This window comes from Candidatus Vallotiella sp. (ex Adelges kitamiensis) (assembly GCF_020342435.1).
Lineage (GTDB): Bacteria > Pseudomonadota > Gammaproteobacteria > Burkholderiales > Burkholderiaceae > Mycetohabitans.
This window is the reverse complement of sequence record NZ_CP080504.1, coordinates 87698-145368: the sequence shown is the minus strand read 5'-3', so window position 1 is coordinate 145368 and position 57671 is coordinate 87698. Positions and strand designations below refer to the sequence as shown.

Annotated in this window: 38 protein-coding genes, 1 tRNA gene and 3 pseudogenes (1 of these 42 cut by a window edge); 14 read left to right on the top strand and 28 right to left on the bottom strand. The window is 45.0% G+C overall.

The features are described from left to right. Positions 1-19 carry the 3' portion of a phosphatidylglycerophosphatase A family protein gene (locus tag K0T93_RS00650; protein ID WP_445082800.1) on the top strand. Its footprint begins 506 nt before the window's first position, so only the last 19 of its 525 coding nucleotides appear in the window; its start codon lies off the left edge, out of view; it ends in the stop codon at positions 17-19. A gap of 156 nt (positions 20-175) precedes the next feature. On the opposite strand, the gene pyrF is transcribed toward K0T93_RS00650, so the two are convergent. After that, positions 176-988: an orotidine-5'-phosphate decarboxylase gene (gene pyrF, locus K0T93_RS00645; protein WP_445082792.1), complete on the bottom strand. Its 813-nt coding sequence runs from the start codon at positions 986-988 to the stop codon at positions 176-178. A gap of 966 nt (positions 989-1954) precedes the next feature. Next, positions 1955-3949 carry a ribonuclease catalytic domain-containing protein gene (locus tag K0T93_RS00640; protein ID WP_225721494.1) on the bottom strand — a complete coding sequence of 665 codons (1995 nt, stop codon included), beginning with the start codon at positions 3947-3949 and terminating at the stop codon, positions 1955-1957. Between the two features lie 2363 nt (positions 3950-6312). On the opposite strand from K0T93_RS00640, the gene accB reads away from it, so the two are divergent. The 4 genes from accB (at position 6313) to K0T93_RS00620 (ending at position 10863) form a co-directional block, all read left to right on the top strand. Further along, entirely contained in the window at positions 6313-6780 is a 468-nt protein-coding gene (gene accB, locus K0T93_RS00635; RefSeq protein WP_225721493.1) for an acetyl-CoA carboxylase biotin carboxyl carrier protein, read from the top strand. 15 nt (positions 6781-6795) lie between these two features. After that, positions 6796-8157 carry an acetyl-CoA carboxylase biotin carboxylase subunit gene (accC, locus tag K0T93_RS00630; RefSeq protein ID WP_225721492.1) on the top strand — a complete coding sequence of 454 codons (1362 nt, stop codon included), beginning with the start codon at positions 6796-6798 and terminating at the stop codon, positions 8155-8157. Between the two features lie 11 nt (positions 8158-8168). Further along, a complete protein-coding gene (gene prmA, locus K0T93_RS00625; RefSeq protein WP_225721491.1) occupies positions 8169-9062 on the top strand; it encodes a 50S ribosomal protein L11 methyltransferase in 894 nt (297 codons plus the stop codon). A gap of 862 nt (positions 9063-9924) precedes the next feature. Further along, the gene (locus K0T93_RS00620; protein ID WP_225721490.1) at positions 9925-10863 is read left to right on the top strand and encodes a carbohydrate kinase family protein; all 939 of its coding nucleotides are present in this window, start codon (positions 9925-9927) and stop codon (positions 10861-10863) included. 1028 nt (positions 10864-11891) lie between these two features. On the opposite strand, the pseudogene K0T93_RS00615 reads toward K0T93_RS00620, so the two are convergent. Both K0T93_RS00615 and K0T93_RS00610 read right to left on the bottom strand, forming a co-directional pair. Next, positions 11892-12962: pseudogene (locus K0T93_RS00615) on the bottom strand (ribonucleotide-diphosphate reductase subunit beta); the annotation flags it as partial. A 490-nt stretch (positions 12963-13452) separates the two neighbouring features. Beyond that, on the bottom strand, positions 13453-16383 hold the full coding sequence (locus K0T93_RS00610; protein ID WP_225721489.1) for a ribonucleoside-diphosphate reductase subunit alpha: 2931 nt from the start codon (positions 16381-16383) through the stop codon (positions 13453-13455). A gap of 1631 nt (positions 16384-18014) precedes the next feature. Here K0T93_RS00610 and ffh point away from each other — a divergent pair. Continuing rightward, positions 18015-19382: a signal recognition particle protein gene (ffh, locus tag K0T93_RS00605; RefSeq protein ID WP_225721488.1), complete on the top strand. Its 1368-nt coding sequence runs from the start codon at positions 18015-18017 to the stop codon at positions 19380-19382. Positions 19383-19893: 511 nt separating this feature from the next. On the opposite strand, the gene K0T93_RS00600 is transcribed toward ffh, so the two are convergent. After that, entirely contained in the window at positions 19894-20490 is a 597-nt protein-coding gene (locus K0T93_RS00600) for a MarC family protein (RefSeq protein ID WP_225721740.1), read from the bottom strand. Between the two features lie 11 nt (positions 20491-20501). Further along, the gene (locus K0T93_RS00595; protein ID WP_225721487.1) at positions 20502-22238 is read right to left on the bottom strand and encodes a proline--tRNA ligase; all 1737 of its coding nucleotides are present in this window, start codon (positions 22236-22238) and stop codon (positions 20502-20504) included. A 114-nt stretch (positions 22239-22352) separates the two neighbouring features. Here K0T93_RS00595 and K0T93_RS00590 point away from each other — a divergent pair, with 114 nt between their 5' ends. After that, a complete protein-coding gene (locus K0T93_RS00590) occupies positions 22353-23015 on the top strand; it encodes an RNA pyrophosphohydrolase (protein ID WP_445082791.1) in 663 nt (220 codons plus the stop codon). A gap of 420 nt (positions 23016-23435) precedes the next feature. On the opposite strand, the gene proB is transcribed toward K0T93_RS00590, so the two are convergent. The 4 genes from proB to rplU form a co-directional block, all read right to left on the bottom strand. Next, on the bottom strand, positions 23436-24554 hold the full coding sequence (gene proB, locus K0T93_RS00585; RefSeq protein WP_225721486.1) for a glutamate 5-kinase: 1119 nt from the start codon (positions 24552-24554) through the stop codon (positions 23436-23438). Positions 24555-24677: 123 nt separating this feature from the next. Next, positions 24678-25727, bottom strand: a complete 1050-nt coding sequence (gene cgtA / locus K0T93_RS00580; RefSeq protein WP_255601762.1) for an Obg family GTPase CgtA — start codon at positions 25725-25727, stop codon at positions 24678-24680. 194 nt (positions 25728-25921) lie between these two features. Next, complete coding sequence (gene rpmA, locus K0T93_RS00575) at positions 25922-26182, bottom strand: 50S ribosomal protein L27 (protein WP_225721485.1); 261 nt, start codon at positions 26180-26182, stop codon at positions 25922-25924. A gap of 19 nt (positions 26183-26201) precedes the next feature. Further along, positions 26202-26516, bottom strand: a complete 315-nt coding sequence (rplU, locus tag K0T93_RS00570) for a 50S ribosomal protein L21 (RefSeq protein ID WP_225721484.1) — start codon at positions 26514-26516, stop codon at positions 26202-26204. Between the two features lie 1196 nt (positions 26517-27712). Here rplU and K0T93_RS00565 point away from each other — a divergent pair. The 6 genes from K0T93_RS00565 to K0T93_RS00540 all read left to right on the top strand — a co-directional run bounded on the left by K0T93_RS00565 (position 27713) and on the right by K0T93_RS00540 (position 33135). Continuing rightward, positions 27713-27789, top strand: a tRNA-Pro gene (locus tag K0T93_RS00565). 726 nt (positions 27790-28515) lie between these two features. Next, on the top strand, positions 28516-29799 hold the full coding sequence (locus K0T93_RS00560; protein ID WP_225721483.1) for an HlyC/CorC family transporter: 1284 nt from the start codon (positions 28516-28518) through the stop codon (positions 29797-29799). 1001 nt (positions 29800-30800) lie between these two features. Next, a complete protein-coding gene (locus K0T93_RS00555; RefSeq protein WP_225721482.1) occupies positions 30801-31424 on the top strand; it encodes a prepilin peptidase in 624 nt (207 codons plus the stop codon). Positions 31425-31426: 2 nt separating this feature from the next. Continuing rightward, on the top strand, positions 31427-32041 hold the full coding sequence (gene coaE / locus K0T93_RS00550; protein WP_225721481.1) for a dephospho-CoA kinase: 615 nt from the start codon (positions 31427-31429) through the stop codon (positions 32039-32041). Between the two features lie 125 nt (positions 32042-32166). Continuing rightward, positions 32167-32922, top strand: coding sequence for a cell division protein ZapD (gene zapD / locus K0T93_RS00545; RefSeq protein ID WP_225721480.1), 756 nt, complete (start codon positions 32167-32169; stop codon positions 32920-32922). Positions 32923-32946: 24 nt separating this feature from the next. After that, the gene (locus tag K0T93_RS00540) at positions 32947-33135 is read left to right on the top strand and encodes a DNA gyrase inhibitor YacG (RefSeq protein ID WP_225721479.1); all 189 of its coding nucleotides are present in this window, start codon (positions 32947-32949) and stop codon (positions 33133-33135) included. 9 nt (positions 33136-33144) lie between these two features. Here K0T93_RS00540 and K0T93_RS00535 read toward each other — a convergent pair whose 3' ends face one another. The 3 genes and pseudogenes from K0T93_RS00535 to secA form a co-directional block, all read right to left on the bottom strand. Then, positions 33145-33570 carry an NUDIX domain-containing protein gene (locus tag K0T93_RS00535; protein ID WP_225721478.1) on the bottom strand — a complete coding sequence of 142 codons (426 nt, stop codon included), beginning with the start codon at positions 33568-33570 and terminating at the stop codon, positions 33145-33147. Positions 33571-34156: 586 nt separating this feature from the next. After that, positions 34157-34479 (bottom strand): annotated as a pseudogene (locus K0T93_RS04490) (bifunctional ornithine acetyltransferase/N-acetylglutamate synthase); the annotation flags it as partial. A 344-nt stretch (positions 34480-34823) separates the two neighbouring features. After that, entirely contained in the window at positions 34824-37664 is a 2841-nt protein-coding gene (secA, locus tag K0T93_RS00525) for a preprotein translocase subunit SecA (protein WP_225721477.1), read from the bottom strand. 297 nt (positions 37665-37961) lie between these two features. Between secA and K0T93_RS00520 the strand changes: the two genes are divergently transcribed. Further along, positions 37962-38399 carry a DciA family protein gene (locus K0T93_RS00520; protein ID WP_225721476.1) on the top strand — a complete coding sequence of 146 codons (438 nt, stop codon included), beginning with the start codon at positions 37962-37964 and terminating at the stop codon, positions 38397-38399. A gap of 115 nt (positions 38400-38514) precedes the next feature. On the opposite strand, the gene lpxC is transcribed toward K0T93_RS00520, so the two are convergent. The 15 genes and pseudogenes from lpxC to rsmH all read right to left on the bottom strand — a co-directional run bounded on the left by lpxC (position 38515) and on the right by rsmH (position 56642). After that, positions 38515-39432 carry a UDP-3-O-acyl-N-acetylglucosamine deacetylase gene (gene lpxC, locus K0T93_RS00515; RefSeq protein WP_225721475.1) on the bottom strand — a complete coding sequence of 306 codons (918 nt, stop codon included), beginning with the start codon at positions 39430-39432 and terminating at the stop codon, positions 38515-38517. A gap of 354 nt (positions 39433-39786) precedes the next feature. Then, positions 39787-40953 carry a cell division protein FtsZ gene (gene ftsZ, locus K0T93_RS00510; protein WP_225721474.1) on the bottom strand — a complete coding sequence of 389 codons (1167 nt, stop codon included), beginning with the start codon at positions 40951-40953 and terminating at the stop codon, positions 39787-39789. Positions 40954-41061: 108 nt separating this feature from the next. Next, positions 41062-42297: a cell division protein FtsA gene (ftsA, locus tag K0T93_RS00505; protein ID WP_225721473.1), complete on the bottom strand. Its 1236-nt coding sequence runs from the start codon at positions 42295-42297 to the stop codon at positions 41062-41064. Between the two features lie 35 nt (positions 42298-42332). Then, positions 42333-43088: a cell division protein FtsQ/DivIB gene (locus K0T93_RS00500; protein ID WP_225721472.1), complete on the bottom strand. Its 756-nt coding sequence runs from the start codon at positions 43086-43088 to the stop codon at positions 42333-42335. A gap of 15 nt (positions 43089-43103) precedes the next feature. After that, positions 43104-44045 (bottom strand): D-alanine--D-alanine ligase, encoded by a 942-nt coding sequence (locus K0T93_RS00495; RefSeq protein WP_225721471.1) that lies wholly within the window; start codon positions 44043-44045, stop codon positions 43104-43106. Positions 44046-44047: 2 nt separating this feature from the next. Further along, positions 44048-45439 (bottom strand): UDP-N-acetylmuramate--L-alanine ligase, encoded by a 1392-nt coding sequence (murC, locus tag K0T93_RS00490; RefSeq protein ID WP_225721470.1) that lies wholly within the window; start codon positions 45437-45439, stop codon positions 44048-44050. A gap of 20 nt (positions 45440-45459) precedes the next feature. Further along, a complete protein-coding gene (gene murG, locus K0T93_RS00485) occupies positions 45460-46569 on the bottom strand; it encodes an undecaprenyldiphospho-muramoylpentapeptide beta-N-acetylglucosaminyltransferase (RefSeq protein WP_225721469.1) in 1110 nt (369 codons plus the stop codon). Further along, a pseudogene (ftsW, locus tag K0T93_RS00480) lies at positions 46545-47696 on the bottom strand (putative lipid II flippase FtsW); the annotation flags it as partial. The gene murG and the pseudogene ftsW, both read right to left, overlap by 25 nt. A gap of 140 nt (positions 47697-47836) precedes the next feature. Beyond that, positions 47837-49369: a UDP-N-acetylmuramoyl-L-alanine--D-glutamate ligase gene (gene murD / locus K0T93_RS00475; protein ID WP_225721468.1), complete on the bottom strand. Its 1533-nt coding sequence runs from the start codon at positions 49367-49369 to the stop codon at positions 47837-47839. 23 nt (positions 49370-49392) lie between these two features. Next, complete coding sequence (gene mraY, locus K0T93_RS00470) at positions 49393-50562, bottom strand: phospho-N-acetylmuramoyl-pentapeptide-transferase (RefSeq protein WP_225721467.1); 1170 nt, start codon at positions 50560-50562, stop codon at positions 49393-49395. A gap of 11 nt (positions 50563-50573) precedes the next feature. Next, complete coding sequence (locus K0T93_RS00465) at positions 50574-51992, bottom strand: UDP-N-acetylmuramoyl-tripeptide--D-alanyl-D-alanine ligase (RefSeq protein WP_445082799.1); 1419 nt, start codon at positions 51990-51992, stop codon at positions 50574-50576. A 35-nt stretch (positions 51993-52027) separates the two neighbouring features. After that, positions 52028-53515: a UDP-N-acetylmuramoyl-L-alanyl-D-glutamate--2,6-diaminopimelate ligase gene (locus K0T93_RS00460; RefSeq protein ID WP_225721465.1), complete on the bottom strand. Its 1488-nt coding sequence runs from the start codon at positions 53513-53515 to the stop codon at positions 52028-52030. Next, on the bottom strand, positions 53499-55259 hold the full coding sequence (locus K0T93_RS00455) for a peptidoglycan D,D-transpeptidase FtsI family protein (RefSeq protein WP_225721464.1): 1761 nt from the start codon (positions 55257-55259) through the stop codon (positions 53499-53501). Before K0T93_RS00455 ends, K0T93_RS00460 begins: the two co-directional genes overlap by 17 nt. Before the next feature lie 79 nt (positions 55260-55338). Beyond that, positions 55339-55692, bottom strand: a complete 354-nt coding sequence (ftsL, locus tag K0T93_RS00450) for a cell division protein FtsL (protein ID WP_225721463.1) — start codon at positions 55690-55692, stop codon at positions 55339-55341. Next, the gene (gene rsmH, locus K0T93_RS00445) at positions 55689-56642 is read right to left on the bottom strand and encodes a 16S rRNA (cytosine(1402)-N(4))-methyltransferase RsmH (RefSeq protein WP_225721462.1); all 954 of its coding nucleotides are present in this window, start codon (positions 56640-56642) and stop codon (positions 55689-55691) included. Before rsmH ends, ftsL begins: the two co-directional genes overlap by 4 nt. Positions 56643-57671 lie beyond the last annotated feature (1029 nt).

Here is a 57671-nt window from a genome sequence, read left to right as displayed (position 1 = left end):
GCTTCTACACTTTCTCTAACTTTAGTAAACCCTCTTTTAACAGACCAAATAATACTATTCACTATTTAAGTGACGTGTAGGTAATAGTCATTATGTACCGAACATAGTCGTCAATTCATAACTGATAGCATCTAATTATCTCATCACAAGAATACTGGGCAAGTTGTCAGCCTAGTTAGCGGTAAGCGTTGATAGCGTCGCGTGTATCACGTGCAGAGTCGGCCGCCGAAAATGCAAAATCTTCACCACTACTTGCATATAGAATCGCGCGAGATGAATTAATGATCATACCGGTACCATTGACTGTACGACCTGCATGAACTGTTTTCTTAATATCACCGCCTTGCACGCCAATTCCTGGGATCAGGAATGGCATTGTAGTGACTAGCCGACGTACGGCATAAATTTCATCTGCGAAAGTCGCACCCACCACGAGCCCGAGCTGCCCGCTAGTATTCCATTTCTCGGCAGCAAGCACCGCGATATGCTGATAGAGTGGTCGCCCTTTAATACTAAGAAATTGCAAATCCGAACCACCCTGATTCGACGTCCGGCATAGCACAATCACACCCTTATCCTGATAAGCGAGATACGGTTGAATTGAGTCGAACCCTAGATAGGGATTAACCGTTACTGCATCCGCACGATAGCGCTCAAATACTTCGCGTGCATACTGCTCGGCAGTACTACCGATATCGCCACGCTTAGCATCGAGCACTACTGGTATCCCTGGATGAGACAAATGAACGTGATCGATCAGTGCTTCAAGTTGCTCTTCCGCTCTATATGCGGAAAAATAGGCGATTTGTGGCTTAAATGAGCTAGCATAGGGCGCAGTAGCGTCGACGATATCGCGGCAGAATGTGAATATAGCATCACTACGACCAGCTAGATGTCGTGGAAAGCGCGATGGTTCAGGGTCGAGCCCAACGCATAGCAATGATTGTTTACGCCGCCAAGAATTCTCTAGGAGAGAAATAAAAGACATGATTAGATCTTAAAAGGCGTTGAGAGCATGTAGAAGATTTATTTATATAGAAAGTTCCCCGAGATCTTCTTGCCTAGTTTTTATTTCTAGAACTACTGCGTTCGGTACTCATCGTTCTCTCTTTTTTTACGCAGCAATAGTTTTATAGCGAACTAATACTCCTAGTAATAAAACGTAATCTAATCACGGGTCCCCACTAAACTGGACAGTATCCATTATGCCCGACTACACGCTCTATTTTTGTCTGTTATCACTTGTTTTAGCATCAATATATTGACACAGATATCGTGTAAATTTAGTTCCTCGTGAGGGGTGTATAGTATAACTATCTATATATAAACGTTATTGCTTTACTCAACTGCAGATAACTCAAGCGTCAATAAATAGCGAACTCTTGATTTTGATGAATATAGCGTTTATTAAGAATCGCAGACAGAAAAATATTGCTAACCCCTAAGTAGTTATTAAGTCGATAGTAGAAATTAGACCATAACTATTATTTCTAGGGGAATGTGTATTCGAGGATAGCTCGTTTAAAGTTTTGCGTAATTCTTTTGTGGGGGGTGCTTGCTTAAAAAGCTTAGTCCCTATCGATTAAAAAGAGTAGCTCTGAGTACTAATTAAGATAGTACAGTAGATTTATAGAAGCCATATGTGTGTACAGTACTGCATAAGAATTCAGAAGCTGAGTCGAAGATAGACTCTTTCTTTAAAAAAGCGATGCAGTGAGTTAATGTCTAATATTCGAGCTACCTCCTAAGCTATTAGTGTAAAGAATTCGGTCAGGTCACTAGTACGCGTACTCATCCTGCCTGACTATTGCTAGAGTGCAAACCAGCGTTCAAGGAGAAAGAATCTCGATAGGGGCATATTTCAAGACCAAGTATGTATGAATTTCAGTGACTTGATGTGCTCAACCAGGTTTAGTCGCGCCAGGGAGGTAGACGCGGAAAGAGTCTCCCCCTATTATTTATATATCATTCCTACTCTAGCTTCTATGTCCGTTTCGCTATGTATATCCAGCTTGTCATCCGCATTTTTATGTGTCTCGGCACCGGATGTTACTTGCGGAACATCTAGAACTTTGATGAACCGGCATAACGCCTCCACACGCAATTCATCTATCGACATAACCTCGATTAATACACGCACTCCTCGCGCATGCACGCCTAATCCTGGCACGTATAATAGTAGTGGTACTTCCTCAAGTCGTACGACATTGTCCTTGACAATAGTGGCCGTCACCTGGTTACGCTGTTCTTGTTTTAACCAGCGAAGGCACCAGAAATGTTCCATACACTTCTGATGGTCTGAATAGGCTGTATAAGTCTCGTTAAAATTCTGCACTATGGCGTATAGCTCTGCATCTTTTGGCTTGAAAGGTGCAGCTAGCTTCGCTGTGATACCGTGTCGGACACACGCTAATAGTTGCCACTGATTAACTAAGTCGACATATCGGCGCAGCGGTGATGTACTCCACGCATACTGCACAACGCCAAGTCCTTCGTGTGGCGCTGGTGTAGTCTGCATTCTTGTTCGATGCGGGCCGAATGCACGCTGTGCACGATAGATACCTGGAACGCCATGCTCATGCAGGAACGCCCCCCAGCGGCTATTAGCTAAAATTGCAAGCTCCGAGACGATTAGGTCTAGCGGGGAACCGCGCCGACGAGGCGTAATTCTAACATGCTCATCATGTATATAGAAGTTGTAGTCAAGGTTGCCTGTCATCTCGCGCCTGAGACCGTAGCCGATACGGGCTTGCTGACGTCGCTCGTAAAGCGACCTAGCGAAAGGCCAGAGCACCGCGATCTCATTCTTATGTGGATAGTCCCCGGTACCTGACTGAAGCCTCTGCTCAGTAATAATTTCGTCTAACACGTTATGCCGAAGATTACTAAGAACATATACTTGCTCGACAACTGTCTCAGACATTATGATGTCCTGTGTAGAGGTATCAATAATTAGGTATAGTGACACTACTGGACGAAATCCACCTTCCTTTAATGTAAACACGCCGACAAAATTATCTGGCAACATTGTAATTTTATTTCCAGGCATGTAGACGGTTGACAGGCGAGAGCGCGCAATCATATCAACAGCGTCGCCGCTCTCTATCCCTAGCGCAGGTGCCGCGATATGAATACCAATTCTAGCGCGTTCATTTGATAGACGTTGCACTGAAAAAGCGTCGTCTATCTCGGTAGTAGTCACGTCGTCGATGGAAAACGCCTGCACACCGATCGCTTCACTTAGGCCCTCCAGCAATAGATCAGAATTCAACTCAGGAAAATCAGTACCATGTGGGAAGTACTCGTATAAAAATCGCGCTTCATGAAATGCACGTGCCGATGAGATTCCGCCGACGTCCAGCATTAACTGTGCTGCTGACTTACCTAGTGCGAGAGCGGCGGCTTCTAATACCTTGTATTCTACAGAATTCTTATCTGCACGCGTGAGCAAACTAAGCACTTTCCCATTAAAAGCGGCAGGTAATCTACCAGCTTTAAGCTCATCTACGTACTGATGCTGGATCAGTGCCTGATGTCGCCGACGCTCAAGTGCTTTTATCGCCATTTTCAACTGCTCTTCGGGCGCACGCTGGTACTGTCCTCGTCCTTTTCGTCGGAAATAGACCGGTGCGCTGTGTATGCAAAGTACTAGTGCGCTTTGTTGCACAGGATCTGGTGCACCACCGAAATATTCATGGGCTAGGTCAATAAAGCAGAACTTGTCTATCGGGGAGATTTCCCACAAGAAATCTAGGTCGATTTCTTTTGATGCTACATCAGCCTGCTGCATTAGGTCAGAGGCGCTCGGGCTATGAAACCTAATAAGCACGTCCTTACTACGAGCCTTGGCGCGACGGCCGGTTGGTAACTCGACTAGAAAGGTGTCACCCTGCTGATTCAATACCATGCCAACCTTCAGACCACCAGATTCCTCAAAAAAAACATTCACTCAGTACTCTCAAAACAAAAAATCTGCATGCGCTACCATGGGGCCTAGCTCTAGGCCTCGATGGGTTAGCGGCCAATAGTCGGATACCACAAATACAAGCACGTTATTCAAGTGCATCCTAAAATTACTGATTAGATAGTCGATAGAAATTAAATTTTTAGTAAGTACTAATTTATTAATACCGTACGAGTCGAGCTGATCGCATTGATTTAGAATGCACTACTCTTGCAGAAATGATGCAGTTTAAAAACGATCGAGTTGCCTTCGTTATGCCGCAATGCCTATTTCTGTTTACCTAGATATGCCTATAGATAACAATACGCTATCAAATATAGATTGAGCAACATTATCAGATAAAGATGTTTCTAGGCTGGTACAGGCAATGCAAACTCAATTTATCTAGTCGTCAATTAGCGCAATCGACATACAGTGATCCACTATATGCGCCTATTAAAGCTATGTGCAAATTACTCGATTTAGTTAATCATCTCGCATATAGTCAGCCCGAACTCAAATACTCAAGCGTGTATATTATCTCCAAGCCGGAGCAAGTCTTTATTCGAAGACACATCACAGCCAAGCACTAAATTAGTACTCACTAAAACTTAAAACTACGCCTGTATCAAACTGAATTTCATTGCTTTCGAATGCCACTCGGACATCGAAAAGATTAGAGCTTTCGCGATGCCTATGTAACGTTCTATATTAAAAAACTTTCTAAATGACATCCGGTTGTACTCTTCTAAAAGCAGACGAAAGCGAGATGAGCGTTTATACTTGAATACACCGTAAAATGCTCTTCTGTCAGAACTATATTATCAACTAGCAGCAATAGATATTTGCTCTTAACGGCGAATTTCCCACCTTCTCTCTAGAAGTTATAGATGAACATTGGCTTCAATGTATCGAATATTCCATCAGAAACATTCATAAAAACGCAGTGTTTAGCAAAATGCAGCTAGCAGCTGGCTGTAGATTTTTGAAAAAATTTACAAGAGGCAGCAAGACGCTAACTAAGCACCTAACATATAGTACAACGTATCTTGGACGCACTATTTGCTTCTCGAAGATCGGTAAAATACATTAAAATTTAATACCTGTAGCTGCGATAGCAAACAGTCAATCTTTATTTTTTCTTTAATAAAAATGGGGTAATGTCGTAACTTTCATAGCGGCGGGTAGTAAGCATATATAAACGTGTGCATCGAGACGGGTTAGTACTCGATACGATATAAACAGACGCAACAGATGCCTACTAAAAAGACAGCGGTAGTAGTTCACTCATTATTTTATAACCCGATCCGATAAAGTAGGTCTTAACAGGTTACCTTGGTGAACTTCTCAGCGTGTCGTGTTTATCATCTATCCTAGAAAGGAATGCCATTACTATCCAGATGAAAACAATTACACAGATAGAAACAGCGCTCAACGGCATTAGAATCGAGTAAATTAAATCATATTACAATTATCGTTAAAATAGATAGTCCACTATCCGATCTATGTAGTCAGTTTCAGCGCGAGCAGGGCTAAGTTTATCAATTCAAAAACTGGAACAGTAGATTACTGTGCATTATAAAAAAAGATAAGATGAGAATGTAAGCTACTTAGAATCGGGTGAGCGTGCAGCATGCCAAGCTCAGACGCTATGTGCTAATTATTAATAGCACGCGTTAACCAAAATTTATTAGTATCTTGCAAAGATCCGCTATAACGGTCAACTTATTGCCTGATTATCCGAATTTTATCCGCTATGTTTTAAAAAATCGGTTTTTAAGAGTGAGCAGGCCAAAAGTCTGCCACTTTTTATATCAGCAATAAAGTGTTCGCAATTCCATAGAAAACAAACTCTTATAAGTCTTTGTATCTGCTTCGCGAACACCCTAATCTGAATTTCTCAGCATGCGTGAGCCACACTTGTATTGTTGTAGTACGACATCCGCTCAGATTGAGATAGGACTAGTGTAGAAATAACCCTACAGGGGCAGCTCTTAATTGCCTCTGGATCGATTACGAAATCGTAATTATTATAGGACACTACTAGGCGAGTGATAAAAGAGTAGCTTTATACTAATCAACCCTGCAGCCTTTATTAAGCACACTAGTATTACGATCCACGCCGCGCTCGGCAAAACTAAAATACCACTTCTTAAACGTATATTAATGCGAAGTTTTCCGTTATGCGTTGTATGTCTCAGACTTATTAGATCGGAAAGTGTGAGCCTTGAAATTAGCTAATAAAGATTTTTACACGCTAGACTTCACGCTAGAGCATCTAGATTGCTCGTATTGACATCTTTTTCTCAAAAAACAACATTTTTGCTATTTGCGCATAGTCCGAACGCCATATAAATTTGGGGACCCTAATGGATCTACGTAAACTGAAAACTTTGATCGACCTGGTATCTGAGTCTGGTATCTCGGAACTCGAGGTTACCGAGGGCGAAAGCAGAGTCCGGATTGTTAAAAACACAGCACCCATCTATCTGCCCCAGGCGCAATACGCTTCTGCGACACAGGTCATCGGGACTTCCAGCATTCCAGCTAGTGCTGCGTCGGTTAAATCTGATATACACTCAACTACTATTACTTTTCCACAGGGTCATCTAGTTACATCACCGATGGTTGGCACGTTTTACCGTGCACCGTCTCCAGGTAGCGATTCGTTCGTACAAGTAGGTGACTCAGTTAAAGAGGGCCAAATAGTCTGCATTATTGAAGCTATGAAGCTACTTAATGAGATCGAATCTGACAAGATAGGCATAGTCAAGGAAATCCTTGTTGAAAACGGCCAGGCTGTCGAATATGGCCAACCGCTGTTTATAATTGACTAATAAATCGCTCTGATAATGTTTGAAAAAATACTCATTGCTAATCGTGGCGAGATTGCATTACGCATTCAACGCGCATGCCGCGAACTTAGTGTTAAAACAGTTGTTATTTATTCAGAGGCTGATAAAGAAGCAAAATACGTACGCCTTGCTGACGAAGCAGTCTGCATCGGGCCAGCACCATCGAATTTAAGCTATCTTAATATGCCAGCGCTTATTAGTGCAGCAGAAGTAACCGATGCTGAAGCAATTCATCCGGGCTATGGTTTTCTATCCGAGAATGCTGACTTTGCGGAGCGGGTCGAGCAATCTGGATTTACATTTATTGGTCCGAGACCGGAGACTATTCGGCTAATGGGCGATAAGGTTAGTGCTAAACAAACGATGATTAAAGCAGGCGTGCCATGTGTCCCGGGTTCAGATGGCGCTTTACCAGACGACCCGAAAGAAATTGTTAAGATCGCTCGCACGATTGGTTATCCGGTTATTATCAAAGCAGCCGGGGGTGGCGGCGGGCGCGGTATGAGAGTTGTGCATACGGAAGCAGCACTTATCAATGCGGTCAATATGACACGCGAAGAAGCAGCGCGCGCTTTCGGTAATCCTCAAGTCTATATGGAAAAATTTCTGGAAAATCCTCGACATATCGAGATCCAGGTGCTGGCTGACTCGTTTAAAAGCGCAGTATGGCTTGGGGAGCGAGACTGCTCGATGCAGCGCCGCCATCAAAAAGTAATCGAAGAGGCTCCGGCGCCTCACATTGCGCGCAGATTAATCGACCGGATTAGCGATCGCTGCATCGAAGCGTGTAAAAAAATGGGTTATCTAGGTGCGGGCACGTTCGAGTTTTTATATGAAAATGAAGAATTTCACTTTATTGAAATGAATACTCGAATCCAGGTTGAGCATCCAGTAACTGAGCTAATCACAGGAGTAGATATTATTCAGGAGCAAATCCGTATCGCGGCAGGTGAGAAACTATCGATACGCCCACGCGACATTGTATTTCGAGGTCATGCGATTGAATGTCGGATCAACGCGGAAGATCCATTTAAGTTTACGCCATCGCCGGGACGAATCACATCATGGCACGTGCCTGGTGGCCCGGGCATTCGGGTCGACTCACATGCATATCATGGCTATTGTGTGCCGCCTAACTATGATTCTATGATCGGAAAAATTATTGCGTACGGCTCAACTCGAGAACAGGCGATCAACCGGATGCGTATTGCGTTATCTGAAGTAGTCGTCGAGGGTATTCAGACGAATATTCCGTTGCATAGGGAGTTGATTTTAGATGCTAAGTTTATCCAGGGGGGTACTGGTATACATTACCTAGAAGCTAAATTAGCTGCTAGGCATCAGGCCGATCCTAAATAAGGGTAATAGATATGAGCTATCGCGAAGTTATCATGGAGGTTGATCGCCATAGCGCTGAGCTTTTATCAGACGCATTACTTGAGCTCGGTGTTTTATCAGTCTGTATCGAGAATGCTAACACAGAGGCGAGGCACGAAGAAGCATTATTTGATGAGCCTGAATTTATAAATCAAACTGCGTGGATGCGATCAAGAGTGATTGCGATGCTTAGCTTGAAACAGGATCCTACTATTTTACTAGCGGCTGCCGCGAATAAGATCGGCCTATCTACTCTGCCAGTCTTTACTACCCGTGACGTTCACGATCAGGATTGGGTTCGGCTTATGCAATCTCAGTTCAATCCAATCCATATTGGACAGAAAATCTGGGTTATTCCATCATGGCACGATGCGCCGGAGCAAGACGCTATAATATTAGAAATTAATCCAGAGTTTGCTTTTGGCACTGGCAGCCATCCAACTACATGCTTATGCATGGAATGGATCGAGCAGTATGTACGAGCCGGCGATTCCGTGCTTGACTATGGATGTGGCTCTGGCATCTTGGCAATACTCGCATGCAAGTTCGGTGCTTCTCCGGTCGTTGGCATCGACATAGACCGGAGGGCAATTGAGATAGCGCAGTACAATAGTAAGCGCAACCACGTCGAAGTTATGTATGGGTTTCCTAAAGAGTGCCCCGAAAATAAGTTTGATATAGTTATCGCTAATATATTGTCTAATCCGCTTCAGCTAATGGCTCCAATGCTTACCTTCAGGGTAAAGCCAGGGAAAAGACTTGCACTTTCTGGGGTGCTAACACACCAAGCAAATAAAGTCATAGCAGCCTATTCAGGCTACATAGAGCTTACCGTTTGGCGCGAGCGTGACGGGTGGGTTTGCTTAGCCGGGCAGCGCCTAAATTAATTAAAATTATGGCTAGCATTCTTATAGATTAACCGGTGTATGTAGTTTGCCAGTTTAGAAGTAATCTGTTAACCTAGCGCTAACCACCGGTCTTTCCTACTTTGCTCCGGTACTATTTTCTGGTTTAGACCCAGTCACATTTATTCAATCAATCACACTAGCGCTTAGTATATCGTAGCCATGTTTAGATAGTTTTTTTCCAGAGAGTTAGGCTCTAGTTACCGACTAGAGGTGGTATGCAAGTAGCATGTAGCCTAACTTCTGAGAGGTTGAGAGCGCGTTCACTAAGAACGGATCCTATCGATAACAACCTCCCGGGTACTCCTTATAGCTTTCCTCACTCATCTTAATCGTTGTTCATCGCGCAGATGACTTGACAGCAATAGCAAAAAACTGCTTGCTTACAAAAGCATTGTTATGCGATAGAACAAACTTTCTACAGTAAACCAACCCATAGCACTATTTGAGATGTATCTGCCTATCCCAAGCATTCTTGGGTGGCTAGCGGTGATATCGCTATGAGGTACATGATCAACAAAACGATTAAGACTCATTTCCTGTTCGCAACGACGATTCCCACTATTCCGTACCGTAGCCTATAAATTCACTAGACAACGCGGTGTGCAAGGAACTTCCCTGGAGCGGCTGGATATGTACGCCATTATTATGCTTAATGAGGGCGATAATAAGCGACCCCAGAAATGGTGGGCCAGATTACAACGCGACGCTTACCGCATATGAAATAAACTTTCATATCGCCTCAAATCGAGGCCATGCAACAACAAGCGTTCGTGTTTGGAGGGTAGTATGCATCTGTATGTCGGCGATCCGACACTGGAATCTATCATAAGGAATCCCCACTGTGGCTACGCTAATTTGTGGTTCGCTTGCGTACGACAATATCATGACGTTCGAGGGACACTTTCGCGAGCATATTTTGCCAGACCAAATCCACATTCTTAATGTCAGCTTTCTCGTTCCCTCTATGCACCGTGAATTTGGCGGATGCGCTGGAAATATCGCATACGGCCTAAAGTTACTGGGTAGCGATCCTTTAATCATGGCAACGGTTGGCGCAATCGACGCTCAGAACTATCTAGATCGACTCGACTCGCTGAGTATACGCCGTGAGTGCGTGCGCGTTCTACCTGATACACACACAGCACAGGCCATGATAACAACTGACCAAGAAAACAATCAAATCACCGTATTTCATCCCGGAGCTATGCTATTGAGTCACCTCAATCATATTAGCGACGCTCAAAATGTCACTCTTGGTATTGTCGCGCCCGATAGTGCACAAGGTATGTACGAGCATGCGAAGCAATTCGCACAAGCAAATATTCCGTTTATGTTTGATCCGAGCCAAGGGTTACCAATCCTAGATTGTGCGCAGTTATGCCAAATAATTGAACTTGCGACCTATGTTTCAGTTAATGCTTTTGAAGCAAAACTTTTAAGTAAAAAGACGGGTTGGTCTATAACTGACATAGCCCAACGCGTTGACGCAATGATTATCACACGCGGTGCGCAGGGAGCGGTAATTTATCACTGCGATAGTGTCGAAACTATTCCAGTTGTACCTGCAGAGCGGATTGTTGAGCCCACTGGTTGTGGTGACGCTTTTCGAAGTGGCCTTCTCTATGGTATTGAGAAAGGTCTAGATTGGTCTACTACAGGACGCTTAGCGAGCCTGATGGGTTCAATCAAGATTGCATATCAGGGACCACAGACCTACACATTAAATCGAACGGAAATTATAGACCGTTTCGAGGCTGCATTCGACTATCGCATAGCCTAAGGAATATGAAAACTATTGATAGAATAGCCTGATGTTTTATTCTAAAACTTTTTTTAGCTCTTCTCTTATAATTTATTTATGCATCAAAGTCAAAGCTGAGTAGACTTCAAACATATAAACTGCCGGAAGCATACCGTAGTGCGTTATCAAATTTTAGATTCTTTATTGACTGCTATAACACTACAGCGAGCAAGCTTCGATTGGAGCTACTGTGCCTTCGCATTCCAAGCTGCATCATTATTGGCATTGTAGGTCTAGTAGAAAGTCTTGTAAATTACGACACAGCTCGAAAACTGCAGCCTGCCCTTGATCATATACGTAATCACCAATCAGGTACAACCTAATCACTATCCTTAGGCTGGATTATACTCGTAATACATTAGATAAATATACCCGGGGGCGCGCTAGCGTGCTGTAACAAATTTTGTCTGTTTTGGATGGTATATTCTAAATAGTTCCAGTCAGGAGAAGCTAAGCCGCAGTCGGATTCAATGAGGCCTTCACCGTTAGTTATCTGAAACAACTAATATCACTCCTACAGAGCAAAACTTCTTTATCGGCATTTTCTATTAGAACGGTCTACTTCATATTAACTTTCCGAGTCTAAACTTTTTCAACCATTATTTTTTTGAGGTGGATATTATCCACCCTCTGTTTTATCTTCAGATAAGCGCTACTAGAATCTTTATCACCGCATTATCTAGCCAATGCTTTAAACATAGCAGCTGTAGGGAGGATTATTTTATCGTATTTACTGTATCTCACATAGAGTATACGCCAAAAAGTGATAAAGATTAATATAGCAGCAGCTCCTGTATGTTAAAACAAGACACGTCACTAATAGTGATATACAAGCGATCTTGTGCGCTACTCTTGGAGCAAAATTTTGGATTATTTTCCTATTTTACCGAAAAGTTTATATGGTAATATTTACTATTTATTGGGAATATAATTTCCCGTAATAGGGTGTTATTCTTGTAATCGAGCGCTGACTGCTTTAGCCTATTAATCCTAAATACTAATACACATTATTCCCAACTTAAAGCACCTCCGGTTTGATACTCAAACACTCGTGTCTCAAAAAAGTTGCGCTCTTTCTTCAGGTCAATCATCTCACTCATCCAAGGGAACGGATTTTCCTCACTCGGGAACAATGGTTCTAATCCGATCTGCTGACAGCGCCGATTGCAGATAAAGCGAAGATAACTTTTAGACATCCCTGAGTTTAATCCTAGCACGCCATTCGGCATTGTGTCTTCTGCGTACTGGCACTCAAGTTTAACTGCGTTCTTGAATAATCCACGAATCTTTTCGCAGAATGTCTGAGTCCACAAACTTGGATTTTCAAGCTTGATTTGATTAATTAGATCGATCCCAAAATTACAGTGCATCGACTCATCGCGTAGGATGTACTGGTACTGCTCGGCAGCACCAGTCATCTTATTCTGTCTACCCAACCCTAATATTTGCGTGAACCCAACATAGAAGAATAACCCCTCCATTAGGCATGCGAAGACGATTAATGACTCTAGCAGCTGCTGATCTGCTACAAGCGTGCCAGTCTTAAACGATGGGTCAGTTAGCGTATAGATAAACGGAATCAGAAATTCGTCCTTCGCACGGATCGACGGCACCTCACGGTACGCATTAAAGATCTCGCCTTCATCTAATCCAAGCGATTCAACGATATATTGGTATGCATGCGTGTGAATGGCCTCCTCAAACGCCTGTCGCAGCAGGAACTGTCGGCATTCAGGAGCAGTAATATGACGATACGTTCCAAGCACTATATTGTTAGCCGCAAGTGAATCGGCCGTGACGAAAAAACCTAAGTTACGTTTAACGATACGGCGCTCATCGTTAGTTAACCCGCTTGAATCCTTCCAGAGCGCAATATCTCGGGACATATCGATTTCCTGTGGCATCCAGTGGTTTGCGCAGCTAGCAAGATACTTCTCCCACGCCCATTTATACTTGAACGGAACGAGTTGATTTACATCCGTCTTGCCATTAATAATCCGCTTGTCAGTTACATTTATACGAGCTTCATTAGGCTCTGGAGATGATATGTCCAGATTCTGGGCCGGAGTGATAGCGATATTACCTCCCAAAATATCTGGCGTTATCAGAGAGGACGTACTAGCAGCTTTCTCTTTGTACCCAGTGGACTGTACTATAGTTCTAGCGGTTATTGTTTTTCGTGCAGAAGATTGCGTCACACTCGTGGGAATTTCCGAAGCAATCTGATTGTTCCAGTTGGGCATAAGTTTCACTATTAATTTAGATCGGATTGTACCGACTTTGCACTAGAGATAAAAGTGCACTGATAAAAACGCTCCTAACCTTGTATTAAGACCTTCATACAATACTTAATCTTTAAGGCCTTCATATTGTTTCTTCTCTTAATCTATAAAAGTACACCTTTCGCATTCCAATGCTCGCCTACTTTCTATATGCGTAACTTTCACGTATCGGATATTATGAGGCTATATACATACGTAGAACAGCGTTTAACACGTTCTTTACGTGCATTATCATACTCTATGTGAGTATGCATAATATGCTCACGCATACTCACAAACTAATGTCTTACTGGCAAGCCTCGCACTCATCAAACCCTGTATCACTAGGACTCAGCATGCAAACTGGTTCTGCGATTTCATCGTGTGATTTCGCATCGATACGGGTACGAATATCGTCGTAGCATGCAGTCATGTTAGATTGCACCGCATTAAGTGTACCGCGCGTAACCGTGGATTTCTCAACATGAGTCGCAGCGAGCGTGCGTAAGTAGTACGTTGTTTTTAGTCCGCGCAGCCAGGCAAGCTTATATATTTCTTCTAGCTTCTTACCCGAAGCACTAGCCATGTAGATATTCAACGATTGCGCTTGATCGATCCATTTCTGTCTGCGCGCTGCAGCTTCCACGAGCCATTTCGGATCTACTTCAAACGCGGTTGCATATGTCTCACGCAAATCAACGGGAATACGATCAATGCGCGCTAGCGATCCATCAAAATACTTCAAATCGGCTACCATTACTTCGTCCCAAAGTCCGCACGCTTTTAAGTCTCTCACTAAGTATCCGTTGACGACCGTGAATTCGCCAGATAAGTTCGATTTCACATATAGATTTTGAAATGTCGGCTCTATACATGCGGACACACCAACAATATTTGAAATGGTTGCGGTCGGTGCTATTGCAATGCAGTTCGAGTTGCGTATACCGTGCATAGTAATGCGCTCACGCAACGCAGCCCAGTCCATCGACTCGGATGAGTCGACTTCAACATAACCACCCCTCGAGTCGGCAAGTAGTTTTAGCGTATCCTGTGGAAGGATTCCACGATCCCATAATGAACCATGGTAAGACGAATAGCAACCACGCTCGCTTGCTAGTTCGACAGATGCTGAATATGAGTAATAGCAGACAGCCTCCATAGAGCGATCAGCAAACTCTATCGCTTGCTGCGACGCATACGGCGTACGTAGCAGGTACAAACAGTCCTGAAATCCCATAATACCCATACCGACCGGCCGATGCCTCAAGTTTGAGTTGCGTGCTTTAGAAACTGCGTAGTAGTTGATATCGATGACATTATCGAGCATTCGCATTGCGATGCTTATCGTGTGCTTAAGCTTATCGTGGTCTAATACATAGCTTCCATCTAATCCCTGCTTCATATGTGCCACAAGATTAACTGAACCTAGATTGCAAACCGCGATCTCATTATCGCTGGTGTTTAATGTGACTTCAGTACAGAGGTTCGAGGAATGCACGATACCCACGTGCTGCTGCGGCGAGCATATATTGCATGGATCTTTAAATGTAATCCATGGGTGACCTGTCTCGAATAGCATCCCGAGCATCTTGCGCCACAGTTGCACAGCTGGAATCTTCTTGAACAACTTTAGTTCGCCACATTCTGCCTTCTCTTCGTACTTGACATATGCTTCTTCAAACTCAGTACCAAATTTCTCATGCAGATCTGAGCAGGTTGACGGCGAAAACAATGTCCAGTCGCCTCCCTCGATCACCCGCTTCATGAAAAGATCTGGGATCCAGTTTGCGGTGTTCATATCGTGTGTACGTCGTCGATCGTCTCCAGTATTCTTTCGAAGTTCTAGAAACTCCTCGATATCCAGATGCCAAGTTTCAAGATATGTACACACTGCACCTTTTCGCTTGCCGCCTTGATTAACCGCAACTGCCGTATCGTTAACAACCTTTAGAAACGGAACTACGCCCTGTGACTTTCCGTTAGTGCCCTTGATATGGGAGCCAAGTGCACGCACGCGGGTCCAGTCGTTTCCAAGCCCGCCAGCAAATTTAGATAATAGTGCGTTTTCTTTTAGAGCTTCATATATACCATCTAAATCATCTGAGACAGTAGTTAAGTAACACGATGACATCTGTGAGCGGCGCGTACCAGAATTAAATAGCGTCGGTGTCGAGCTCATGAAATCAAATGTCGATAGTACATTGTAGAATGAAATTGCCTGCGTTTCTCGGTCGCTTTCATTAAGCGCGAGACCCATGGCTACCCGCATAAAGAAAGCCTGCGGCATTTCAATGCGCTCCCCGTCTATATGTAAGAAATAACGGTCATATAGCGTCTGTAGTCCGAGGTAGCTGAATTTTAGATCGCGCGATGCATCTAGTGCATCAGCTAGCTTTTTAAGATCGAATTGCAGCAACTTTTCATCGAGTAACTCAGCCTCGACACCTCGTCTCAAGAACTGCTCGAAGTATTTTGCATACCGCCCCTCCATCTCGGACTGCAGTACCTCTTCACCAAGAACCTCGCGACGGATCACGTGTAATAGCAGCCTTGCAGTAACTTGGCTGTAAGCCGGCTCTCTCTCAATCATTGTGCGTGCGGCAAGGATTGCCGAGTCGTAGACCCTTAATAAGGGGACACCGTCATAGAGATTTTTGATTGTTTCAGCAAGGACTGACTCTACACTAACTATATCATTGAATCCTTCGCAGGCTGCTGTGATTACGCTGCATAAAACAGTAAGATCCAGTGGACGCATAATACCGTTGTCGCTGACACTCAGCTCTCCCTGCACCGGCCTATGTTCCACTTTATACATGCGCTCCGCAGCGCGTTTCTCACGATATAGTACGTAGGCACGAGCAACATTATGTTCGCCAGCCCGCATCAGCGCGAGTTCGACCTGATCTTGAATATCTTCTATATGGAACGTGCCACCATGCGGGCGGCTGCGAATAAGCGCATGTACAAGCCTATTCGTTATCGTCTCAATCAATTCGCGCACGCGTGCCGACATGGCGCCATGGTTGCCATTGACAGCAAGAAAAGCCTTGCTTATTGCTATCGTAATCTTAGATGGCTCGAACGACATCACGCTCCCGTTTCGGAGAATAACTTTATAGTCGGTAAACTCCGCCTGAGGTGCTAATGTTCGCGACTCATATGCAGTGTTACCGCTATACGGCAAGCGTGCTGCGGCATCAGGCTGATGGGACATAGCGTTCTCGATGGGTTGCATGGGAAAAACCTCCTAATCTTATCTCGTGCGGCAGAATCCGTATTCTCGTAATGAATACAGGCGTGGATCCGGCATATTGCCGTAGTACCATCCCAAAAAATGATATTGATAGAAGGTAATAAGGCGAAATAACCGTACACACAGCATCACAAAATACACAATATATAGTGCATTAGATACTAATGCACACTAACTATAGTGTAAATTTACCCCAGGTTCTATGAATAAATTCGCGGCTAGCAACCAAGGTCAGATATGTACGATTGACTGCAAGCTCTTCGATACGCAACTTTTGCGATGCTACACAACTAAGTATCACTTGCGTATATCCCACGCGAAACACATTTATAAAAATAATGCTAGAAGCTCCATCTCACAACTGATGCTAATTGAAATGTAGCTCTAATATCCGAATAGCTAACTGATAGTTACCGAATACGTGTAATCGCGCTAATGTATTGTATTGGGGTGCCGTAGATAATTAATTCTTTAAACTGTCTAGTTTAATACTATTTAAAGAATCGTCGTAGCGCCTTGAAATTAACGAAACTAGATTTGCTAGCACGCTATTCTTGCTCATTGTAAGAGACAAATTTCAACAATTCCACCCGCTACGCAAGGTGGATCGATAGATGTAGAGTCGGTATATACAGCGCAATTAAGTTATTTTATGGATACTATTCGCTCAACTTTCTCAAAAAGAAAACCGAGATTTTTGAATTGATACTATATTGGGCCACTCTACCTTAGCGCATAGATCACGATGCATACCTTAACTTTATAAAAATTAAATAGCGAGACAAAAGACCCAAAAAATAGGCTATGATAAATAAATAAGCACAAAAAGCAGACTATTTAGATGAAAATACAAGTTCACACTAACTGTATCGGTAATAGAGAACATATCAGCAATATTCTGAATTCAACCTTAAAGATGAAGAGAATACCGTTTCGTGATTCAGTTTAACGACCTGAATTACCAATTTCTCTCTAAACTAGACGTTACTGATAAATACAGTCGTGCAATATAAAACCTGAGGCAGGTAAACAAAATAGAATTTGTTTAATATCAACAACGGTTTCAACCTATTGCACTATTTAATAAGCAGTCGTGCGCGGATGTCTCAGTCCTACTCTATCCGCAATGCCTCACAACGTATGTAGCCCCTGTTTAATTAAAAATATTAAGGTTATACAATACAGCAATAGCCAGAAATCTATACGCGATATTCATTAATATGAAGTAAATTATAAACAGTGAGGGGCATTACATCAGTCACTTATACCATCCTATCAGTGCTGCGATGTAGGCAATTAGTGGAAAAATTTTATGTTATAGATAACCACAATGAATTATGGAATTGACGATAAGGTAAATAATACGGCACACTAACCTGCTGCTAGCATCGGGCCGTATAGATCACACGCTCATGGATAAAGTTACTAGGCAACGCTGCTAAGACTTCTATAAAAGACAGCGATTATATGCATTACAATACATGTTGTCATGTAGTCTACACAGCCACCTTGACGCTAGCCCTAATTTCTGCCCCATATAGTTTTAATGTACAACGCGACTGCAATGCCGGCCCGATTTCGTATCGGCCCATAGCAAACCACACGCAATACTTATGCTTAACGACCTGACACAACGTATGGCTCGCGTCATAAAGACGCTACGCGGTGAAGCCCGACTTACCGAGGCTAATACGCAAGAGATGCTACGTACAGTGCAACTAGCACTGCTTGAGGCAGATGTCGCCTTGCCAGTGGTACGAGAATTTGTTACAAAAGTTCGCGAAAAAGCACTAGGCGAGGAAGTAGTGAACAGCTTTACTCCTGGCCAGATGCTAGTGAGCATTGTACAACGCGAACTAACCGCTCTGATTGGTGGTCACTACGATGGTAAAGCAGCTGAGCTGAATCTAGCGGTTACGCCACCAGCTGTGATTTTAGTCGTGGGTCTTCAGGGGGCCGGCAAGACTACCACAGTCGGCAAGTTAGCTAAACTTCTACGTGAGAAGCAGAAAAAGAAAGTCCTTACTGTATCGTGTGACGTATACAGGCCCGCGGCAATATCGCAGCTACAGATAGTCACTGAGCAGGTCGGTGCAGATTTTTTTCCATCCCAACAAGATCAAAATCCACTAGATATTGCGCGAGATGCATTGAATTGGGCTAGGTGTCACTACCATGACATATTGATTGTAGACACGGCAGGCCGACTCGGCATTGACCATAGAATGATGCAGGAAATCTCTAAGTTGCACACGCAACTTAAGCCAGCAGAAGCACTATTCGTTATTGATGCAATGCTTGGGCAAGATTCGATTAATACCGCAAAATCTTTTAATGACACGTTACCTCTAACGGGTATTGTGCTAACTAAGCTCGATAGTGACTCGCGGGGCGGCGCAGCGTTGTCGGCACGATACGTAACCGGACAGCCAATTAAGTTTATCGGCGTCGGTGAGAAGCTTGACGATCTGGAAATATTCTACCCTGAACGCATGGCTAATCGGATCCTAGGTATGGGAGATATCCTGGGGATAGTTGAAGAGGCGCAACGTAGCGTAGACGTACATGCCGCACAAAAGCTTGCTGAAAAAGTGAAAAAAGGGGGTGTCTTTGATTTAAATGACTTTCGCTCTCAACTGTCGCAAATGAAGAAAATAGGAGGATTATCTACTCTGATGAAGAAGCTTCCGGCACAATTTCAGCAATCTGCTGGTAACGCAGACATATCTCAAGTTGAAAAACATATACGCCGCATGGAGGGCATGATCACGTCGATGACACCAGCTGAGCGCGCAAAACCTGAACTAATCAAAGCAAGCCGGAAACGCCGTATTGCGACCGGCGCCGGAGTGAAGATACAAGAAGTAAATAGAATGCTAAACCAGTTTGAGCAGATGCGCAGCATGATGAGAAGGCTACAAGGGGGGGGCTTGCCCAAGATAATTCGAAGCATTATAAGCGTGTCGCCTACGCAGCGCTGAATGAAGATACTACAGGCAAGCTTCTGTGTATATTTTATATGTGCGTCTAGTATTAGACAATACGGATAAATGTCATTTTCTTATATTATTGCTTAATAGCAGTCTGTCGCCTTCACTATTCACGCCGATCTTTATTTTTTAATTGAGTGCGACTATATTTATTTATGTAACCCCATACTACGACATGTGTCTATAAAAAAGACTAACAACGCGGATTAATCGAATCAGCCGAAAACTCTATTAAGCTAACACTTAATAATATTTTAGAAATAAGAAAAATAATACCCGAGGTTTAGAAAGGAAGTGCATCATTGTTTTTAACACAGCGCCACGCACCGAAAAGATTATTTGATAACTAATTAGCCGTATTCTAATTTCGGGTGTGCTTAAGTGTTAAAATACTATATGGCTAAATTCTATATAAATTCTTAGAAGATTAGCGAAATAAGTTTATGATCTTATCTTTGTACAAAGCGATAACCAAACCTGTTGTTATTCTCCATATTTCGCGCTAAAGCTGTCGCATAAAAATTCGAATACCCTCTAGAACCATTTCCACTGAAATCCCAACCAATACAAGTCCCATTAACCGCTCGAACGCAGCAACGGTAGGCGTTCCGAGCCACCTCTGTATTTTATCAGCTAGTAACAGAACAATTGCACACACAGCCATTGTCACAGTAAGCGCACTAATCCATTCAAGCATCTTACCTGGCGCCTGTGACGTCAGCAACATGACAGTCGCGATGGCTGAGGGTCCGGCTAGTGCCGGAATTGCAAGCGGTACAATTAGTGGCTCGCCCAGCGGCTCACCACCAAGCGGACCTTCCGCATGTGGAAAGATCATCCGAAGCGCAATTAGAAATAGTACTATCCCACCGGCTAACCGTAATGAAAGATCTGTTAGATGCATCATGCGCAAAAACGTGTGGCCAGCGATCATGAATACCAGCAGAATGACAAACGCAATCGCTACTTCACGCAAGATCACCTGGGAGCGCCGATTGAAAGCAACATTGCGCAGTACACTAATAAATAATGGAATATTACCTAACGGATCCGTAATTAGGATCAGCAGGACTGTCGCAGATAGGAATGTGTATTGCATGGCGTGTTCCGTCAATGTACCAGTGCCGCACATACCCGCTCGATTACCCAAAGTGCCGCCCGTTCAAGCAGCAACAGAGTCGGCTCTGCATCGCGTCGGCTCTGATATTCGATCTTGCCGTCCTTGAGACAGCGCTCCCTAATTACAAGCCGGTGAGGTACACCGATTAATTCCCAGTCTCTCAGCATCACACCCGGACGCTCGCCACGGTCGTCTAAGATCACGTCAATACCCGCACTGAGCAGTTCGTTATAGAGCTTGTCCGTCTGCTCACGTACTGCGTCGCTACGCTCATAACCTATAGGGCATAGCACTAGATGAAATGGCGCAATGGCTTCAGGCCAAATAATGCCGCGCCCGTCAAAGTTCTGCTCAATTGCAGCACTAAGAATCCTCGTGATACCAATACCGTAAGAACCCATTGTTATCGGTGTCGGCTTGCCATTTTCATTTAGGAAAATCGCCCCCATAGATTCCGAGTACTTGGTGCCAAGTTGAAATACATGCCCAACCTCAATGCCTCGGCATAGATCTAGATTGCCACAGCCATCTGGCGATGGATCACCTTTTCGCACATTTCTCAAGTCTGCCACTTCCGGTACTGGCAAGTCTCGCCCCCAATTAACTCCCGTCGTGTGATAATTCATCTCGTTCGAACCGACTACAAAGTCGCTCATATTTGCTACGGTGCGATCGGCTATTACTTTCACCGGCTTTCGTGTGTTAAGAGGGCCCAAATAGCCGGGCGGCGCGCCAAACCAATCGACGATTTCCTGCTCAGTAGCAAAGCGATAGCCATCTAGCCCCGGTACCTTGCTAACCTTGATTTTGTTCAGTTCATGGGGGGCGTGCAGTAGCAGCAACCAAATTGTTGGATCGGTATTTGCCGTATCTACGGCTAGGACGATCGACTTAATTATCCGTTCTAATGCAATACCAAGATAATCGGCCACTTGCTCGCATTTTACTTTGCCTGGCGTGGCTCTTTTAGTTAGCAGCTCGCTTGGAGGTTCTCGAGACTCTATCAACGATACAGCTTCGGCCGCCTCAATGTTAGCGGCATAGTCTGAGCTGGGGCAATACGCGATGACATCCTCACCGGTTTCGGCGATCGCATGGAATTCGTGAGATTTAGTGCCCCCGATCGAGCCATTATCGGCTGATACCACTCGGAATTCCAGCCCAAGGTGTGTGAAAATTTTTACATACGCGTCGTACATCTTCTGGTAGGAGATTTGTAGACCAGCATGATCGCGATCAAACGAATATGCATCTTTCATGATGAACTCTCGCCCTCGGATTACTCCGAACCTGGGGCGAATTTCGTCTCGGAACTTAGTCTGTACCTGATAAAAATTTATAGGCAGCTGGCGGTGGCTCTTAATTTCTCTTCGAGCAATATCCGTAACCACTTCCTCATGTGTCGGTCCGATAACGAAGTTTCGGTTATGTCGATCTTTCATGCGTAGTAGTTCTGGACCATATTCCTCCCATCGACTAGATTCCTGCCACAGCTCAGCGGGCTGCACCGCTGGCATCAACAACTCGATCGCACCCGTACGGTTCATCTCTTCACGTACAATTGCTTCCACCTTGCGAATAGAGCGCAGACCGATCGGCATATAGCTGTAGATACCACTAGCGATGCGGCGAATTATTCCTGCCCTAACCATCAATTGGTGACTGATGATATCGGCATCAGCCGGCGCTTCTTTCAGAGTGCTGATAAAAAAACGCGAAGCTTTCATTCTTGATGGATTTCCAAAACGAGGGCTCAGGCACACCCATTTTTATGTTAGGTCGCACAGTGCCTATGAACTGTTTATAATTAAGACAATTTTAAAGGATTTTAAGGTGATTGTATGCTGGATTGTGAAGGCTTTCGCCCGAACGTCGGCATCCTCCTTTTGAACACGCGTAACGAGGTGTTTTGGGGTAAACGGCTGCATGAGCATTCTTGGCAGTTTCCGCAAGGAGGTATTAAGTATGGCGAAACACCTCTGCAAGCGATGTTTCGGGAGTTGCATGAAGAAACTGGTTTAAAATCCGAGCATGTCAAAGTTATTGGCCGCACTCGAGACTGGTTGCGTTACAAGGTACCTGATAAATACATCGGACGAGAAGTTCGAGGGCGCTATCGTGGGCAGAAGCAGCTATGGTTTCTGTTGCGCATGAACGGACGCGACTGCGATATCTGCCTACGCGCAACCCATCATCCAGAGTTTGACGCGTGGCGCTGGAATAATTACTGGGTTTCGCTAGATACTGTCATCGAGTTTAAAAGAGATGTATATCAGATGGCTTTAACTGAGCTCTCTCGCTTTCTACAAAATAAGCCTGTACACCGTCGTTCTAACTTTCCCTATGGAAGCCAGTATTTAAAGACGCATACAAAACGTACAGGAGGAATAACAGTATCAATCGAGAGGGAATGCTTAAACGTCGAATCTGATCCGGGACACGCGACTACCACAATGCTGCGTATATCCGCCATTGATTCGGCCAACATTAATCTAAAACTATGACTACCCCTAAAGTTTTATAGGCATAAAAAACTGCCGCAGAAAATAACTAAGAGCTATGCTTTAAAGATCTAATTTTACTAATTTCCAGCTGTTTCTCTTGGAATGTATTTACCTAATTTTCTGTAGGTAACGCTAGCGCTGTAGTAGGTCCCATCTAGGCTCATAATGATAGGCTTGCATAGCACATATATGTCTAGCTAAGTGCTATAGATCCTATGAATAAACCGTTTATGCAACTGCTGGCAGCAGCAAGAACTCTAGGTTAAAAACGCTACAAACGGTTGGCGACTCATCTAGAATAGGAAACTGATATGTATCAAGTAAGACTTATATACCCTACATGTGAGTAAAGCACGAATTATCATTCACTCATATTTATATATGAGAGCCTACACGCGAGCACGTATACTTCGCCTATACCTACAGCATTACTAGATTATTTCGGTGGATTACTTCTGGTTCAAGCATATAACCAAGAATAAAATCAATTTCCGAACTAGGATGGCGGCTAATCATCCGAGCTTCCGCGCTACCGTAGTTTGTTAACCCGCGCGCTATCTCGCGGTGCGCTTCGTCTAAACACGAGATCACCTCACCACGAGTAAAAATACCCTGTACATCGATAATGCCGACTGGCAACAGGCTCTTTCCACTAAAAATTAACTTCTCAACCGCACCTGCATCGAGAACTACGTGACCTCGTACTTTCAGATGGTTTGCTATCCACTGCTTGCGTGCAGCTAAGCAGGCAGTCCCCGCAATAAGTTGGGTACCAATCTGTTCTGCTGCCGCTAACCGGATTAATATACTCGGTTCTCGGCCACTTGCAATAATCGTATTTGCACCACTACGTGCGGCGCGCTTAGCAGCTAGAATCTTAGTTAACATTCCACCTTGGCCAATTGTTGTACTAGTACTACCCGCCATTGTCTCTAGCGCCGGATCGTTAGCATCAGCTTCTTGAACTAGTGTTGCAGTAGGATCTTTTCGAGGGTCAGCTGTGTACAAACCACGCTGATCAGTAAGAATAATCAGGGCATCCCCTTCAATCAAATTCGTCACTAACGCGGCTAAAGTATCATTATCTCCAAACTTAATTTCATCAGTAACAACGGTATCATTCTCATTGATAATCGGTACCACGCCAAGCCCAAGTAATGTCAGCAGTGTCGAGCTTGCATTCAGGTAACGCTCGCGATCAGAAAGGTCTGAGTGTGTAAGCAGGATCTGCGCCGTGTGGATCGAATGCTCTGAAAAGCAGCTTTCATAGACTTGCACCAACCCCATTTGTCCGATTGCGGCTGCAGCCTGCTGTTTAGCGATCTCACGTGGACGACGACTCCAGCCCAGGCGGCACATACCCTCTGCAATTGCGCCAGAGCTGACTAACACTACCTCCCTTCCTTGTTGGCGCAATTCAGCGATTTGTAAGACCCACTGCCCGATTGCGTTATGATCTAGACCACGTCCATTATTAGTAACTAAGCTTGAGCCTACTTTTACAACTAGCCGTTTTGCATTAGCAATGATTGAATACATTGTTCCATCATCCTTATGATTTCACTTTGGTATATGTCATGCTTATATTCATAGTTACTGTGTATCCGTGTTACGGTGCGGCCTATCGTCGCACATCTTTCGCCTCCTAAAGCTGTTTGTTGTCTAACGCCTGATCTTAGTATGTTGCGTGCTTACAGTCAGATCAATCTCTCTTAAGTAATCATAGATTGCATAACACAGATTCTCGCAGCCTACGCCGGTAAGTGCCGAGATCTGGAATACTGGTATTCGCCAATCGCTGCGCTTAATAAAATTAGCTACACGCATTTCGCGCTCATGCTCTGTAGCCATGTCGACTTTGTTTAAAACTAACCACCTTGGCTTACAGTAAAGCGCCTCATCATACTTGCGTAGCTCGTTGACGATTGCGATCGCCTCTAAGGCTGGATCAGCTTCGTCATTGAATGGCATAAGATCAACTAGATGCAGCAATATTTTTGTGCGTTTCAAATGTCGTAGAAATTGATGTCCCAATCCAACGCCCTCAGCAGCGCTCTGGATCAGCCCTGGAGTATCAGCAACTATAAAGCTCTTTTCTGGCCCAATACGGACTACCCCTAGATTCGGATGCAGTGTCGTAAACGGATAATCAGCGATCTTTGGTTTCGCACGCGACACGCGCGCGATAAAAGTCGATTTTCCAGCGTTAGGCATTCCTAGAAGGCCAACGTCGGCTAGCACTCGCAGTTCAAGTCTTAACAATCTGTGCTCGCCTGCCCCCCCGCCTGTTTTTTGCCGTGGCGCACGGTTCGTACTTGATTTGAAATGTAGGTTACCGAGTCCTCCCGCTCCCCCTTTGGCAAGCAGAACGCGCTGATCATGTGTAGTTAGGTCAGCGATCAGCTGATCGGTCTCTCTATCTGTAATCACAGTGCCGATTGGCATCCGTAACGTGATATCTTTGCCTCCCCTTCCATAGCAGCCCGAGCCCCGCCCGTTCTCACCTTTACACGCTTGGTATTTTTTTGAAAATCGATAATCAATGAGCGTATTGATATTACGATCAGCGCTAGCGTAAATACTGCCCCCGCTTCCACCGTCACCTCCATCTGGCCCGCCGAACGGAATAAACCTTTCCCGGCGCATTGACGCGCTTCCATTTCCACCATCGCCAGCAACAATCTCGATCTTCGCTTCGTCAATAAAGTGCACTTCACTGGCTCCCTTTCTATATTGTTGCTGGCTTGCTCATTGTTCTATTTTTAATGCCAAAATTAGAAGTTTTATTGGCTCTAGTCACCACTCACCCAAAGGCCCCGAAACTTTCTCGGGGCCTTTGGGTGAGTGGTGACTAGCACAACAAGAGCGCTTAATTAGACTGTTCTCCGTTTGCTGAGCTTAGGTATTCAAATAGCTGGGCTTACGCTAACGATATGTTTTTTCGTCGGGCCTTTGATCGTAAAGCAGACATGGCCGTCTATCAATGCGAATAGCGTATGATCTTTTCCGATCCCGACATTATCACCAGCATGCATCCGCGTGCCGCGTTGACGCACAATGATGCTACCAGAATTAATTTCTTGTCCCCCGAATATCTTGACACCAAGACGTTTACTTTGAGAATCGCGGCCATTCCGAGAAGAGCCACCTGCTTTTTTATGTGCCATTTATATACAGCCTCGCTGTTTATTGTACTTTGATCGCGTCTATGTGTAATTCAGTGTAATTCTGGCGATGGCCGCTATGCTTTTGGTAATGCTTCCTGCGACGCATTTTAAAAATTGTAACTTTCGAATATCGTCCGTGCACTACTACGGTAGCTTCAACGAAAGCCCCATGAACAAGAGGCATACCGACCCTAATTGATTCGCCTTTACCTATTGCAAGAACCTGGTCGAGGGTGATCTTAGCGCCAATGTCTGCTGGTATCTGCTCTATTTTCAATTTTTCGCCGGAAGCAACTTTATACTGCTTGCCGCCAGTTTTTATAACCGCGTACATCACTGAACCTCGCTTAAAAAGCGGTTTACATTTGAACCGCATTTATATTTATTTTAAATACGTATTCCCATCTACTTTACTTTGTAAATACCTGCACACCATGTACAGAAGCACTTAACTTATATGGATTTCTAAGGAAAGGAAAATTCCTGGGAGATCTTGACGGGTAGGAGCGCTAAGTTATTCTAGCATGACAACAAACTAGTTACAAAAACGGGCAGCTGCCCTAGTGTTTATATTTCCGGCCTACTCTTTTGAGATTACATTGTTGACAGCTACCTCCCGTTTACGAGCGCTATACTAGAGCTAATCGAAGACGATATGCAACAAGTTAATCACATGATCCCCACGTAGCTCACGTCTTATCTTGTTCTTATCAATCAGATTACTAAATACATTATTAACGCAGGCGGAAAACGCATACGACCTGCTCTACTATTGCTTACCATAAATGCTAAGAGACTAAAGGTCATCAGTATGAGTTAGCCGCGTGCATAGATTTATCGATACAGTGACGCCGTTCTATGACAATGTAGTGCGAATTAAAATTAAGGTGTGGTAAGCAAACTGCCGATGCACTCGCCGGAGATCTTCTATATTTTTAATCGTTTCAGATTCAGATCTAGATGATAGTCGCATGCAATCACTTACACATGATGTAGATTTTTTTTGATGCTACTAATGTAATAGAAGAGAGTGAAGTGTTACAACTATTAAACATATATGCCCTGAATATAAATCAAGCATAATACATGCAGGTAATACGCTATTAAACACTAAGTGTTTAATACGGCAGCTTAGTTAGCTATGGAGTCCGACGCGTCTGAATTTGGCTTCACGATTGGCACTGCTTTCTAAAGCATGGACGACTGGCTCGACTATGTTGATACGCCAGAGTCAATAGAGGAAATGCTAGTGATGACTTACGCAAAGGTAAGCGGATACTACCTCCGATCTATTTGATTAAGTACGGAGCGAACCAGCTAAGCAAGCCCGGATAGCTTAAGAGACTATTAAACACAGCTGAACAGACCGGTTCGACCCGTTTGCCGCTATCACTTAGTCAGGCAGGGTTCGAACAGACTGCAGTGGTCACTATTTTTTGTTTCTAGATTCTAAATTTAAAGAATCGCTGCTAAGATTATGCGGTTTATTCAGCGTCGCACCAGTTCTAAAAATATTAAATTAATTTAACTCGGGATGTAGCTCAGCCTGGTAGAGCGCTACGTTCGGGACGTAGAAGCCAGAGGTTCAAATCCTCTCATCCCGACCATAATTCAGATATTATTAGTTTATCGCATATGTCGTATGCTGATATAAGATAAATTTTTCTCAGTTTTTTATAAAAAACTCCCCAATCTAGCTGGATGCTTTTTGCTTTTTTGACTATCTTGAATTTCGGTAGTACCTATATCTGATAATGTTATGACCAAGAACTTAGAATTCACTGTAGACTCTTTTCTATCAGGCTGAAACATTGAGAGATTAAACATGATTTGCACGACAGATATAAAATCCTTAACCAATACTTTATATAACTGATAGACAGCGCTGTACGTGGTAACGATGAGGCGGTTTTCGCCTAGATTAATGCGAGATATAGCGGTTCAGAACCTTCTTTCCTAGCTGCTTGGCGCTTGCTTAAGCATCTTCAAAAACAAATAATTAGCGTTTGGAAACTACAAAATCCATCGCTGTTTATGTGCTCGAAAGATAGATAATGATAATCTGCGTACAAATAAAATTTTGGTGTATAGCATTAGCGTATACGCGCTGTACATTAGGTTATGCATGACACTGATTAATACTTCACTATCCTTATAAGTACCTTCTTTCTCAAAAGAAAGCTTGGGGCGGGCACGTACTAAGCTTTAATATATTAGAGGAAAAACGACAGAATGCTCGCAGCAATAGTCGCCGTTAGGCCAGCGTACTGACCTGCTGACGGTATTCTAATATAGTTTGAATGCATTTTTTAGCCGGTATTTGGCTTTTCTGTGTGGAAATTCTCTCTCTTTGGGCGCAAATTGGCGCTGTAGTTGTGTTGTTACTCATATCAGGCTTTTTTTCAATCTCAGAAACCGCAATGATGGCGCTGAATCGTCATCGGCTCAAGGACCTAGTAATTAAGGGGGTGATAGGTGCGAAAACAACACAATATTTGCTTGCACATACCAACCAGTTACTATGTGTGATTTTAATTGGTAACAATCTAATGAACGTTATCATCCCGGTTCTTACGACATCAATCGCACTGCGCGCGTTCCATAATCATAGTGCAGTGCTCTCTATCACCACCGGGATCGTCGCCTTCTTGATCATCGTGTTCGCCGAAATCACACCGAAGATTGTCGGCGCAACCTATCCTGAAAAAATAGCATTGCCGGCTAGTCTTATTATCAAGCCCCTGATCACGATAGCTCGACCTTTAGTCTGGTTCATAAATATACTAGTTAACAGCATCCTGTTTATTTTGCACATCAATATGAATAGGGGCCGGGATTTACGTATGTCTAACGAAGAATGGCGTAGTGTTATATTAGAGTCGAGTAACTTTATACCCAGTAAGCACCGTAGTATTCTGCTAAACCTGTTTAATCTGGAGAGCATCTCGGTCGATGATGTTATGACCCCTCGTCAGCGTATAGAGTCACTAGACCTTGATGTGCCATTCGATCAGTTAGTCAAGCAGTTAGAAACTTGCTACCATAATCAGTTAATTGTCTATCAAGGCGACATTGATCGTGTTCTTGGTATGCTTCATGTGCGCAAGACCCTTGCTGCGCTACAGAACCAAAAATTCGGACGCGAAAAATTACGAGAATTACTTGTGGAACCTTATTTCGTTCCGAGCGGCACGCCTGTTTTCCAACAGCTACAGTACTTTCAAGAGAATCAGAATCGAATAGCGCTGGTCGTTAATGAATATGGCGAAGTTCAAGGACTTGTGACACTGAAAGACATAATTGACGAGTTAATCGGTGAGTTCACAATAACATTACCTCGCATGGCGAGTGGTGCAGTAGACGGCTGGAACGCACAAGGGGAATGTATAGTAACGGGAGGTATTTCCTTACGAGAGCTTAATCGTCGACTTAGCTTACGGTTACCGCTCGATGGCCCTAAAACGTTAAATGGACTAATCCTAGAACTACTAGAAACCATCCCGGAGGCCGATGTAAGCATGGTAATCAACGGCACACGTATCCAGGTTATGCAGATTGACAACCAAGCTATTCGCACAGTAAAATTATTCCGACCAACTCAGTTAGACACCGTATGAGCGACAGCAGCGTAGCCATCCGCTTTCTAGCTTGGCGTGCAAAACTGTACGCCGACGCGCTACATTGTTCGACTAAATAATCCCGTATACTACAACTGTTCTATAATGTAGAAACATAGTTCATGCGCCTACAAAAATCTGTTTTACAGAGCAGTTCACATCATCGCGGCGTTGACAATCATATCGCACAGAAATATCTTCCTACAAGATTTTATGTAAATCGAAAAAGATTCAAATCGCGATAATTAGCTCACACTGTAAAAATAAAAGAGCTAACCGTTATCACTAGATCAGATACTTAACGTGACAGAATTAGTTTAGTTGGTTGAAATCATCTAGGTACGCCACGATAAAGTCTATGAATTGTTATATTCACCTGATGCATAAGCAACGCGACACTGCGCTAAGCTGTTGCGATATTAAGCAGCTCTGTAAACCGAATTAGCGTTAGTAGTATATAGCATTTATGCCTTCCGATTAAAATACCCGTTCTAAGAAATATGGCGGGGCAGTACCGTGTTTATAACGCCGATTCTACCGGTGTATTTCTGGCTGTATATGTCTTGTCTTCTAATATGTGCTTGGAGTACAACCCAGTGTGGTAACGGTCTTTGGTGGCTGTAAGAACCACATTGGGGAGATCGGAGCATTGTGATGCCTATATTAAATAGAGAACCTAATACAATGGAGATTGGGTAGCGTAACAGACTATTTTTAGTATCCATTGACATGTATTCATTTTTATTATCGCTTTATATAATCTTATCTGCTGGATTGCTAGTTTAACTAGCGATTTCTCAAAGCTAAGGCTGTCGGTTGCTTGGCAGTACGCTTTCGCCCGCCTACTTGGATTAGTTATCGGTATTTTCTTCGTTGTTATAGTATACGGTGTACTCCCACTTCTTAGACCTACATGGCAGAAAAGATTGACCAATTATGCACAGAAAAATATTGGACACACCTTGAGCGCTAGAGGTAATAAGAAAAATTCCAAATTAAATTTGGAGGTTGAGCATAGCTCTGTCTTTTTCCAAAGCTATTACCCGTGGATACTGCACTCAGCGTGGAGTATACTACCCTGTTTTCGCTATCTATTAATCGAATATGCATGTACGCTGCTCGCAGCTTTTTCTCTTGCAACGTTTGGCCCTACGCCTGCAGCGCTTGCTGCATTTGCTTTCTGTACTGCGCTACTTGCGATAAGCGCTATTGATCTTAAAAGCAAGCTGCTACCCGATATGCTGACGTTACCGCTACTCTGGGCCGGTTTGCTGGTTAATCTACATGCAGTATTCTCGCCATTGAACGCAGCTGTGATTGGAGCGGCAGCTGGCTATATATTGCTATGGATCGTTCAGAAGCTGTTTAAGCTGGTGCGCGGTGTGGAAGGAATTGGTTACGGCGATTTGAAGTTATTTTCTGCTATTGGTGCATGGTTTGGTTGGAGCTCACTGTTTCAGGTAATACTGGTCGCGACGCTCTGTAGTTCGATTATTGGTCTGGAAGCTATCCTTTCCAAGCGCATGCGCCTGGAAGATCCATTACCATTTGGTCCATTTCTATCGGGATCGGCAGTACTTAAGCTTTTCGGGGTCGCGTCTCTCTATCCGCTTATTGGAAGTTGACGATGTTTACAGTGGGACTTACTGGCGGAATTGGCAGTGGAAAAACAACAGTCGCTAATGCTTTCGCCGCCTATGGCGTGCCGATTGTAGATACCGATCTAATAGCGCATCGCATGACTGCGTCGGGTGGCGCAGCAATACCTAGAATTCAAAGACGATTTGGTAGCACCTTCATCACAGCAGAAGGTACACTAGATCGCGCACGGATGCGAGAATTAGTGTTTAGGAATACAGAAGCGAAGAGGCAGCTTGAAGCTATTATGCATCCATTAATCCGCATAGAAACGGACCGTGCAATACAGGCGGGGAGTAGCCCATATGCGATCTGTGTGGTACCGTTGCTCATTGAGGTAGATAATTGGCGCGAACGCGTCGATCGTTTTCTTGTGGTGGATTGTTCTGTGCAGACACAAATTAAGAACGTGATGCAGCGTAATGGCTTCACACGCAAACAAGTACAAGCCATTATTGCACATCAAGCCACGCGTCAGACAAGGCTTGCAGCCGCTGATGATATTCTCGTTAATGAGACCGATATTATTGACCCGCTCCTTCTAAAAATAAAATTGTTGCATCAGCGCTATTTATGCTTAGCGCGCTATACGATTCCATCGTAAATTAGCATGCCAGGTAGTATCGATGCGATCTAAATTTGGGGACGATTGCTACAAATATTCGAGCACATTAGAATAATGTGCATATTGTCGCCCCTTCTATATTCTAAAGTGAAAGGCGCTTACGTTTGATTTTATACGAGTATCCGCTCAACGAGCGCATCCGCACGCTACTACGCCTTGAGGATCTATTTGATCGCTTTACGTTTTTCATGACGCAAGAGGACCCTAGAGAACATCACGTCGCTCTAACTACTCTGTTCGAGATTACTGAAATGACGGGCCGAAGCGACTTGAAATCAGATCTAATAAAAGAGCTTGAGCGCCAACGCCAAATTCTGACACCTTTTCGAGGCAGCCCCGGGATTAAACAAGATGCGCTGGAAATAATCCTTAATCAAATTAGACAAACTTTGATCAGCCTTGCGCGCATGCAAGGAAAAACAGGGCAGTATCTAGCTGATAATGAATGGCTCGCTAGCATCCGAAGCCGGGCTATTATTCCCGGTGCAACCTGTCGTTTCGATCTACCGGCATATTACGCATGGCAGCGCCGCACTGCAGAAGCGCGTCGAGCGGATATTATAAAATGGGCGATGCCATTAATGCCACTACACGAGGCGATAATAATCGTATTACGGATTGCGCGCGAATCAGGGCAAACTACAAAAGATATAGCACTGCGTGGTAATTATCAGAAAATGTTATCGGGACGAATCTATCAATTGATACGAGTCCTTATAGCAGCAGATCTCAGCGTTATTCCAGAGGCTAGCGCTAATAAGTATATGTTATGGATGCGCTTTACTCAGCAGGAGGGAGACTTACGTCCACGGACTATTGACATCGACGTGCCATTCCAACTAGCGCTATGTACCCTATAACTTGAATAATCAAGCATTTTAGGTATGACAACTATTGTTAACTGCCCAACTTGTGGTGTAAACGTGGAGTGGAGAACAGAAAAAACGTTTCGTCCTTTTTGTTCCGAACGCTGTAAGAAAATTGATCTCGGCGCGTGGGCAACCGGGAAATATATGATTATCAATAACGATCTATTAGACAGCGATCCTCAAAATTTAGGCGATATGAAATAAAATTTAACGCTATTGAGTAGCGAGCCAATCAATCATTGTCAATGCCCCAGGCAGTAGTGGCGCCACCTTAACGGGTAGCGTCTGCCAGATAAATGATTGTCCCTCTCGAGCTCTTAAATTACCGCTCCACTGGATCACTTTATAGAAGAACAACCGTACATAAGCGTGCGGATAGTTATGCTCTATGATCTGCCATCGTATGCTATCAACAATTGTGACACCTAGTTCTTCATATAATTCCCGCGCTAATGCGTCTTCAACACTCTCACCCGAATCTATCTTACCACCCGGAAATTCCCAGTATCCTTCGAAGGGCTTTCCGGTGGGGCGTTGTGTGAGCAAGAAATACTTATCTTCATGAAGCATAATACCGACAGCTACTTCGATAATTTTTCGCCTATCAACAGTATGGGTAGCAGCATACACTTGCGACATATATTACTTAAACTATATTCAGGATTATAGTATGTCGTCTTCGTAATCATTTAGATTTCAACGGTCGACTGGATCTAGTCTTGAATAAGGATTATGTAAACTCCACTCGAATGTGGCTACGGTCTCCAAAAAACGCAGCGCTCAGTACGACATTAATCTCAGCATGCCGGATAAAAATCGGGTAGCCAATTTTTCTCTTGAATATTACTTTACCTCAATAAATCTCATTTTTAAATCCTATATTAATTATGGCTGTATTCTTTTTTCTTGAAAGACGAGCTATTAAAGAATATGTAGATTACTCTTTTTACTTCTATCAGGAGCTTACAAGTACTAGTGCAGAAATACGTTTCTAAGCGTTTAAGAGCACTTTTATTTTGCTAAAATTATTCAAACAAGTCAAGTCAAACAAATCAAGTTGAATTGACCTCCTAGGAATGGGAGTACCTCATAGCGTAAGTCAAGAACGGTACCCTGTATTGATAGAAACATATTTATGCGATAAGTCGCGGGTCAAAATAGTTGCCTGAACATTACCGCGCGCTCAGCGTTTGTGCAAGGCACTATTCAAGCCGCGTCAATGCAAACGCATCGCGTAACGCGCGATATTCTGAGTAGATATAATGACCGATAACGTCGAGCAAGTAGTTGATGTAATAATAAAGAGTCATTTATCGACGCATCGCCATCAATAGTAATACAATTAAATGAGTAATTAGCTGCGTCTTTGACTAATATATCCAGCACGGGCTAAGTGATTTCTGCATCAATTGCGACAAATCCTAGCATTGAAGCTATGTTTGGTTTGATCATCCCAGCACCCTTGCTAATACTAGTTATTGTAAATGTATGCCCGTTAATGGTGATTTTCTGAAAGACAGTCTTGGGCTGTGTATCGGTCGTAATAATTGACTATATTGCTTCTGACTGGTGCACTGGTGCAAGTCGCGCAACAGCCTGATACAATCTTGCCTTGAAACGTTCGATTAGTAGTGGCTCAAGGAATAACACCGGTAGAGAAAGGCAGCACTGGTTGCACGTCGATATAAAGAAAGTGTGATCATTTCTCCCGCCCTAGAATTTGTATTACCGATTTGACAAGTAGAGCTCGAATCTTCATAGAATGACTATGTGTGACCGCATACTAATACATCTTTGCGATTCGACTTATACAGATTAGCCTTAGCCCGGCCAAGTTCCATACCAGGTATAGGGTGAATTGTCAGTTCTAGCTAGATAGAGAAAGATATATCTCACACAAGCCGACCATGGCACTGTTTGTATTTCTTACCGCTTCCACACAAGCATTGATCATTACGGCCGACCTTCGGGTATGAGTTATCGCGTTTGGATACTGATGGTTCATCAGTAGCGAAGTTAGGTGATAGCTCAGAGCTCACATGAGTCACGTGTCCTATCGGGGATATACTGGATTCTATGTTAGAGAATGTAGATTTTGTACCGGAGATCTGCGTAAGATTTTCCTGTTTGAATACAATTTTCTCTAAAAAGTCTATCTGTGGCTCTCTATATAATAGTTTAACTGTCTCTCCAAACCGATCCGCTGCTTGAATTTTTATATTTATCACGGTACGTGTGATATCAAGCTTAACTTCATTTAGCATTGCCTCAAAGAGCTTAAATGCCTCAAGCTTATACTCTTGTTTTGGATTTTTCTGCGCGTATCCACGTAAGTGGATGCCCTGACGTAGATGCTCGAGCGCAGCTAGATGCTCACGCCAATGCGTGTCCAGCGTATGCAGGATCACTGAACGCTCGAAACTGCTAAACGCTTTACGCCCGACTTGTGCAACTTTAGTTTCATACGTCTTATCACTTGCCGAGAGCACTGAATCAAGCACCTCGTCGGCCTCAATCGCATCCGTCTTATTTAGTATTTCTTGTAATATAAGATCGGGTACCCAGTCGTTTCGCAATACTTCCTCCAACGCCCGAATATCCCACTGTTCTTCGATGCTACCAGACGGCACATAGGTACGTACCAGCTCAGTGAGCACACTATGCCGCATTGCACTGATTGTCTCATGGACTTCCTGCGCCTCCAACAATTCGTTACGCTGCTGATAAATCACTTTACGTTGGTCGTTAGAAACGTCATCATACTCGAGCAATTGCTTTCGGATATTGAAATTACGAGCCTCAACCTTACGTTGCGCTGATTCGATTGCGCGAGTCACAATTCCAGCCTCGATTGCCTCACCTTCCGGCATCCTCAGTCTATTCATAATCGCGCGAACGCGGTCGCCAGAAAAAATGCGCAGCAAAGGATCCTCGAGCGATAAGTAGAAGCGAGATGAGCCCGGATCGCTCTGACGGCCAGCACGCCCCCGTAACTGGTTGTCGATCCGACGCGATTCGTGTCGTTCTGTGCCGATGATATGCAGGCCACCGACTTCCTTAACTTGTTCATGTAGCATCCGCCATTCAGCGTAGATTTTCTTGATCCGACGTCGCTTCTCGTCGTCATTAATTGACACATTAGCTTCAATCAATGAGGCCTGCTTATCTGGATTTCCTCCAAGCACGATATCAGTACCACGGCCAGCCATATTAGTCGCAATTGTAATGCGCCTCGGGCGGCCAGCCTCAGCAACAATTGCTGCCTCACGTGTATGCTGTTTTGCATTTAGCACCTCGTGTGGTAGTCTAATTTTATTGAGTAGGCATGATAGTAGCTCAGAATTTTCGATGGATGTGGTGCCGACCAGCACTGGCTGCCCGCGCTCATAACAGTCTTGGATATCGCGGATTACTGCATCATATCGTTCTTTTGATATCTTATATATTTGGTCCTGATAATCTGTACGCTTGGGCGGCTGGTTTGTTGGAACAATAATAGTCTCAAGTCCATAGATCTCATTGAACTCGTATGCCTCGGTATCAGCTGTGCCAGTCATGCCCGATAGCTTTCCGTACATCCGGAAGTAATTCTGGAAAGTGATCGATGCTAACGTCTGGTTCTCTGCCTGGATTTTCACATGCTCTTTTGCTTCTAGAGCCTGGTGGAGACCGTCTGACCAGCGCCGACCTGGCATCAAGCGTCCGGTAAACTCATCAACGATGATTACTTCATCGTTTTGTATAACATAGTGCTGATTACGGAAAAATAGAATATGAGCGCGTAGAGCTGCATACACATGATGCATCAGCGTGATGTTCTGTGGTGCATATAAACTCTCATCATTACTAATGAGATTCCATTCAGCTAGCAGCTGCTCCGCTTTTTCGTGACCCGATTCAGTTAGGAATACTGAGCGTGTTTTTTCATCTAGCGTATAGTCACCTGGTCTCTCGACTCCACTACCGTCAGTCTTTTCTTCACCGATTTGGCGCTCTAACAGAGGTGGCAAGGAATTCATCCGGACATATAACTCAGTGTGATCCTCAGCCTGCCCTGATATAATCAGTGGCGTACGCGCCTCGTCGATTAAGATCGAATCAACCTCATCGACAATTGCAAAATTCAATACACGCTGTACACGCTCATGGATCTCGTAGACCATATTATCGCGTAGGTAGTCGAATCCGAATTCGTTGTTTGTGCCATATGTGATATCTGACGCGTAGGCTTCCTGCTTCTCTCTGTGTCCCATTTGTAAAAGATTAATGCCAACAGATAGATCCAGGAAATTATAGAGCCGGCTCATCCACTCTGCATCGCGTTTTGCAAGATAGTCATTGACCGTCACTATATGCACACCACACCCTGATAGTGCGTTCAAATACGCTGCTAGCGTAGCTACTAGCGTTTTGCCTTCACCTGTTCGCATTTCAGCAATTTTACCATAGTGCAACGCCATACCTCCAATGAGCTGTACATCAAAGTGTCTCATCTTCAGTACACGCCGGCTTGCTTCTCGACATACTGCGAATGCCTCTGGAAGCAGTCTATCAAGCAACTCTCCAGCTGCTGCACGTTGCCTAAATTCCTGAGTTTTCGCTCGTAATTGCTCGTCCGTCATTTTTTCAATCTGCATCTCTAGCGCATTGATTGTTGCGACGGTCTTTTGATACTGTTTGATTAGCCGCTGGTTGCGACTACCAAAAATTTTTTGCAGAAAACCGGTGGTCATCAGATCGGGATCTCGAGGTGATACGCAGCGCCGGATCGGCGCGGCCCGTTAGTGCACGGCGGTTTAACGGCTATGTTTACTAGATTCAAGTGTATTATCTTAGCATGCCGAAAACATACTACCGACCTTAGTGTGCTTAGTTATCAACCTATATTAACTAGCAATGCAATATTGTCTAAGGTTAGCTTCTAAAGTCTGCCATAATATAGTTACGTTAACTTCTAAACGGTTGTGATCTATCACTCCCCTATATAATAAACAGCTATTCGTGCTACCCCCTTATCGGGTAAGAGGTTTATGCTTAAGCCGTTCACTGAATTAATAACATCCAGCGCCGAGTTAGAGGCACTTCAAGCTGGCGTACAACAAGTTACGTATCTAGAATCAGCGCTGAGAGCTGTGCTACCCAGTTATTTAGTTAGCTATGTATACGCCTCGCCAATTAAAAGTCGAGTACTTACTATTTTTGTAGCTCACAGTGCCTTAGCCGCTCGCTTTCGTCATCTAGCGCCAACGGTACTGGCTAAGCTACAGCAACACGGTTTTGAGCTATTGGAGATCAAAATTCGCGTTCGCCCCCAGGCACATGCTTCTGGGGTAAAGGTTAAAATGGCTCGGGTTTCATCAGCTGGCGTGTATTGTCTGCATCAGTTAGTCAACGCACTAGAGGTTTCTCCACTACGGCAGGCTATTGATCGTATGGCACGACGACATGCGTGGCATCCTCCCCAATGAGATCTGTTTTTAATTACAGTAGATCGAAAAGCAGGTTTTCTAAAAAGGCGCCAGTCGTTAGTGCATGTGCTCATCCTATTTTCTTCTGTATTCTGTATCACACAGCGAAGCATCATTAGGAAAACTCGGTTTGAAGATCATAGGTAAAACCGCGTGGGGCTGCTCTCTGGTCCGAAAATGTAACAACTTCATATGCGTCCCTGCGAGCAAGCAATTCATACAACAACGCATTGTTCAAGCTGTGACCAGACTTATACGCAATATACGACGCCAACAATGGATGGCCGACTACGTACAAGTCTCCGATTGCGTCTAGCATTTTATGCTTTACAAACTCATTATCATAGCGTAGGCCATCGTTATTTAACACGCGGTATTCATCAAGCACAATCGCGTTATCCATGCTTCCACCTTGAACTAATCCTAATTCCCGCATCATTTCAACTTCGTGCATGAAGCCGAATGTACGAGCTCGTGCGATCTCGCGTACATAAGATATATCAGCAAAATCTACCTCTAATTCTTGCCCGGTCTTATCTACTGCCGGGTGATGAAAGTCAATCGTGAACTTTAACTTGAAACCGAAGTGTGGCTCTAACCGAGCTAATTTATCGCCATCACGCACCTCAACGGGCTGCGTAACTTTGATAAACCGCTTAGCAGCAGCTTGTTCATTAATTCCAGCTGACTGGAGCAGAAATACAAACGACGATGCGCTACCATCCATGATTGGAACTTCTTCAGCCGTCACTCCTACATACAGATTATCGATTCCAAGCCCCGCGCAAGCAGACATTAAGTGCTCGACGGTTGATATTTTCGTACCATCTTTTTCTAGAACCGAGGCGAGGTGTGTGTCACTGATGGATGTCACGCTAGTCGGGATATTAACTGGAACAGCTAAGTCTGTGCGACAAAACACAATTCCAGTATTAGCAGCAGCAGGCTGAAGCGTTACCTCGACCTTGCGCCCGGAGTGCAGGCCAATGCCAACCGCCTTCACGATCGATTTAATGGTCCGCTGCTTTAACATCGTCTTGACTTTAAAGGGTTATTTAAATTTTTAAACTTACGGTTCTTATGATACGCGACTTACAAATTTGGGTCTTATCAATCAGTGTGAAGCTATTTACCATGATTAAAATGTCTATATTAAATATATGACAAAGCCATCCGATAGGTGGAAAGCGCTGTTTAGGCACTAGGGTATGTGATAGTAGCAGTACACAATATTGTACTAGCATCAAAGTAAGTCTTTCTCAACAACAAACCTATTCTAGGTATAGTATTTTCGACTGAAAACTCTACGATAGATAGTAGTGTGGCATATATCTTGCCAGATACTAGGTAGACGTGTCTAGTTAGCATCTCTACGTCATATAGGCTGTCAGCAGGCTTGCTTACGTAAGAACGCTGGTATATCGTAAGTATCCACACCTTTCTCTTGTAATGCCTGCACATGTGACGCAGCGGTTTCTTTTGAGCTGCGCTTTACTGTTAATGAATCTAGTGCACCATAGTCAGTTGGCGGTGCAGAGATCCGATGATTATCTGTGCCAGTGCGGAGCAACGTCATTGGTGCAGACGGCTGCCGTTTAGCGGCGCCGCGGCCAAGACCCGTCGCTACTACAGTTACTCGCAACGCATCGCCCATGGTGTCATCGTATACTGCGCCGAAAATCACTGTCGCATCCTCGGCCGCGTAACTCTTGATTGTATTCATCACCTCGCGAGTTTCCGAGAGGCGTAGCGTGCGGCTTGATGTAATATTAACTAGCACGCCGCGCGCTCCGGATAAGTCTACGCCCTCGAGTAGTGGGCTAGCTACGGCTTGTTCAGCTGCTAACCGCGCTCTCTCGCCGCCAGCGACCGTTGCAGTGCCCATCATCGCTTTGCCTTGCTCCCCCATTACGGTTTTGACATCCTCGAAATCTACGTTTACAAGCCCATCGACATTAATAATCTCAGCAATGCCGGCTACTGCATTATGTAACACATCATCCGCGCACTGAAAACACTTGTCCATCTCAGCATCATCACCCATCACATCGAATAGCTTGTCGTTAAGTACAACAATTAACGAGTCGACATGTGACTCAAGATCCTGGGCGCCCGTCTCAGCAGTGCGCATACGCTTACTACCCTCAAACTCAAATGGCTTACTGACAACGCCGACCGTTAGAATTCCTAACTCTTTAGCAATTTGAGCGACTACGGGCGCGGCACCGGTGCCTGTTCCACCACCCATACCCGCGGTAATAAATACCATATGTGCGCCACATAGAACATCGGAAATTCTCTCGCGTGCCTCCTCCGCAGCAGCATGCCCCATGTCGGGTTTTGCTCCGGCGCCTAAACCAGTCTTGCCAAGTTGAATTACAGATGAAGCCTTAGACCGGCTTAGCGCTTGAGCATCGGTATTCATCACGATGAAATCGACGCCCTGCACACCGCGGTTTATCATGTGCTGGACAGCATTGCCGCCAGCGCCACCAATCCCAACGACCTTGATGATCGTGCTGTTGGTTTCGGTTTCTAGCATTTCGAATTTCATTAATGCCTCTGTCAAGTATTAAGTTATTTCGCTCTGCTTTACGCGGTAGTGAAATTAAAGAATTTCGTCACTCTACGTTGACTATCTCTTTTCTGTTGCGAAATAACTTTAAAAATTGCCTAGGAACCAGTCTTTCATCCTGGTCCACACCTGTGCTGCAGAACCAGACTGCGCAGCTATCTTGCGCCCGCGCATGAGCTGTGAATGCCCTTCTACCACTAGACCTATCGCAGTTGAATAGCGAGGGTTACGCACTACGTCTGCCAGGCCGCCAGAATATTGGGGTACGCCGAGACGTACTGGCTTCAGAAAGATATTCTCTCCAAGTTCAACTATGCCGGTCATCATTGCTGCTCCACCAGTTAATACTACGCCAGATCTAATTAGATTCTCATAACCAGACTCGTGCACAACTTTCTGGACCAATAAAAATAGCTCCTCTATTCGCGCCTCAATTACTACTGCTAGAGCTTGTCGAGATAGAACCCGTGGGACTCGATCGCCTAGACCCGGCGGCATCTCGATCATTTCATCCGGATCCGCTAGTTCCTGCTTAGCGATTCCGTAGGATACTTTGATCTCTTCCGCAGAAGGTGTTGGCGTGCGCAATGCTATTGCAATGTCACTAGTAATTTGATCGCCTGCGATGGGAATCACTGCTGTATGACGGATTGCACCTTTGCTAAAGATTGCGACATCAGTAGTTCCACCGCCTATATCAACCAGCACAACACCTAGCTCTTTCTCATCTTCTGTTAGAATGGCCAAACTCGACGCTAGCGGTTGCAAGATTAGGTCATTAACCCGCAGCCCACAGCAACGTACACATTTAACAATATTTTGAGCAGCAGAGATAGCGCCTGTTACGATGTGCACTTTCACTTCTAAACGAGTGCCGCTCATGCTAATTGGCTCGCGCACGTCCTCTTGTCCGTCGATTATAAATTCCTGTGTTAGGATGTGCAGCACTTGCTGATCTGTTGGAATATTAATCGCCTTCGCCGTTTCAATTACACGCGCAACGTCTACTTGTGTGACTTCTTTATCCTTAATTGCTACTATACCGCTTGAATTAAAGCTACGGATATGGCTGCCAGCAATACCAGTAAACACATTAGTAATTTTGCAGTCGGCCATTAGTTCAGCTTCATCTAGTGCGTTCCGGATTGACTGAACTGTCGCCTCAATATTAATAACCACTCCCTTCTTTAGACCTTTTGAGTCGCTTTGCCCGAGTCCAATCACCTCATAGCGGCCCTCGCCATTTAACTCGGTAACAACAGCCACTACCTTCGACGTCCCGATGTCGAGGGCAACTAGCAGATCCTTATAGTCTTTGCTCATAGCATGTCAATTGCGAGTGTTTTCTGTTCATTGCCTTATGGGTGTAGCTTCTTTGCCTTCGGGTCGTCGGAAATAAAGCGCATTCCTATGGCGCGAATTGCAAACCCGTTCGGATACCGCAGATCTATATATTTAATATTATTACCCCAGTGTTGTGTAAGCATTGGCCATGCTACCAAGAGCCTTCTCGCACGACTGGATAGCGTATCCTTGTTATGTTCGCGGCCCAGTTCTATCTGCATGCCATTAGTTAGCTTAATAGTCCAAGCGTAGCATGGAGATAACGTAACTTTTTCTAGTTTTGCACCTATCGGACTGAACCATTTTTGGAAATCGTAATATCGGGCTACAACATTTGGTGCTGAACCTATCGGCCCAGAAAACATAGGCAGTTTGTCATTGGTTTCGTTGGCCGTAAAGACTTTGCCATCAATACTAACAAACTGATTTCTTCCCCATGTACCTAAGGGCTTATATTCTTCAAGCATGACTATTAGTGCATTTGGCCATACGCGGCGAACACTCACATAGCGCACCCATGGGATTTGCTCGAATGCAACACGTACACTGTCTAAGTTTAGTGTGAAGAAGTTACCGCGTATCTTATGCAGCACCCTTTTGCGCACTATCAGTTGGTTAATATGCTGAATATCGCCGTCGATTAGCAGTGTACGCAACGCAAAAATCGGCCTTTGCAGCAGCCATAGACCGGCACTGGCGAGCGCGATCGCCAGCAGTGCAACATACAATGTGCTCGCAATTATGTTGAGCTGGCGCGGATTATTCCACATGTCGGTGGCTAGACGTTAATCCTTAAGCGTAAGTGTAAGCACATTCATGAGTAGTTCACTATACGTGATGCCAGCTGCATGCGCGGCCTTCGGTAACAATGAGTGATCGGTCATACCAGGTGCAGTATTAATTTCTAAAAAATATGGGTTTCCATCGCTATCAAGCATAAAGTCAGCACGTCCCCATTGGGGGCAAGCTAGGATTTCGAACGCACGCCGGGCGAGCTTCGTCAGCCACCGCTCTTTTGCATCACTCAATCCACATGGGATTCGGTACTGGGTATCGTTAGAAATGTATTTCGCATGGTAATCGTAGAACTCACCAGCCGGCACGATCCGAATCAGTGGCAACTGAAGGGAGCCGGCAACGCACGCGGTATATTCACCACCACCCTCGATACTCTTTTCTACCAATACAACCGGATCATGCTGCGCGGCCTGTGCCAGTGCGTACGGCAAGTTATCGGTCGCTCTAACCTTGATTACCGAAATACTTGATCCTTCAGTAGCTGGCTTAACAAACAATGGTAACCCGAGTTTTGAGATAATCTGCCCTGCCCGCGTATTATAATCATCACCTCGCAATACCATATCGAATGGCGGCGTTGGAATTCCAACCTGTTGCCAAATCAATTTGGTGCGGAACTTATCCATACCCAGAGCCGATCCGAGAACACCTGGACCAGTATATTGGATCCCGTAAAAATCAAGGGCTGCCTGAATCTGGCCATTTTCACCATATCCGCCATGTAATGCAATAAATGCACGCACGAATCGTTCATCTATAAGAGCCGATAAAGGCCGATTTTTTGGATCGAATAAGTGTGCCTCTACACCAATATCACGTAGTCTATTGTAGACTAACAGACCAGATACGAGTGATACGTCGCACTCTGATGACTCACCACCATAGAGAACTGCTACCTTACCGAATTTTTTGGGATCGATCACGGGCATTATCACACCTTTTGCGCTTGTATAAGCTGCATAGGTACTTCTTCAATTGAGCCTGCGCCCATTGTCATAACGATGTCGCCGTCAGAGACCACTTCTTCTAATATCTCCGGAATTTCTTTAATGCTGTCGACAAACATTGGCTTAATCTTACCGGCTAGGCGAATAGCGCGCGCTAGCGTGCGCCCGTCTGCGGCTATAATAGGTGTTTCACCAGCAGCATAAACTTCAGTTAAAACGAGTGTGTCAACCGTAGAAAGTACCCTAACAAAGTCCTCGAAACAATCACGCGTACGTGTGTAACGGTGTAGCTGAAATACGAGAATCAACCGCCGATCTGGAAATGCACTTCGCGCAGCGTCGATTGTGGCTGCCATCTCAGCAGGATGATGGCCATAATCATCGATCAGTAAATAAGTACCGCCATGCGTGAGTGTTATTTCACCATAGCACTGGAAACGCCGGCTCACACCGTTGAATTCAGCTAGCGCCGACTGGATATCGACATCAGCTACCTCTAGCTTAGTAGCAATCGCAATAGCCGCAAGCGCATTTTGCACATTGTGCATGCCAGGCAAATTCAGAAGGATATCTAATGGTTGCGCATCAACACGATGAACCGTAAAATGCATTCGTCCCTCTCTAGGGCAAACTTGTGTTGCGCGTACATCCGATTCCTGTGCAAATCCATAACGGATGATTGGCTTAGATACGAACGGTAAAATATCGCGCACATTCGGGTCATCTATACATAAAACTGCGATACCATAAAATGGTAGATGATAAGTAAATTCAATAAACGCCTGTTTGAGCCGAGTGAAGTCATAGCCATAAGTATGCATATGGTCAGCATCGATGCTTGTAATGACTTCAATTACCGGAAATAAGTTAAGAAATGATGCATCTGACTCATCAGCCTCAGCTACGATGAAATCACCCGTACCGACTCGTGCATTTGCCTCCGCACTGATTAAATGTCCCCCGATCACAAAAGTTGGATCTAGTCCACCGGCCGCTAGCACGCTTGCCACAAGACCAGTAGTTGTAGTTTTGCCATGTGTTCCAGAAATCGCTATACCCTGCTTAAGTCGCATCAGCTCAGCGAGCATAGCGCCGCGCGGCACGACTGGAATATGCCTGCGACGTGCTTCTAACACTTCTGGGTTGTCAGAGCATACTGCTGCGGAGATAACAACTGCATCCGCGCCGTCAATATATCGCGCGTTGTGACCGCACTTAATATGGGCGCTGAGCCCGCTCAATCGCTCAGTGATAACCGATCTATTTATATCCGAGCCACTAACCCGATAACCTAAGTTAAGCAGCACTTCAGCGATTCCGCTCATCCCAGAACCACCAATCCCAACAAAGTGAATATGCTTGACAATATGTTTCATTGCTTTCCCTATAAACTGGATCACGCATTATCCGATTTAGATGCTATATTGCGAGTGATAAGCGATGCACATACTTGTGCGATGGACTCGGCAGCTCCGAATTTAGCTAGTCCCTTTGCGCAGATTGCGACCCGCGCAAGCGACCCGCGCGTTTGCTTTCCGATCCAGTTTGCAAGTTTCTCAACCGATAATTCATTTTGTTGCATTACACACGCCGCATGATGCGCAACAAGAAATTCCGCATTCGAAGTCTGATGATTGTCTACAGCGAACGGAAATGGTACGAACAGCGCTGCGACACCTACAGCGGCGATTTCTGATACGGTCATCGCACCGGAGCGACAAATTACAAGGTCAGCTTCAGCATAGGCATGCGCCATGTTCTCGATAAATGCAACCAGCTCAATACCGTTACCTTGTACTAGTCCCACCTCCGCGTAATGCGCACGTAATACTTCGATGTGCTTAATGCCGGACTGATGTACAACATGAGGACGCTGAGATGGATCAAATAACGCTAAGGCGCCTGGCACTATTTTATTAAGTGCTGCGGCACCAAGGCTACCACCGATTACCAGAATACGTAATGGACCAGTGCGCTCTGTGTATCGCACTTCGGGCGGCGACGCCAAAGCTAACTCCGGGCGGATTGGGTTTCCGACCCAGCGTGCATCAGGCAGCGCATTTGGAAAAGCAACTAGCACATGGCGGGTAAAATTAGCTAACAGTTTATTAGCTAAGCCTGTAACTGAATTTTGCTCATGCAGCACTATCGGAATACGAGTGAGTACCGATATTAAACCAGCTGGAAACGTGATATGCCCCCCCATACCGAGCACAACATCAGGCCGTACTCGGCTAAGCACCGCTCGACTTTCTAAGCATGCACGCAGTAGGTTCAATGGCAAGCATATATTTTTGGAAATACCTTTGCCACGTACGCCGCCAAAATGGACAAACTCAACTGGAATGTTGCCATACTTAGGTACCAGCACTGCTTCCATTCCATCTGGATTGCCGAGCCATACGACTCGCCAACCTTTTGCGCGCATATGCTGCGCTACCACTAGTCCCGGGAAAATATGGCCGCCGGTACCGCCTGCCATCACAAGCAGCGTATGGGCGCACATGCTTGCCCTCCGCGCATCAGTACTCGATTCTCATAATCTATACGCATTAGGAGTCCCACTGCCATGCAGTTGAGCAAAATTCCGGAGCCACCATAGCTGACTAGCGGCAGTGTTAATCCTTTAGTTGGCAGAAGACCAAGGTTCACGCTTATATTTATAAACGTTTGTATACCAATCCATAGGCCGATTCCTTTTGCGACTAATCCCGAAAAAGTATGATCAAGTGCAAGCGCTTGGCGGCCAATTTCTACTGCTCGCCGTATAATCCAATAAAACAGCAGAATTATGACGACTACGCCCATAAAACCAAGCTCTTCGCCAATTACTGCAAGAATAAAGTCAGTATGTGCTTCAGGCAAATAATTGAGCTTCTCAAGGCCACCTCCTAGACCAACCCCAAACCATTCACCTCTTCCAAATGCGATAAGCGAATGAGTGAGCTGATATGATTTACCTTGCGAATAGCGATCATCCCATGGATTTAAGTACGCAAAGATACGCTCGCGCCGCCAGGGAGAAACCCAAACTAAAATACTAAATGTACCAATAATCGTCAGTGTTAGACCGCCGAATAAGCGTGCACATACCCCCCCTAAGAACAATACACCCATCGAGATGCTTACAATTACTATAAAAGCTCCCATATCAGGCTCGAGCAATAGCAGTGCGCCGACTACTCCAACTGCGAGCGCCATTGGTAGAAATCCTTTTATAAATTGGCGCATGTACTCCTGTTTTCGAACAGTATAATTAGCAGTATAAATCGTTACTGCTAGCTTCATAATTTCCGACGGCTGTATATTGGTGATAACTAGAGGAATCCAGCGGCGTGCACCATTCACGCCCTTTCCAAAGTAAGGTATTAATACGAGCACCAATAATAGTAACGCGATAAGAAAAATCCGCAATGCGTACCTGTCCCAGATCTTAACTGGAATTCGGAATGCCACTAATGCTCCGAGAATACCACTTATCAAGGATGCAACGTGCCGAACAAGAAAGTGGTATGGTGTATAGGTCGAGTATTTAGGCGAGTTGGGTAGAGCAATTGAAGCTGAATACACCATGATAAGTCCGAGTGACAACAATGCGATTGTTGACCAGAGTAGAGTGTAGTCGTGATCTCGAACACACGAGCTTAACGCGTAGCCGTTTCTGACATTATTACCGGCGGCTATCCCTAATGGGCGCGACAAAGCTGTGATAGAAGCGCTATACGGCATCATACATCGTCCTACGAGCCTTACTACGTTCCAACGAACACGGCTCATACTACCCCCCCCCTCTTTCTACTCCCCCCCCTTTCAGAGGCGATGTTCTCTATTTCGCTACGGAATACTTGTGCGCGCTGTACATATCCGGAAAACATATCGAGACTTGCGCATGCAGGAGATAGCAGCACTGTATCCCCAAACTGGGCAACAGATGCTGCAGCACGTGTCGCGTCCTGAAGACTTCGATGTAGAGATAGTTTTACGCCAGCATCAGCTAGTGCTTCGTGCATCATAGGCGCGTCCCGGCCAATTAACATTACAGCCCGACAGTAGCGGGTTACTGTCGGCGCCAGCGCCGAAAAATCCTGCCCTTTTCCATCACCACCGGCGATCAATATAATCGGCTCCGAAAGACTTTCTAGCGCAGCTATAGTCGCACTAACATTAGTACCTTTACTGTCATCAACGTAATCCACTCCAGCGATAGACCTAATCCACTCAACACGATGCGGCTTGCCGCCGTACTCGCGTAAGCTATCTAATAAGCCTGCAACCGGTAGACTGATCGACTTAACTAAAGCAAGCGCGCCCATTACATTCGCTACATTATGTAAGCCACGAATGCGTAGGGCATCTACAGGCATAATCCGATTAATCACGATATCGTACGAGACTGCAGCACTTTTTCGGCGCGGCTGTATACAATATTCTGATATATTATCGCCCTTACATGCCTCTACAAGCCAAGCGATGCCTCTGTTATATTGGATACCGTAGTCGCCAACACTCTGGGGCATGTTAAGTCCGAAAGTCCAGCATGGAATAGTCGTACTATTAGCCGGTACAAATTTCATCACTCGCGCATCGTCACGATTCAAGACACGCACCGTACGCGCCCCAAAAATCCTGCCTTTTGCTATAGCGTAGGTATTTAATTCCTTATGCCAGTCCAGGTGGTCCTGTGTAATATTGAGGATAATCGCTGTATTAGGTTCAAACGTGTATGATGTCTCTAGTTGAAAACTAGAGAGCTCGAGCACCCAGACATCAGGTAGTTTTCCTGCGTCGATAACCTCGGCCATTTTATCTAGTATTGATGGACCGATATTCCCGGCCACCGCGACGCTCTTTCCAGCACGTTCGCATAACAGCCCGGTTAGCACTGTAGTCATAGTTTTACCATTCGTTCCGGTAATCGCGAGTACCTTAGGCTGGTAACCGTTTTTTGCTAGCACGCACAACGACTGTGCAAAAAATTCGAGTTCGCCCCACACCTCAATACCATATTCACGAGCCACGCGAATTAATTCGACTAAATCTGTACTATATGGCGACAAACCCGGACTAATACCCACTAATTCCACATCATCTTTAAGTAAAGATGGACTAAATGCACCGCCGACGAATTGAGCATCGATACCTAACGCTACTAATCGCGAAAGATTCGGTGGCACTGCACGAGTGTCGGCCACACGTAAGCGACAGCCATAGCGCGCACACCAGCGCGCCATTGCCAACCCTGATTCGCCAAGCCCTAGTACGAGTGTCGTTGGAGACTTTCGTTCTTTGAACTTCTCACTGAACATCGTTTCTTTCCCTTAATTTCTGGTTATCGCAATTTCAGTGTAGATAGACCAAATAGACATAGTATCAACGTGATGATCCAAAAACGAACAACTATCTGGCTCTCTTTCCATCCGGATAACTCAAAATGATGATGTAATGGAGCCATCTTGAAGATGCGTTTACCCTCACCATAACGGTGCTTTGTATAGCGAAACCATATAACTTGTAATATTACTGAGACGGTCTCGGCAACGAATACGCCACCTATAATAAGCAACACAATTTCTTGCCGCTCAATCACCGAGATTGTGCCAAGCGCGCTACCAAGTGAAAGCGCACCAACGTCTCCCATAAATACCTGAGCGGGGTATGTGTTGTACCAAAGAAAGGCAAGTCCTGCGCCGCCTATCGCTGCACAAAGGATGAGTAATTCACCCACGCCAGGGATATGAGGAAACAGTAAGTACTTTGAATAGACCGCGCTACCAATAACATAAGCGAATATGCCAAGCACTGCAGCAACTAGCACGATAGGCATGATCACTAGCCCATCTAACCCATCTGTCAAATTTACCGCATTGCTTGAACCAACAATCACAAAATAGGTTAATGCAATAAAGCCCCAGAAGCTAAGGGGGTAGCTAATCCCCTTCAAGAAGGGGAAGGTCAAATCCGCCGTAGCTGGCAATCCAATTGTGAATCCGCTGCGCACCCATGCTATAAATATATCTAACACGCGTGCATTATCCGACTTGGATACCGAAAACGCGAGATATACGGCGGCGAATAACCCAATTATAGATTGCCAGAAGTACTTTTCGCGTGAGGACATACCGCGTGTATCTCTATAGACAACTTTTCGATAATCATCATCGAATCCGATCATACCAAAGCTAAACATGACCAGCATCACAATCCAGATGAAGCGATTTGTTATGTCACCCCATAGCAGGGTCGATGTAGCAATACTAATCAAAATCAGAACACCTCCCATCGTCGGCGTACCAGACTTAATTAAATGTGTCTTCGGTCCATCCTTGCGTACAGCCTGGCCTATATCTAGAGTGGAAAGCCTGTAGATCACTACGGGACCACAAAAAAGTCCAAGTAATAGCGCAGTGATAGTCGCCATCACTGCGCGAAACGTCAGATAGTTGATTATACGTAAGTAGCTTGCATCGCTTTGCAGCCATTGCGCTAATGCTAATAGCATTCGAAATCCTTTCAATGCGCGCCGGTATTAACTGGCGCATCGGTTGTAATTGGAATGCTTAAAGCTTGGACAACGCGTTCCATATACATAAAACGCGAACCTTTAACAAGGATTGTTGTGTTAGCAGCGCGATGCGATAGAATGGCATTCTTATGTAGCAGCGCAGAAATAAGTGCCTCAGCTGAATCAAAATGATAAGCATTCCGGCCGAATGCTGCGCACGCATCGCGACTTGCCTCACCAAGCGCGTACATTACATTGAGCCCGCAATCGCGCGCATAGGCGCCAACTTCGCGATGAAACATAGGCCCGTTGTCGCCGACTTCTCCCATATCGCCCATTATGAATACGCGTGGTGCCGGATGCATAGCCAAAAAATCTATTGCTAAGCGCATCGAATCTGGATTCGCATTATAGGTATCATCAATTACCATTGCGCCAGCCCATGGCATTGCTTGGGCAATCTTGGTCTGCATCCGTCCATTGACCGGTTTGAAAGCCTCAAGACCGCGTTGTATCGCATCCAGCCCAACACCAGCAGCAAGCGTGGCCGCAGTGGCGGCGAGCGCATTATGCACACTGGGCATGCGTAATGAGACCTCGAACACACCAGTTCGAGTCTGAATCCGTAGTGCTCCAGTGTCTGTGATCATGCCCTGAACTTCTGCATCGCTATTAGAACTAGGCCGACACAACGCGAAGTCTGCAATAATATTACGAGTAGCTGCTACCCGCCAGATTCTGGAAAACGGATCATCAGCAGGAAACACTGCCGTGCCATCCGGCGTCAGTGCATGTAGCACACTGGCGTGTTCCATGGCCACACCCTCAACAGTAAACATGAACTCTTGATGCTCCCGCTGAGCATTGTTTACTAGCGCGATCGTAGGTCTAGAAATTCGCGCTAGCTGTTGCGTTTCGCCGGGATGGTTCATGCCAAGCTCGACAACAGCAAGACGATGCTGCGCCCTAAGCCGCAACAACGTGAGCGGTAAGCCAATATCGTTATTCAGATTGCCCTGTGTTGAAAGCCACTGTGTATTATCGAGCGCAGCGGAGAAAATTGACGCGATCATTTCTTTCACCGTCGTCTTCCCGTTACTGCCGGTCACAACAATAAGTGGTAACGTGAACCTCCGCCGCCAACCAGCTGCCAGCGCGCCAAGCGCTGCCCGTGTATTATCTACACAGATTGCTGGAATACGCCAGCTGTTGGAACTATGTGACACTAACACGGCGGCTACTCTGCGTTGAGAAAGCTCTGGCAAAAAATCGTGCCCGTCGAAACGACGCCCCTTAAGCGCGACAAATAAACTTGTCGGACTGCACTTTCGACTATCGATTGAAATTTGGTCAAAAGCGATCGTATCATCGCCACCTAATATTACAGCACCATCGATCAGTGCGGCTGCTTCACGCAGGGTCAACATAGTCACTCAGATTTTTCATGGAATTGCGCGGCATATCACGCAAGCGCAAGATGTACATAATCTTGATCAGAAAAGGGTCGCTTTTTCCCCATCACTTCCTGTGTTGTTTCATGTCCTTTACCGGCGATTAAAACAACATCGGCAGCGGCAGCAGCGCGTACCGCGTGTAGTATCGCACAAGCGCGACACTCAATAATTCGTGCGTGTTTAGGTTCACGCATTGCGCTAATAATTTGTTCAATGATCGATAATGGCGGCTCGCTACGCGGATTGTCACTCGTTACAATAACGCTATCGGTAAGTCTCTCGGCAATTGTCCCCATTAGAGGTCGTTTTGCTGTGTCGCGCTCACCCCCACAGCCGAAGACACAAACAAGCTTGCCACCCCGTTGCGTAGAGACTTGTCGTAGTGCAACGAGCGCTTTTTCTAACGCATCTGGTGTATGTGCATAATCAACAATTACTAATGGCTCCCCCCTTTTTACGCGCCCCCCGAATTGCTGCATCCGGCCATTAACCGGTTCTAGTTGGGCGATTTGAGATACCGCTACATCGAATGGTACGTCAGCAGCCAGCAGTACACCAAGGACGGCAAGTAGATTAGCGACATTGAACGTGCCTAGGGTATTCACTTTAAGTTCAGCCCGTCCCCAGTCAGATAGAACGGTAAAGACAGTGCCACTAGCGATCGCGCGAATTGCCACTGCATGCAGCGAAGCGTCTCCGCGTGGTAAGGTTGAAGCAATGCCGTAAGAGATTACATGTACCCGTGTGACTAAATGCTCTATTAGCCGTCGTCCAGCCTCGTCGTCGCGATTGATAACCGCCGCACGCAAGCCCGGCCAGTCGAATAGTCGTATTTTAGCGGATTCATACGATGCAAGATCCTTATGATAATCGAAATGATCTTGTGTTAGGTTAGTAAACACGGCGATGTCTAGGGCGACTCCGTTCACACGACCTTGATGCAAAGCATGAGAAGATACTTCCATAGATACTGCACGCGCACTGCACGCGCGTAGTGCTGCGAGACTACGGTGTATCTGTGGTGCATCAGGAGTTGTAAACCCAGTATTGGAAAGTTGCCCCAGCAGTCCGGTTCCTAAGGTACCAATAATCGCGCAAGGAGTACCACTGCTGCTTAACGCGCCTGCGATCCAGTGATTAGTTGTAGTCTTTCCATTAGTGCCTGTGATACCGATCATTAGCAAGTCGCGACTTGGCTCACCATACCACGCACTAGAAATATAACCAGAAAGTTGTTTGAGTTCAAAGACTTCAAGCACTGGCACGCTGATATCTGAGATCGGACCACTACCAGCCTGTACTAGAACCGCTGCGGCGCCTCGCTGTAATGCATCAGCGATATATAGACGACTACTCTCCTCGTCCAGCGTGTACGAGAGGAATGCATCGCCGGTACGCACTTCACGACTATCTACCTGGAGTTGTGCATGCGGGGTAAGCCAGGTGCGCAACCATACAAGTATATTGGCGCGTGCTTTCTCAATTTGTTCGTGCATTAGTAGGGAGCCGCTCATCGCACAGTTTTTTCGTTTCGCTTACATTGATTATGCACCTAGGATTGCTTTTGCCTATAAGCTGATTTTTAGGCATTTCAGGTGGCACATTCAGCAAGCGCAGGGTGTCGCCAACAATCTCTGAAAAGACGGGACCAGAGACCCGCCCCCCGAAATGACTACCAGATGTCGGTTCATCAACGGACACTGCTACGACGATACGTGGATTTGGAATCGGTGCCATACCGATAAATGATGCCCTATACTTAGTATAGTCATAGCCCCGTCCCATATGTTTATATGTAGTCCCGCTTTTTCCTCCGACGCGATAGCCCGGTACCGCTGCCTGAGGCGATGTACCGCCTGATTGCGTGACAGTCTCTAGCATCGATTGAACCTGCCGCGCCGTGGTAACTGAAAAGACTCGTTCTCCTTTAGGCTCGTCACCGTTATTACTCTTGATCAGGGTAAGCGGAATGATACATCCGTCATGTGCGATTGTAGTATAGGCACGACTCAACTGGAACAGTGACGCAGATAAGCCGTATCCATATGACATGGTTGCCTGCTCGATACGACGCCAGTTCTTCCAAGGATGTAATAGTCCAGATGCCGCGCCAGGGAAGGCTACCTTCGGCGCTTGTCCAAGTCCGATACTTGTATACATCCTCCACATTTCCTCAGGCCGTAACCGCATGGCAATTTTTATTGCACCGATGTTGCTGGACTTCTGAAGAATACCCCCAACGGTTAAAACGCCAAAGTCCGCCCCATCCGTAATCGTCGCTCCATCTAATATAAAGTGCCTACTGCCGGTATCAACTAACGTTGTGGGCGACACGCGGTGTAGATCTAGCGCGAGCGACACAGTAAACGGCTTCATAATTGAGCCAGGCTCAGATACGTCAGTCAACGCACGATTGCGCAACTGTTGGCTAGTGATATGTGATCGGTTATTCGGGTTGTATGTCGGGTAGTTAGCTAGCGCGAGTACTTCACCCGTTTTTACATCAATCACGATCGCAGCTCCGGCCTTGGCCTTGAACTGATTAACTGCCGCTTTCAGACTAGAAAACGCGATATACTGGATCTTTCTATCTAGCGACAGTTCAATATCTGAACCATTACGCGGCTTGACTAACTTATCAACATCCTCGATGATACGTCCAATTCGATCTTTAATCACGTGACGGCTTCCTGGAGTGCCAGCTAATTCTTTCTGGTCTGCTAGCTCGATGCCTTCTTGCCCTTCGTCTTCAATGTTAGTGAAACCGATCATATGTGCGATAATCTCACCCTCCGGATAAAATCGCTTATATTCGGCGCGCGCGTATATGCCAGGAATGTCTAGTGAAATAACTTTCTGAGCTACCTGCAATGGTATTTGACGTTTTATATAGACAAAGGTTTTATCCCTTGACAATTTTGCGCGTAACTCTTTCTCGCTTATCGATAATAACTTCGAGAGATCGGCCCACTTATCGGGGCTCAAATTATGAGGTACTGATTCAGGAATAGCCCAGATCGCGCGCACTGGCACACTTATAGCTAATACTAGTCCATTTCGATCCAAAATCTTACCGCGTGTGGCCGGCAACTCAATGGTACGGCAGTAGCGGCTTTCACCCTGTTTTTGATAAAATGCGTTGCCGGGTCCCTGAATCCAGAACGCACGTCCTACTAGAATAATAAATGCAATAAACAGAAGAAATACAACAAGCCTAGAGCGCCACATCGGTAAGTACATAGAGCATAAACGTGGAAGTCGACGATAGCAGTGCACAACGACAATAATAGACTGAGAGATTCATTGGACTGTTTTTACCCTAACGGCCCGGCTCTTTTAAATTAGATGCGACCGGCCCTGTTTTGTTCGACGGTAGTATGTCAGACTGCATTCTGTCCGAATTAATATTCAAATATTGAGTGCAACTTAGTACTATCGGGTGCATCTTTAAATAAACTGCGGCGATATGCGCAATGCGTGAGGTCTTAGATAATGCACTTCTTTGGTATTGCAACCATACATTATTCAAGCGCAGCTCATACTCTTTCGACTGAGCATATTGCAGATCGACAAACAGCTCGCGATAACAATTCGTCGCGCTAACAACTGACAATGCACAACCTACCTCAAAGGTAAGCATAATAATAAGCAGAAAAAAATTAAGCCGGATCATTTTAATACTCGTTCAGCGATACGCATTACGGCAGATCGGGCACGCGGGTTAGCTATTACTTCCTCCGCACTTGAAAACATACGCCCAAGAATGCGTAACGGCGGAGTAGGTGAGTCCGCTACACGAATTGGAAGATGACGTTCTACAGCTGGAGCACGGGCGTGCGATTGTAGAAATCGCTTAACAATACGATCTTCTAGAGAATGAAAGCTGATAACTACTAAACGCCCTCCTGGCTCTAATGATTGCAATGCAGTTTCCAGAACTATTGAAAGCTCTAAAAGCTCTTGATTAATATGAATCCGTATAGCTTGGAAGGTACGAGTAGCGGGATCCTGACCTTTTTCGCGAGTTTTGACGGCACGCCCTACAATCTTAGCAAGCTCACTTGTGCTTTCTAAAGGACCAAGATGCCCGGATTTTGATCGGCGTACAGAAATTGCCCTTGCAATTCGCACAGCAAACCGCTCTTCTCCATAATCTCGTATTATCCTGATTAATTCTCGCTCATCTACGCGAGCTAGCCATTGTGCGGCGGACTCACCACACATCGGATTCATACGCATATCTAACGGACCATCATAGCGAAAGCTAAAACCTCGAGCTGGATCATTAATTTGTGGCGACGATACACCTAAATCTAGTAATATTCCAGACATGCGGATATTGCCACGCGATACTAGCACTTTACGTAATTGCGAAAAGCCACTATGTACGACATCTAGGCGTGGATCAGAGATCTGGCGTGCCACCTCGATCGCCTGCGGATCTTTATCAAAGACAATCAATCGCGCGTTAGGTGTAAGTCTCGCAAGTATCAAGCGAGTATGGTGCCCTCGGCCAAATGTACCATCAACATAAATTCCATCAGTACGTGTAATCAGTGCACTGACAGCTTCCTCTAATAGGACTGTTTGATGCCATCCTAGTCCTTTTATTGCTGAAGTCATCCTCTACTCTGGACTATAAAAAGTAAGGTTTTCGAGTGTATTAAGTAATTTTTATCATTAAAATATGCTTTTAGGAGTGTAATTTGCACGCTCCTAACACAAAGTTACTACCTATTTTACTACCTATTTTACTACCTATTTTACTACCTATTTTAAACAGAATTACTTTATGCTTTTCCTCTAGATTTACATCATATATAGCTTAAGCGAGACAAACACTAACCTGCAGATTCATAACGATATCTAAGGCGTTATATAGTAGGATGCAATCTTACTATTGCGTATAAGAAATAGACTCTGTCCTAAGATTCGATATTACTCGTTCTAAATCTAAAAAAATTTAGAAAAAATCTATTGAAGATGACATACGAGACTTCATATAAGTGTTAATACGCATGTCACTAAGATACTACAGTGTACGTCATATGAATCTACTATATCGCAATAACTATTCCATAAAAATTTAAAATTCATATCGATATATAAGAATATCTTTTACTAGAGAAACGCCTAGCAGGGAAGTCAAAGCCGCACCCGCTATTTATACACAAATTTACTCAAAAAGACTTTTGATATATTTCAAGATGTAGATTACTAGATAGACTCTTAATTTATAGAACTATAACAGCCTTATACAAGTAGATTTAAAGTCTATAAAGTCACTTAATCGATATTAAGACATCAAATTATCCGGCCGTTAATTCTAAGAATACTAACTCTCTAAAACGCTTGCGCACAGACTTTACCGCGTAATTTAATTAGTACCGCCGCATAACTTTTCTTGGCTACTATTACATTAGATTTCAGAAGCGGGCAACCCATTCTAACTCCTGTACAAACTATGCTTTACACTCCCTTATTAACTCGTCAAGTAATATTTAACGCCCCATTAATTTTTTAATTAGCGCATCTAAATCAACATCAAACTTCGTCAAAAGCGACCCTCCTTACTATCCTTATTTATCTAAGTAACTTTTAAACTACTATTGTATTAATAACTTTTATAAAAGCGCTTTATAAAGAAGCTGT

What these genes read in the sequence shown, in the direction of transcription:
- pyrF (WP_445082792.1), bottom strand. Translation starts at nt 988, where the DNA reads ATGTCTTTTATTTCTCTCCTAGAGAATTCTTGGCGGCGTAAACAATCA.
- accB (WP_225721493.1), top strand. Translation starts at nt 6,313, where the DNA reads ATGGATCTACGTAAACTGAAAACTTTGATCGACCTGGTATCTGAGTCT.
- accC (WP_225721492.1), top strand. Translation starts at nt 6,796, where the DNA reads ATGTTTGAAAAAATACTCATTGCTAATCGTGGCGAGATTGCATTACGC.
- prmA (WP_225721491.1), top strand. Translation starts at nt 8,169, where the DNA reads ATGAGCTATCGCGAAGTTATCATGGAGGTTGATCGCCATAGCGCTGAG.
- K0T93_RS00610 (WP_225721489.1), bottom strand. Translation starts at nt 16,383, where the DNA reads ATGCAACCCATCGAGAACGCTATGTCCCATCAGCCTGATGCCGCAGCA.
- ffh (WP_225721488.1), top strand. Translation starts at nt 18,015, where the DNA reads ATGCTTAACGACCTGACACAACGTATGGCTCGCGTCATAAAGACGCTA.
- K0T93_RS00600 (WP_225721740.1), bottom strand. Translation starts at nt 20,490, where the DNA reads ATGCAATACACATTCCTATCTGCGACAGTCCTGCTGATCCTAATTACG.
- K0T93_RS00595 (WP_225721487.1), bottom strand. Translation starts at nt 22,238, where the DNA reads ATGAAAGCTTCGCGTTTTTTTATCAGCACTCTGAAAGAAGCGCCGGCT.
- K0T93_RS00590 (WP_445082791.1), top strand. Translation starts at nt 22,353, where the DNA reads ATGCTGGATTGTGAAGGCTTTCGCCCGAACGTCGGCATCCTCCTTTTG.
- proB (WP_225721486.1), bottom strand. Translation starts at nt 24,554, where the DNA reads ATGTATTCAATCATTGCTAATGCAAAACGGCTAGTTGTAAAAGTAGGC.
- rpmA (WP_225721485.1), bottom strand. Translation starts at nt 26,182, where the DNA reads ATGGCACATAAAAAAGCAGGTGGCTCTTCTCGGAATGGCCGCGATTCT.
- rplU (WP_225721484.1), bottom strand. Translation starts at nt 26,516, where the DNA reads ATGTACGCGGTTATAAAAACTGGCGGCAAGCAGTATAAAGTTGCTTCC.
- coaE (WP_225721481.1), top strand. Translation starts at nt 31,427, where the DNA reads ATGTTTACAGTGGGACTTACTGGCGGAATTGGCAGTGGAAAAACAACA.
- K0T93_RS00540 (WP_225721479.1), top strand. Translation starts at nt 32,947, where the DNA reads ATGACAACTATTGTTAACTGCCCAACTTGTGGTGTAAACGTGGAGTGG.
- K0T93_RS00535 (WP_225721478.1), bottom strand. Translation starts at nt 33,570, where the DNA reads ATGTCGCAAGTGTATGCTGCTACCCATACTGTTGATAGGCGAAAAATT.
- secA (WP_225721477.1), bottom strand. Translation starts at nt 37,664, where the DNA reads ATGACCACCGGTTTTCTGCAAAAAATTTTTGGTAGTCGCAACCAGCGG.
- K0T93_RS00520 (WP_225721476.1), top strand. Translation starts at nt 37,962, where the DNA reads ATGCTTAAGCCGTTCACTGAATTAATAACATCCAGCGCCGAGTTAGAG.
- lpxC (WP_225721475.1), bottom strand. Translation starts at nt 39,432, where the DNA reads ATGTTAAAGCAGCGGACCATTAAATCGATCGTGAAGGCGGTTGGCATT.
- ftsZ (WP_225721474.1), bottom strand. Translation starts at nt 40,953, where the DNA reads ATGAAATTCGAAATGCTAGAAACCGAAACCAACAGCACGATCATCAAG.
- ftsA (WP_225721473.1), bottom strand. Translation starts at nt 42,297, where the DNA reads ATGAGCAAAGACTATAAGGATCTGCTAGTTGCCCTCGACATCGGGACG.
- K0T93_RS00500 (WP_225721472.1), bottom strand. Translation starts at nt 43,088, where the DNA reads ATGTGGAATAATCCGCGCCAGCTCAACATAATTGCGAGCACATTGTAT.
- K0T93_RS00495 (WP_225721471.1), bottom strand. Translation starts at nt 44,045, where the DNA reads ATGCCCGTGATCGATCCCAAAAAATTCGGTAAGGTAGCAGTTCTCTAT.
- murC (WP_225721470.1), bottom strand. Translation starts at nt 45,439, where the DNA reads ATGAAACATATTGTCAAGCATATTCACTTTGTTGGGATTGGTGGTTCT.
- murG (WP_225721469.1), bottom strand. Translation starts at nt 46,569, where the DNA reads ATGTGCGCCCATACGCTGCTTGTGATGGCAGGCGGTACCGGCGGCCAT.
- murD (WP_225721468.1), bottom strand. Translation starts at nt 49,369, where the DNA reads ATGTTCAGTGAGAAGTTCAAAGAACGAAAGTCTCCAACGACACTCGTA.
- mraY (WP_225721467.1), bottom strand. Translation starts at nt 50,562, where the DNA reads ATGCTATTAGCATTAGCGCAATGGCTGCAAAGCGATGCAAGCTACTTA.
- K0T93_RS00465 (WP_445082799.1), bottom strand. Translation starts at nt 51,992, where the DNA reads ATGTTGACCCTGCGTGAAGCAGCCGCACTGATCGATGGTGCTGTAATA.
- K0T93_RS00460 (WP_225721465.1), bottom strand. Translation starts at nt 53,515, where the DNA reads ATGCACGAACAAATTGAGAAAGCACGCGCCAATATACTTGTATGGTTG.
- K0T93_RS00455 (WP_225721464.1), bottom strand. Translation starts at nt 55,259, where the DNA reads ATGTACTTACCGATGTGGCGCTCTAGGCTTGTTGTATTTCTTCTGTTT.
- ftsL (WP_225721463.1), bottom strand. Translation starts at nt 55,692, where the DNA reads ATGATCCGGCTTAATTTTTTTCTGCTTATTATTATGCTTACCTTTGAG.
- rsmH (WP_225721462.1), bottom strand. Translation starts at nt 56,642, where the DNA reads ATGACTTCAGCAATAAAAGGACTAGGATGGCATCAAACAGTCCTATTA.